This window comes from Mycobacterium sp. 1165196.3 (assembly GCF_001673415.1).
GTDB classification, from domain to species: Bacteria; Actinomycetota; Actinomycetes; order Mycobacteriales; family Mycobacteriaceae; genus Mycobacterium; species Mycobacterium europaeum_A.
In genome coordinates, this window is the sequence record NZ_LZLU01000127.1 from 1 (window position 1) to 48,728 (window position 48,728).

Below are 48,728 nucleotides of genomic sequence, written 5' to 3' on the forward strand. Positions count from 1 at the left end.
CAAAGGCCGCCGCGGGTCCGGACACGGCCACCACGACACCCCCGATCGCCGGTCCGATCGCTCGTGCGGCGTTGCCCTCGCCGCCTGGAAGCGGCCCAAGCAATTCGCCCCGTTGGAGCGGGAACATTTCGGCCACGCCATCCTCACCGGTCTGCTCTATGTCGACAACAGCCCCATCTTCCGCAGGATCCTGTTGCGCGCGGTGCTTTTCCTGTTTCCGGCGTCGGCCGTGCTCGCCCTGCTGCCGGTGGCCGCGGCACACCGGTGGCACCTGGGCGCCAGCGGCTACGGGGTGGCGCTGGCGGCGATCGGCTTGGGGGCGGTGCTTTCGGTGGCGTTTGCCGCACGGTTACGCCAGCAGGTTTCCGATAACGTCCTGCTGGCCGGGTCGGCCGCCGTGTACGCCTTGGCACCGCTGGCGGTGGCGTGGCTGCCGTTCGCCGCGGCGACTCCGATCTTGGTGCTGTCCGGTGCGTCATGGCTGATCACCCTGACGACGTTGAACGCCGCGGCGCAGCTTTCCCTGCCGCGTTGGGTGCGCGCTCGGGGCCTCGCGGTGTATCTGCTCGTCGCGACCGGATCTCAGGCGATCGGCTCCTACGTCTGGGGTGCGCTCGCCACGCGGGCGGGGATGCACACCGCGCTGATCGGGTCGGCGGTGGTGCTCGGCGTCGTCGCCCTCAGCATCTTCATCCTCCCGCTGCTGCCCTGCACCGGGACGCTGAGCGTCGACGTTTCCACCGCCTGGCCGTCACCCACACTGGTGTTCGAACCATGCCCGCAGGATGGGCCGGTGCTGGTGACCGTCCGCTATCAGGTTCCGCCCGCGAACCGCCACGACTTCACCGAAGCGATGCGCGCGGTCAGGCAGTCCCGCCTGCGGACCGGCGGACACAGTTGGCGCCTGTATCACAGTGTCGGACAACCGGATACGTTTCTCGAGAGGTTTACGGTGGCCTCCTGGACCGAATTCGAGCGCCAGCGCACCGAGCGCTGGCTGGAATACGACACCGAGGGTGTCACCAAGGCAATGGGTTACACCGTGGACCGCAGTCGACAGCACGAGTACTTCCTGGCGCTGCGATTACGCCGCTGAACCGCGGGGGACGGTTGGAGCGATCCCGTGAGCCTTGACGCCGCATGGGCGGCTCCGGCCGAGCACGGCTACGACGCGACGACACGAACGACATCGCGGCAAGGGCCGGCGTCCGCAAGGACGAGAACCGAATCAGGTTGCGGCGGCCAGCAAGTCGCGCACCGCATCGTCGACCGTCCCCAGCAAGTCGGGGTCGATGCCGTGACGGCCGCGCACCAGTATCGAGGCGTTGTTGGCGGGCGGCAGCCCCTCGGCAGGACTGAGCCCGTCGGGGAACTTGCCGATCATCGGCAGCAGTGCCACACCGAGCCCCGATCGCACCGCCGCGTAGAGGCCGGACAAATCACCGCACTCGGCGGCGATCTCGTACTCGATATGGTGGCCTTCCAGAATCGCGAAGGCCGGCTCACGCAATGTGCACGGCTCGGCGAAAATCACCAGCGGCAGCGGCTCTCGCGGTGAGAGCGTCAGTGTGCGCGCGGAAACCCACTGCAACTGAACAACTCCCGACGCGTTAGCGCGATCCAGACCCGCCCCGTCGAGCATGATGGCCAGATCGACCAAACCGCGGTCGATCGAATCGGCCAGCGACACGTTGCGGTCGAGCCGGAAGCGCACCCGCAGGTCGGGGAGTCGCTCGCGCAACACCCGGGACAGGCCGGCAAGCATCACATCGGCGCCGTGTTCGGTGGCGCCGATGGTCAGGACCTTGTGTTCGGTCGCACCCAGGTCATCGAGCGCGTTGTCGTGCGCCGCCAATATCGTGCGCGCATGGCGTAGTGCCTTCTGCCCGACCTCGGTGAAGGCGACCCCCCGTCCCGAGCGTTGCACTATCGGTTCACCGACCACCGCTTCGATGCGGCGCAGATGCTGGCTGACCGCGGACTGGCTCAGGTGCAGGGCGGCGGCGGCACGGTGGAAACCGCCGCAGTCGGCGACGGCGACGAGGCTGCGCAGCGGCGCGATATCGAGCACCTGGGGCATAGCCGCACTGTAATCCGATCAATCAAACTAATCAATAATCGGCAACCAAGTCGCGAATAAGCACGCCTGCCGGGGGAGCGATAAGGTCTCGCGATCAATCGTGATCGCCAATAATCGTTGGACTGCGTCGGTCATTCAAGCCAACATGGGTGGCATGCCTCTGCCCCGCATGCCAGTCACCACCGCCACGGCGGTGACGTTCTTCTACGCCCTCGGATACCCGATCGGCACCCTGGCCGTAACCGCCATGACGCCGATGGCCGCGCTGGTGCTGCGATTCAGTTTGGCCGCAACGATCCTGGCGATCTGGTCGATCGTGGCCAGGGCCGGCTGGCCGCGCGGAGCGCAGTTCGGCCACGTCCTGGTCACGGGTCTGCTGATCCAGGGCGTGCAGTTCTGCTGTTTGTACGAGGCCGTTCAGCTCGGGGCGCCGGCGGTGCTTTGTGCGGTGGTGATTGCGATGAATCCGGTGGCCACCGCGATCCTGGCGACGACGTTCCTGCGGGAGCCGCTCGGCGTCCTGCGAGTGGTTGCGCTGGCGCTCGGCGTCGTCGCGGTGCTGGCCGCCTGTTCCCGAAGGCTGATGAGCACCCACGGCGTCGATCCGGTCATCGTGTTGCTTGTCGTTGGACTGCTTGGACTTTCGGCGGGCGGCGTGTATCAGCAGCGGTTCTGCACCGGCGTCGACTTCCGGGTGATGAGTGCCATGCAGAATGCCGTCGGGTTGATACCCGCCGCGGCGTTCGCGATCGTCACGCCGTTCACGGTCCACGACGGCGTCAAGGCGGTGATCGCGGTCAGCGGCATGGTCCTGCTGAACGCCACGCTCGCGGTGAGCCTCTACGTGCGGGCCATCAATACCCACGGTGCAACGGCGGTGGCGATGCTGTTCGCCGTCATTCCCGCCGTGGCCGGAGTGTTGTCGTGGATGATCCTGGATCAACGTCCCGATGCGGGGATCGCGGTCGGCCTGGTGCTGGGAGGGCTCGCGTGCTGGATCAACACCCGGGCATCCGGCCGGCGCCGACCAGCGAGGGTGGGCGCGCCCACCGCGAGGCTGCCGCAGGGCGAGTTGCAGGACGCGCCGCGCTGAGGCCGCGAGCGCGCGCCTTGGGCGCAGCGGCATTGCCGATAGCTCGTCGACCGTCCGTTCATCCGACGTTGCCCGTCTGTGACAATGCACCCTGCGGGTTATGCAACGGAGGCATGGGTGAACTTTGGCAGGGGGCGTCGTCCAGGATCACGGTGGGTCGCGGCGGTGGTGGCAGCCTTTGCATCGGCAGCCGCGTTCACGTGCCCTGCCGTTGCCCACGCGGACGCGCAACTGTGCGACCCGGCGAGCGTCGACACCAATCAAATGTGCCACTTCGACGCCTCGGCTCCACTGTCGGACATCAGCATGGTGTTTCCGGCCAACTATCCCGACGAGCAGACGATGATCGGCTATCTGACCAAGGTCAACGACGACTTCGGCAGCGCGCGCGGACCGGTGAACGCGCTGAAATCGCCGACAGCGCTGAAGGTTACCGGTACCCGGTACAGTTCGGGTCCCCCGGCCTCCGGCACCCAGTCGGTTGTCACCGAGATCTATCAGAATCTCGGCGCCGCCCACCCGTTGGTGTGGTACAGATCCTTCAACTTCAACCTGGCCAACCAACAACCGATCACCTTCGATGCGTTGTTCCGGCCGGGAAGTCAACCGCTGCAAACGATCTTGCCGATCGTGCAGAAGACCCTGGCCGACCGGTATCGGGCGAAGGTGTCGATTCCGCCGGCCACCGGGCTCCAGCCGACCAACTACCAGAGTTTCGCGATCACCAATGACGCGATCGTGTTCTTCTTCGATCAGAACGCGCTGCAGCCGGCGATGGAAGCGACGCAAGTGTCGGTGCCGCGCAATGCGATCGCGTCGATGATCAGTCCCGAGATCGCGTAGCCGGATAACCCACCCGCGGGAGGCGTCATGACAGCCGGCGACCAGCAGGCCGACGAGCAAGCCATTCGGGCGCTCATCGATCGACAGGTAATTGCCTGGGCCGCAGGCGATCCCGCGGGCTACGCGAGCGTGCTCACCACCGACGCCGACTACATCACCTTTCTGGGCGGCCGTCACGTCGGACGCGATGCCATCGCGGCATCGTATGTTCCGCTCTTCAGGAAGCTGCTCAACCGAACACAGCTGCGAGTAGACATCGTCGGGGTCCGATTTCTCACACCCGACGTTGCGCTGATCCACGCGAACGCGTCGGTGGTCAGAGCGGGACGACGGCGCAGTCGCCGCAACGCCCGCGTGAACACCAGCGTGGCCTTGCGGGCGGACGGTCGCTGGCAACTCGTCGCCTCGCAGAACACCGCACACCGGTGGATCGCCGAAAAGCTCATGGCTAAATTCTTTTCCTGAAGCATCGCCGCCCGACTAGCGTTGTGTGGTCATGAGGGTGCGAATGGCCACGGCGCAGGACGCAAATGCGGTCGCGCAGATCTATCTGCCCTACGTGCGCGACACGGCGATCTCCTTCGAGGCGACGCCCCCAGGCGCCGACGAGATGCGCTCCCGGATGACGAGGACGCTCGCGCGGCTGCCCTGGCTGGTCGTGGCCGACGGTGATCGAGTCAAGGGGTTCGCCTACGCGAGTCCGCACCGCGCGCGTGAGGCATACCGCTGGTCGGTCGACGTCTCGTTGTACCTGGATGCATCGATTCACCGCCGAGGCCACGGCCGCCGGCTTTACGTAGCGCTATTCAATGTGCTTGTCGCACAAGGCTATGTCAACGCGTATGCGGGCATTGCGTTACCCAACTCCGCCAGCGTCGGCTTGCACGAAGCGCTGGGTTTCACGCCGGTTGGCACCTTCCGCGGCGTCGGTTTCAAACACGAAACGTGGTGGGACGTCGGCTGGTGGCATCGCCGGCTGGTCGAACCGCCCCCCGCACCGCCGGAGCCGATGGCCTGGTTCCAACTGCCCGATCACGCCCTCGACACCGCCCTCGCCGCACCCACGGACAGCGGTTTCACCGGAGGATGCGCTCGATGACCCCGCTGCTGTGGGACCAGCACACGTGTCCACCGCTCAAGGCGGTCGCCGACCACCACGGCCTCGAGTCGACTCTAGGGCAACAGCTTCAAGGCAGATCGACCTTGCTGGCCAGCCAGCGGCCGTCCACCTTCTCCATGGTCACCTTGACGCGGCTGCGATCCAGCTGAGGGGCCGGGGCGGCCCCATTGCTCACCGACTGGTCGACGAACAGCACCACGTCCACCTTGTCTTCGGTGGCGGACTGGACCGCGGCCTCGATCACACTCCCATGCGCCGCCGCCTTGTTGTCGATGAGCGTCTGGCGCAGCTGGGCGCTGGATTTGGTGTACATGTCCTTGAATTCACCGGTCGACCCGTCGAGGACGTCGGTGAAGTTCTTGTCGATTGCATTGGTGTCCACACTGGTGAGCGTGAGAACGTACTTCTTGGCCGCAGCCAGTGCCTGGGCGGCCGCGACCTCCCGCTGGTGGTGCTGAAACAACAGCCAGCCCTCATAACCCGAACCCGCGATCAAGACGGCCAGCACGGCCGCGGCGGTCCAGCGAACGGCGTTGAACCGGCGAGGCTTTCGGGCATCCGGGCGCACCTCGTCCGCGAGCTCCTGGTTGTCGCCCGCCGTGTCGGGCTCGGCGGTCTCCTCGGCGTCGTCGCTCGTGTCGGGTGATACGTCGGCCGGCGTCACATCGCCGCCGGACTCGTCGGCATCGGCGCCCGTGGGCGCCGGTGGATGCGTCGCGTCATTGCCGATATCCGCCACGGCGAGGCGAAAGCGGCTTACCAACCACGTTCCCGGGTTGCCGACTGGTCGTAGTGCTGGGCGGTGATTCATCAGTTGCATGCGCCGGAGTCGCGAAGCGCGTTCGCCCAGCCGGTGGCCGAGACGATGTTCGCGTGGGTGACTCCTGACGGATCCTTTCTCTTGATGCTGTCGCTGATGCGCGACAGTTGAAATGCCAAGTGCGTCATCGATTCACCGCCGTAAACCGGCGAGTACGGTCCGAAGTTGTCGGGCTGGTTGGTAACGATCAGTGGCTTGACTCGAGGCGCCAGGAACGCCGTCGACTGGTCGATGTTGGCGACCACGGCGCGGGCGTATCCCTGCACGCGGCCGACCGAGTAATCGTCATGCCGGTCGCCGAGGTAGCGGTTGAAGTCGTTGATCTGGTCCATCAGCGGTTCGAACTGCGCCTTGAACCACTGGCACGAGTCCGACATTCCGCCGATCATCTCCGGTGTCACCCGTGCGGTGAACGTGTTGTACGGCCAGATGTCGAAGTTCGGCGACCATTCACTGGGCGCGGGCGTGAAAACCGGCAATGGCGGCGGGGGCTGGCCGGCATCGGCGGCGGCATATCCGGACAGCGAGATGGCAACGGCCAGTGCTGGACCGGCGCACGATAGGCCGCCACCTGCTCGTCGCAACCTCGTCAGATTCATCCGCTCTTCCCCAGGAATACGATATCCCGCGGTCACCGAATACCGAACCACCATCTCATTGCCAAACGCTCATTAACATCAGCGCCATGGTAGGGGATCTTCTCGCGAAGCCCGCGATGCGTCAAGGGGCCATTACCAGGCGAAGCAGCGGGATGACCACGGGTCACCGTGGGAGAACGCGTCCCGACGTGGCGGCGAAGGCGACGCAGTCGACGGAGTCGGATCTTTCGCAGAAGCCGAGCAGCGGTTAACATAGCCGCCCGTGGGGGCACAGCGACCGTTCACCGATGACCGAGCGTCCGAGGGCGTGGCCACTATCCAGGAGTGGTCCGCGGGGTACGTTGTGCGGCACCCCCTGGCCTCACTCAACACCCTCGGCGAGCAGTACATCCTCGCGCTGCGCACCATCGAGTACTGCATGGTCGACCTGTTCACCGGGCGCTTCCAATGGGCCGAGTTCATCCGCCAGGGCGCGTTCATGGCCGCCACGGCGGTGCTGCCGACGGTGCTGGTGGCGCTGCCGATCGGGGTGACTCTCTCCATCCAGTTCGCCCTGCTGGCCAACCAGGTCGGGGCGACGTCACTCGCCGGAGCGGCCAGTGGGCTCGCGGTGATTCGCCAGGCCGCCTCGCTGGTGGCCGCGGTCCTCATGGCGTCCGCCGTCGGGTCCGCGATCACCGCCGATCTCGGTTCCCGCACCATGCGCGAGGAGACCGACGCCATGGAGGTGATGGGTGTTTCGGTTATTCGCCGCCTGGTGGTGCCGCGCTTCGCCGCGGCCATCATGGTCGGCGTTGCCCTGACCGGAATCACTTGCTTCGTCGGGTTTTTGGCCAGCTACCTGTTCAACGTCTACTTCCAGCGCGGCGCGCCCGGGAGCTTCGTGGCGACCTTCTCGTCGTTCGCCACCACCGAGGACATGGTCGTAGCGTTGCTCAAAGCCGTCATCTACGGCGCCATCGTGGCGGTAATCGCCTGTCAGAAAGGGCTTTTCACCAAGGGCGGTCCGGCGGGCGTCGCGAATTCGGTCAACGCCGCCGTGGTGGAATCGATTCTGGTGCTGATGATCGTCAACGTCGGGATCAGCGAGCTGTACAACGCGTTGTATCCCAGGACCGGGTTGTGACATGACGGCGTCCGCCTACGTCCCCACCTTGGCCCGCCCCTTTGTCGGCGCCTATCGGGCCGCGGCCGCCCCGACAATGCGGCTGGGGCACATGCTGGTGTTCTTCGTGCGGGCCGTGCTCGCCGTGCCGTCCGTGCTGCGGCAGTACCGCACGGAATTCCTGCAACTGCTGTCCAACATCGCCTGGGGCAACGGCTCGATCGTGGTCGGCGGCGGCACGGCCGGCGTCGCGGTGGTGCTCGGCTTCACCGCTGGCGCTCTGGTCGCCGTGGAGGGATACAACTTCCTCAATCTGCTCGGCTTAGGCCCCGCGACCGGCATCATCTCATCGCTGGTCAACACCCGCGAGCTGGCGCCGATCATGGCTTCGCTGGCCTTCGCGATGCAGGCCGGCTGTCGCTTCACCGCGCAGCTGGGTGCCATGCGCATCGCCGAAGAGATCGACGCCCTGGAATCGTTGGCCATCCGCCCCATCCCGTTCCTGGTCACGACGCGGCTGATGGCCTCTGTCATCGCGGTCATCCCGCTTTACATCGCGTGCCTGGCGGTGACGTACCTGACGTGTCAGGTGGTCGCCGAGGTGATCAGCGGTGGCTCCATCGGTCCGTACCTGCACTACTTCACGATGATGCTGAATGCCAAGGACATTGCCTATTCCGTGCTCAAATGCGTTGTCTTCGTGTGGCTGTCCTCCACCGTGCAGTGCTACTACGGCTTCTATGCCGCGGGCGGGCCCGAGGGCGTGGGAGTGGCCGCCGGGCACGCCATGCGGGCCAGCATCACCGGCGTGATCATGGTCAACATGTTGCTCACCATGGCGCTGTGGAGCATCGACGCCGGCGCGAGATTCGGTGGCTGAATGCCGAATTCGCTAGATTTCGACGGCCGGGGACCCTCCGATCACCAGCTGCTGGCCATGGGCGCCACGGTGCTGCTGATCGCGGGACTCATCACGGGCGCCCTCTTGTTGAAATCCACCGGAAAACTCAATGACTACGTCCGCGTGGTCGCCGAGCTGACGAACGTGGGCGACGGCCTGCCCGCCCGCTCGGACGTGAAGTATCACGGGCTGCTCGTCGGCGCCGTCGACAACGTCGTCCCGGCGGCATACGGCAAACCCAACTATGTGCAGATCAACCTCAAACCCGAATACGCCAAGGACATTCCGGGCGCGGTGACCGCGCGCGTGGTGCCCAGCAATGTGTTCGCGGTGTCGTCGGTGCAACTCGTCGACGGCGGACCAGGTTCGAGCATCCGCAGCGGGGCGCGAATCCCCGAAGACCAGCAGCTTTCGACGGTGATCTTCCAGACGACGATCAGCAAGCTGCGTGACATCCTCGCCGCAACCGGCCGGGGCCGCGAGGACCACAGCGTGGGACTTCTGGCCGCCGTGGCGGCCGCCACCAACAACCGCCGGAGTGCGCTACTCACCGCCGGCGCGCAATTGACTCGCGTGCTCGACGAGCTCAACTCCATCGTCGCCACCGATCCCGGGCCGACCACGGTCTCCGCGCTGTTGGATGCCACCCGGGGTCTGCAGTCCACGGCACCCGAGCTTGTCGATGTGCTGCATGATGCGGTCAAACCGATGCAGACGCTGGCCGAAAAGCGGGAGCAATTTCGCTCGCTGGTCACCGGTTCACATCACACCATCGGGGTCAACCGCCAAGCGTTCGACAACCACACCGATCAGCTGATCGAGATGACACAGAACCTCACACCGGTCCTGGGCGTATTCGCCTTGCACAGCGACAAGTTCGTGCCCATCTTCACTCGATTGAACCGGTTGTCCGACAAGTTCTTCGAAGAGGTATGGGATCCCGAACTCGACACCGGAAACATGCGGGTCAATCTGGCGCTGACACCGAGCTACACCTACACCCGCGCCGACTGCCCGCGGTACGGCCAGTTGCTGGGGCCCAGCTGTTATACCGCCCCGACCATCGCGGTCCGGCCCGACCTGCCCGAGGTTCTGCTACCGCAGAACTATCACCCGCCAGCGGATCTGGCGCCGCCCCCGGGCACCCAGGTTGGGCCCGACGGCAACCTCGTTCCGGTCGGACCGCCCCTGTACAACCCGAACCCCAGCCTGCAAGACCCCAACCCGCCCTTACCGTGGTGGCCGTGGCCCATCGGTCCGGCGCCCCGGGTCCCGGGAACCGCCGATCCCGATGACGCGCCGCCGCCTCCGCCGGGGCCGAACCCCGGCCCACCCGGCGCGGTCGCGCCGTCGGGATTCGGCGGCAACGTCGGACCCGTTGGCAGCCAACACGAACGCGACCAGCTGGGCTTGATCACCGGGCAGGGACACTCGGCGTCGGTGGCGACCCAACTGCTGCTCGGCCCGGTGGCGCGCGGTACGTCCGTCTCGTTGAAACCCGCGCAACCACAACCGGTAGGCGGGCCGAAGTGAAGGTACGGGGGCCGTTGATCGGGCTGTCGATCTTCATGGCGATCGCCATCGCCGTGACGTGGATGGTGTACGCCACCCTCCGGCGTGACGTGGCCGGTCCGACCACGCCGTACGCGGCGATGTTCACCGACGTCTACGGATTGCGCATCGGTGACGACGTCCGAATGGCCGGCGTGCGTGTCGGGCGCGTCGAAAACATCGAGCTCACCGGCAAACTGGCGAAGGTCTCGTTCATCGTCGAAAACGATCAGCATCTCTACGGGAACACCGTGGCATCGGTGACCTACCAGAACATCATCGGCCAGCGGTACCTGGGCCTGTCGCTGGGCGAGATCGGCAACAGGGCAACACTTTCCGCAGGAAGCGTGATACCGGTGCAGCAGACGGACCCCTCGTTTGACGTCGGCAAGCTGCTCAACGGTTTCGAGCCGCTGTTCACCCTGCTCAACGCCAAGGACGCCGACGACCTCACCAAGGGCGTCCTGCAGTCGCTGCAAGGCGATCAGGCATCGATCCCGCTACTGGTGCAGCAGACCTCGACGATCACCCGAACGCTGTCCGCCCGCGATCAATCCCTGGGCGATCTGATCAGCAACCTCACGAAGGTCACCGACACCGTCGCCCGCGAGAACGACGACCTCGACCGTGCACTCGACCAAACCCGCGATGCGGTGGCCAATTTTGACAACCGCCGCGCGGGGCTACAGGACTCGGTGGGTTCGATCGCTCGGGTGACCCGTCGGCTCTCGGCGATCGCCGACGACGTGGACCCGTCGTTGAACGAACTGATCACCCGAGAGCCCGGGTTCACCAAGCACATGGTCGGCATCGAACCCCAGCTGGCCTTCACCGGAGACAACCTGCCGCTGCTGCTCAAGGGTTTCGCGCGCGCCGTCAGCGAGGGCTCCTACGGCAACGCCTACGCGTGCGACCTGAACGCGACCGGCTTCTTCCCGGGGCTCAACGACATCACGACATTCATCGTCAACGCGGCCACCCCCGGCAACGCCTACCCGATCACCACAAAGAACATGGGGTGGCATACCCCGCGATGCAGGAACATGGCCAATGGCTGACTCGCTCAGGGCCCCGTGGTCGCGGCGTCGTCCGCTCGAGTCATACAACAGGACCTGGCTGGGGCTGGCGGGATTGGCGCTGGTCGCCGTCCTCGTCGCGGTGTCGCTGGGAATCAAGCTGCTCGGCATCGGCTACACCCACTACACCGCCGAATTCCTGCAGGCCGCCACGCTTCGACCCGGCAACCCGATCACCGTGGCCGGCATCGAGGTCGGACACGTCACCAGCATGAAGCTCGACGGCGATCACGTCGAAGCCGGACTGAGCGTGCGCGACAACATCACCCTCGGCAAGAACACCCGCGCGGTGATCAAGGTGATGACCATCCTGGGTTCGCGCTACCTCGAGCTGGTTCCCGACGGCCCGGGCTCGCTGCCGGCCAGGACGATCAGCCTGAGCCACACCGAGGTGCCCTACGACCTGCAGTCACTACTCGAGGACGCCACCACCACGTTCGAGCAGGTCGATTCCGACCAGTTCGCGCAGTCGCTCGCGGTGCTGGGCAAGCAGCTTGGCGGCGTACCGCCACTGATACCGCAGGCCGTCGCGAATCTGCAGACCCTGTCGACCATCACCGCGGACCGTCGGGGCCAACTCGGCACGCTACTGAAAAGCACTCAGCGAGTGGTCAATACCCTGCGGCGCCAGCAGACCAACATCGGCCATCTGATGGATCAGGGCCAGGATCTGCTTGGGCACCTGGTGGCCCGGGAGGCCACCTTTCACGCCATGTTCGCCGGACTGACGGACCTCGTCGACCAGCTCGACAAGATCGTCGTCAACAACCGGCCGCTGCTCGACGAGCTGTTCGCAAACCTGCACCAGCTGACGAACATGGTCGGCCAGCACGACGACTTGCTGCGAAACCTGTTGCAAGTCGCCCCCGTGGCCCTGCGCGGTCTGACCAACGCGACCGGCTATGGGCCGGTCGTCGAGTTCAACCTTCCCAATGGTCTCGCCATCGATTCATGGATGTGTGCCATCAGCGGTCGCGCCAAAGAGTTCAAGATGATCCAGTACTTCAAGGACTGCAAATGACCACCGGCAGGCGCAAACTCATCGCCGTAAGTGTCGCGGTCGCGGCGCTGGCCGCCATCGCCGTAGGGCTGGTCGGCCACTACGTGAAGTCGCGCCTGGACACCATGACGGTGATCGCGCAATTCGACAGCGCCGCTGGGCTTTACGAGGGGAACGTGGTGGCGGTGCTGGGCATGCCGGTGGGTAAGGTCAGCAAGGTCACGTCCAAGGGCAGCTACGTCGAGGCCGAGTTGACGGTGGACAAGAAGGTCAAGATCCCGGCGGCCGCCCGCGCCGTCACCATCACGACCTCCATCCTCACCGACCGGCAGGTGGAACTCACTCCGCCCTACCGAGGCGGCCCGGTGCTGAAGAACCACGACACGATCGGACTCACCCGAACCAAGACGCCGGTGGCTTTCGACCGCGTGCTGGACATGCTCGACAAGGTGTCCAAATCGCTGAAGGGCGACGGAAGGGGTGGGGGCCCCGTCGCCGACCTCAGTGACTCCGCGGTCGCCATCACCGACGGCAACGGCAAGAAGATCCTGTCCGCTCTCGACCAACTCTCCAATGCCCTGCGGCTCAGCTCCGAGCGGGGCGGGACCACCCGCGAGCAGTTGACCACGATTATCACCGACCTCAGCTCGATCACCGAGGCCGCCGCCCGCAACGACACCAAAGTGCGTCAATTCGGCTCGACCACACGCCAACTCAGCCAGATGCTCGCCGACGAGAAGTTCGGCACCGGCGCCACCGGACGGACCATCAACCGCATCCTCGAGGAAGTCACCACGCTGATCGAGCAGAACCGGGACAACCTCAAGCAGGCGGTCCGCAACGGCGATACCGTCGCCAAGACGATCGTCGAGGACCAGCGCGGAGTGTCCGAGATGCTCGACGTGCTCCCGATGACACTGGAAAACCTCTACAACACCGTCGATCGGAACAACGGCGCGATCCGCGTGCACGGGCTGCTGGACAAAGCCCTCACCGACAGCCAGTCCGCCAAGGAGCTCTGCAATCTCATGCACTTGCGTCAACTCGGTTGCAGCACAGGCACACTGCAAGACTACGGACCCGATTTCGGCCTGACCTACATTCTCGACGGCCTCTCGGCGATGGGGCAGTAGCGATGAACGTCGTCAAGCACAAATTGGTAGTGGCGCTCAGCGCAGCCATGGTCAGTTCCGGTTGCGCCACCAACGGGTTATCCAGCCTGCCGCTGCCCGCGCCGGGGATCGGCAATGGCGGATACCTGCTCAACGCGGTCTTCTCCAACGCGCTGAACCTTCCAGCCCATGCGAAAGTCAAACTCGCTGGCGCCGACGTCGGGCAACTCGAATCGATGGTCGCGCGCAACTACACCGCGGTCACCACCCTGCGCATCATGGACGGCGTGCGGGTGCCGGCCGGCAGCACCGCAGAACTGCGATCGGCGACACCGCTCGGCGACGTGTTCGTCGCGATCAAGCCGCCGACCCCGATGGATCCCCGCGCGCCGCTGCTGAAAAGCGGCGACACCATCGGCCTGCCTGCGACCCGTGCCGCCGCCACCGTGGAAAGCGTGCTGAGCTCGGCCGCGCTGCTGGTCAACGGCGGCGCGGTCCGCAACTTCACCAACATCGTCAACGGCGCGGGCAAGGCGACCGGTGATCAGGGACGCGCTTTCGGCGACTTGATCAACCGGACCAATCTGCTGTTGAGCAAGCTCAATTCGCGCTCCGAGCAGATCGATGCGGCGGTGACCGAAACGGCCGAACTCGCCGACCGGGTGGATCAGAAGAACCAGGCGCTCTCCGAAATTCTGCAAGCCGTCGGCCCGGCAACCAACGTGTTGTCCAGCAACGCCGACGAAATCGCCGACGTGGTAGACGAACTCGGCGCCACGACCCATCAGCTGTCCAAATTCCCGTCGATCGCGGGCACCGACAAGACGGGCCGCAGCGTATTAAAGGACGCCAACACGATCGCCGCCGCATGGAACGACGTCGTGTTGAGCCCCGATACCAGCCTCGCCGGCCTCAACAGGCTGATCCCGCCGTTCGTGAAAGCCACGCCCAGCGACGCGATTTCGGTGCGCGGCAGCTTCGACCGGCTGGTGATGGGCTCGCGGCCGGGCACCGGGGCGGAGACGGGGGGATTCAAGGGTGATCCCGTGTTCCACGGACCGATGCGCCGCGACTGGAACTACATGATCGGGTCCATCAAATACGTCCTGTGGCGCCTACAGGAACGGGTCGTCGGCCGCGGCCCGCAGACACCGATGGGCCAAAACCCTTGGACGCCGGTCGGTCCGCCGCTTCCGCCGGCACCCGCCGGTCAAGCGCCGCCGGATCCTATGATTCCGGAACCACCGCGGTGATCGACACCCTCGGCCGGTTCATCGTCGCCGCGGTCAAAGCGGGACACCGGCGGCGCGCGTGGCTGTCCGGCCTTGCCCTGGCTCTGACCCTCGTCGTCGGCGTGACGTACCTGGCGATCGGGGCGCTGCGGATCAACCCCTTCGAGTCGACCTACCGGGTCACCATCCGGCTGCCCGAATCCGGTGGGCTGCTGGCCAATCAAGACGTAGCGGTCCGGGGGATCCGGGTCGGGCGCATCCAATCGCTGCGGCCCGTACCCACCGGCGTCGAGGTGATCGCGAATATCAATGCGAATACCAGGATCCCCGCCGCCAGCCCGGTCCGGGTTTCCGGATTGTCCCCTGCGGGCGAGCAGTACATCGATTTCGAGCCCGCATCCAACGCCGGCCCGTTCCTGTCGAACGGCAGCGTGATCGGCCCACAGCACACGACCACGCCGATTCCGCTGTCGCAAGTGCTCGCCGACGCCGACGGCCTGCTGGCCCAAACCGACCCGAAGAAGCTCGAAATCGTCAAGCGCGAACTGAGTTTGAGCAAGGATGGGCCGCAGAAGCTCACCGACATCATCGACGGTGCCACCTTCCTGCTGTCGACGATGGACCCGGTGCTGCCGCAGACCGTGACCATGCTCAAGACCAGCCGGGTGGTCCTGACGACACTGTCGGACAAGAACGCCGGGTTGGGTGCGACGTCCCGCAATATCGGGGACCTCATGACCGGCGTGAACAAGATGGACGGCGGCTACCGCAGATTCGTCGATCGAACCCCGCACGCCCTGTCCTCGGTGGACAACCTGTTCGACGACAACTCCGACACCATGGTCGGGTTACTGGCCAATCTGGTCACCACCGCGCGGATCGTCTATCTCCGCGTGCCGGCGCTGAACGCGGTCTTCCCCGACTATCGCGGCTCGACACTCGAGGCCCTGATGACGACCATGCACGAGCATGGGCTGTGGGCGACCGCCGACATCTACCCGCGTTACACCTGCGATTACGGCACCCCGCGGCGGCCGTCGTCATCGGCGGACTACCCCGAGCCCTTCCTGTACACCTACTGCCGAGACGACGACCCCCAGGTATTGATCCGGGGCGCCAAGAATGCGCCCCGACCGGGCGGCGACGACACCGCGGGGCCGCCCCCCGGCGCCGACCTCGGCCAGACCGCCGATCCAACACCCAAGGGACGCTTCACCATTCCCACGCCCTACGGCGGACCGACCCTGCCGATCGAACCGCCCCACTAAGCCCACGAGCCCTTCACCACCGCAAGGAGACACCGCCGTGACACTAACCGCCGACCACGACTGCAGTACGAGCGAAGACACCGAGACCCCGCCTGACGACCAGCCGGAAGCCTCCGCGAACGCCGACGGGCAGGACGCGAAAGGCCGCACCTGGCGATGGAAACGTCGGGGCCGCATCGCGGTTGTCGCCGCCGTCTACGCCGGGGCGTTCGTCCTCGCCGGTGGGTTGGGCTGGAAGCTGTGGGACGAGCACGCGGTGGACCAGGCCGGGCAGGCGGCCCAGCGGACCGCGATCGACTACGCCCAGGTGCTCACCAGTATCGACTCCGGCCAGGTCGACCAGAACTTCTCGGCCGTACTCAACGGGGCCACAGGCGATTTCAAGGAGACGTACACCAAAGCCGGCGCCCAGCTTCGGCAACTGCTCATCGACAACAAGGCCGCAGCCCATGGCACCGTCGTGGATTCGGCGATTCAATCGGAGAGCAAAACCAAGGTGGTGGTGTTGTTGATGGTCGACCAAACCGTCAGCAACGCCGTGCGGCCCGACGGTCGGGTTGACCGAAGTCGGATGAAGATGACGATGGAAAACGTCGGCGGCCGCTGGCTGGCCAGCAAAGTCGAACTACCCTAGGGCGTTTCGGTCATGCGGTTGATTCGAGTCTCGGCCGGTGCGGCGCTGGTGGCCGCCGCGGTGTTGAGCGCACCGGCGGCATCGGCCTCGGCGCAGTCGTTTTGCGGCGAGCTCGGCGGCGATTGGGACGGGCAGTACTGCCACACCTCGGTGTTGTCCGAGCGAAAGGCGGTCCGCGACATCAAGATGGCGTTGCCCGGCGACCTGGTCGAGAACCCCACCAGTGGTCCACCCATCCGTGAATACCTGCGGAATTTGATGAACAACTGGCGCACCAAGGGCGCATCAATGGTCCAAGACAGCTGGGGCGAGGAGAACTATCAGGTGTTCACCCATGGGCGCGCGCTCAGCGTGGCCTTCCACGAGGACTACCACGCCGACGGCCCGGCATTCAACAACGCCTATCGCACGTTCACCTTCGACATGGCCGGCGGTAGGCGGTTGCAGCTGGCCGACATCACCAAGCCGGGCCTCGACCCGCTGACCGCAATTCCACCGTTGGCCGAGCCGTCCATCCAGGACGCGCTCGACCATGCCGCATGGCAACACAATCCGGGAACGTATCCGTTCACCCTCGATCGGTGGACACCGGACAAGGTCTTCTCGGGCGGCTACAAAGCCTGGGCGCTCACGCCCGACGAGCTGGTGCTGTACATGCCGGACTACCCGGTGGGACACGACTCGCCTATCCAGTACGGCCAATCGGAGCAATGGTCCATGGACGGAGGGGCCGTCGAGCCACACATTCCGCTCAGCGCACTGAGCTCGGTCCTGCGCCCGGAATTCGGCGGGGCGTAGCGGGGATAGACGTCTGATGACCTCGGGTAGGACGCCGCGCCCAGCGGCGCGCGGGAGGCTTGCCGGCTCCGCGATACCGCTTGTCGACCGATCGCCCCGACGGCCGCTGCTGCGGCTACGGTGATCTGTATGCCATCGGCTAGCCGCTCCTCCGCAGATCAAGTAAAGCGGCGCCCGAAGGACCGCAAGATCCAAATCGCCCGCGCCGCCACCGATGCATTCAGCGAGTTGGGCTATCACGCGGTCAGCATGGAAAACATCGCGGCGCGGGTCGGGATCTCCGCGGCCGCGCTGTACCGCCACTCGCAGGGCAAGTACGACCTGTTCCGCGAAGTCTTCTTGGCGCTGGGACAGCAACTGGTCGACGCCACTGCGTTCGCTGATGACCTGCCCGCCGATGGCGATCCCGAAGAGCAGCTCAGCGCGCTGGTCAGTGCGTTGATCGACTCCACGATCGTCAACCGCACCGCCGGCGGACTGTATCGCTGGGAGGGCCGCTACTTACGTGGTGACGATCAACACGCCCTGGCCGAACAGATCAAACTGATCAACCGGCGCCTGCAGCGTCCACTGATGAGGCTTCGCCCGAAACTCACGTCGCGGCAACGCTGGATCCTGTCGGCGGCCACCCTGAGCGTGATCGGCAGCATCACCGACCATCGGTCGCGGCTGGGCAATTCCGAGATCCGCGCGGCGCTGGCGGACATCTCGGCCGCGGTGTTGCGGGCCGACTTGCCAACCCAGCGCGGTCGCGGATCCGAGCAGCCGCGCACGGCGACGCTGACCAGCGCAGCCGGAACCTATGAACTTCTTTTGCACGAATCGATGCGCCTGTTCAACGAACGCGGCTATCGCGAGACCGGGATGGAAGACATCGCGGCGGCGGTGGGCATCCCGGTTGCCAGCATCTATCAGTACTTTCCGGGCAAGGCCAACATTCTGGCCGTCTATTACCGGCGTGCTGCCGACCAACTCTCCGGCGACCTGTCCAGCATCTTGGCCACCAGCGCCGACCCGGAACAGGCGCTCGCACAACTCATCGAGGCCTACGTCAGCCGCTCGTTCGCCAACCCCGAATTAGCCTGCGTCTACTACACCGAGCGGCACAACCTGCCCGACACCGACGCGGTACTGCTGTACAACATTCAGCGTTCCACCGTCGAATCCTGGGCCAGCCTCGCCGTCGCGGCCAGGCCGGAGCTCACGCTCGGCCGCGCGCGATACGCCGTCCACGCCGCGTTCGCCCTCGCGGTGGACACCGGCCGACTCGTCTACCCCGACGCCAGCGCGGCCGCCGGACTCACGGTGCGCCGCCTGATGGAGGTCACGCTGCTGGGACGACCGGTCGCAGCGCCTCGGAGCGCGCCACGCGGTGGCCGGCAGCGCCGCTGACATGCCGTTGTGGAGCCCCCGGCAAAGAATCTTCCCGCACTTGCTTCTTGGAAACAAACCGCTGCGATGCATCGAGCGCGAGCCGAACGCCCCTTTGCGCCACCATATCTGAGCGTTCGGCTGCTGCGTGACTGCGCCGCCGAATCGAGCGCAGCACTACCGAATCGCACGAATGGGGATTAACATATACGGGTCTAGTCCGCACGCCGGGACGCGGTGGGTCCTCAGCACTTCGGTGTAGGTCGGCTTCGAACCCGGCAGCACCCGCGCGAAAGGCATGCCCATGCTCAGCAGGATCCGCTCAGTCCTGGAGTACCAACTGACCATCGCCGAGCTGCTGGGCCTGGGGATCCTGCTGGGGACGCCGTACCTGATCGTCGGCGTGATCTGGTCGAGCACCCACACCCAGCATCTGCACGACATGCACGGCGTCGACCTGGTGGTCTCATTCCTCGGCTCGATCGTCTCTTGGCCGGTGCTGCTTTTCGCCAACGTCTGCATGACCTAGGGGGGCGCATGACCAACCGCGGGCCGCTGGTCGTCTCCGCTGCCGTGGTGTTGCTGGCCGCGGGGCTCTTCGCGCTGTACCTGCCGGTTTTCATCGACGCCTACGATCAGTTCGGCTGGCAAGTCAAGTGCGGCAGCGGCTTTGCCACCGATCTGGCCCAGGCGTCCAGCGCGGTCGGCGTGGGCGGCAAGTATGTCGACCAGTGCGATCACGCGCTCCTGATCCGGCGGTTATGGGCGATTCCCGCGGCGGCGCTGGGCGGGTTGACGTTGACATGGCAGGCGGGCGTGGCGCTTGCCCACGACTACCGGCGGTCCACACCGGCGGTCCGGCAATCTGAACTACCTTGCCTCTAACGGGCTTTCGCCGAGCCAAGGTTGAGGCGACTAGCGGGTGCTCTCGTCCGGTAGGTCGTGCCGGGATTGGTGCAATCCGGGGCCGTTCGGATCCTCCTCCTGGTGCTCGAGCTGCTCCTGCAGCTTGCGCTGTTCCTCGGTTGCCTTTCGGGCGTCCTCGGGCGCCGCGGGCGGGTCGAAGTTGACTTGCTGATCCACCGAGATCTCCTCTGAACGTCTGAAATGCCTTTCGTCAGGTTCGCCCGAATGACGGCCATTGAAACCCCCGCCCGGCCGCCGACGCCGATGGCGCAGCTCACGCGCGGGATCGAGCGGGAAATCAGTATTGCTTGACCACCGCGCGCGGCGCCGTTCGCCACGTCCTGGTTCCGTTGCCCTGCGGTCGGGGCGGATCGAGTAGCAATACGGCCAGCCCATCGAGCAACACCGGCCGTACCCAGTCGCCCAGGTCGATCATCTCGCCGGGCCGCGGCTGCCGGAAAGCGTCGTCGCGGGCGAGGTCGATCGGAGTCAGGTCGAATACGGTCTCGATGGTGGCCCGGTCGGGCAGCTTGCGGATTCCGGGCAAGGTGATGAACAGTCCGTCGTTGCCCGACAGGTGCAGGCCGACCGCCGCGAGCGCGCCGGTCGTCCCCTCCCGGGTGCCGCCGTGGCCGGACAGGTGGATGCCGAGTGTCGTGGCGAGTTCGCGAGCCTCATTGGGGCACAGCACTTCCCGTTTGGCGCGGAGACCGAAGTCGACCAGCCGCGCCGCGCTGCCGGCGAGTTCACCCGGAACGACGACGGCGAGCCCCGGATCCGCATCGGGCGGGCACACCGTTTCCAGGAAGTGTCCGGCGAACTCGATGATCCCGGTGCGCACCGCGTGCGGATCACCGCCGGGGCTGCGCCAGGCCAGACACGCGCTCGAGTTATGGGACGTGTACGGGATCCGATCATCGACCAGCAGCTGGTGTCTCGTGGCGCCCGCGGGTGAGCCGAGTTCGGCCGCCTGTAGCTCACGCAGCAGCGCGCGGGCCCGCCGGCCGGTGCCGGGGGTGTACGGGTTGTCGGTGTCATCGATGCCGATCAGCAGGTCGACACCGGCCAACGCGGTACCGGTGATCACGGGTTGACCACCAGGTCGGTGACGTCGCGAACCCACTGATCGCGGCTGAGCTTTGCGCCGGTGAGCTTGAGTGTGTGGCGTTTGGTGAAGCCGAGGATGGTCCGATCGTCGAGCTCGCCGACCGTCAGGGTCTGGGCCGGGTCGCGCCCTTCCACCCGCACGCTGATGACCCCGGTAGCGCCCGCGGCGTCGAGGATCGAACGCACGCTGGGGCCCTGCTGCACGCGGTGTGATTGCGGCGTCGCGACCTGAACCTGGGGCAGCTGCTCGAGTCGCGACAGGGTGAATCGGTCGAGCACCCGGTGGTTGTTCTGCACGACGAGCTGGACCTCGGTCTCCGACGCGCCGCACGCCACGAGTCCCGCAGCCAGGGCGAAAACCGCAACCGCCCGAGTCAGTAGCGTATTGCTGCGCATTTACGGGTCCTATCCTGTGAATTCGCCGTAAATGAGGATTAGTGTAGATGCTCGCGGCTTATGATCTGCGCATGACCGTGCTGATGCACTCAACGGCCGGATCCACCGCCGTCCGCGAGGCGGCGTTTCCGCTGGTTGCGGTCGCCGCCATCGTCGCGTCGACCGATATCCGGATGCCCCTGGGGCTGCCCGGTCACCGCGGGCTGATCTGGCTGACCCTGCTGGTGGCGGTCGCGCTGGTGACGGCGCGTCGCGAGACGGTGCTGGCGGTCGGCGCGGCGTCATCGATCGCGGTGCTGCCGATCCATGGATTGAGCGATCCACTGTGGAGCAGTCGCTATGGGGCCGCGGCGGCGTTGCTGTTTACGGTGGGCTCGGTTCCGGTGGTGCGCTCGCATCGGTGGTTACTGGTGCTGGCCGCCGCGCCCATTCACCTTGTCGCGCTTGCCAGTTCGGTCGCCTCAGGGCACACCATGTCGGCGTGGGTATCGAACGGAATGCTCGAGCGGGCGGCGTGGCACCTGATCTTTGGATTCGTAGCCGGTGTGCTCGCCTGGGTGGTGGCCCTGGGTGTGGGTTGGCCGCCTGCGGCCAGGGCGGCCGGCGCCGGTTCGGCGACAAGACGATACGAGGAGCGGCCGCTATGACGCTGCGAGTTATCCCCGAGGGCCTGGCCGCGACGAGCGCGGCGGTCGATGCGATCACCGCTGCGCTGGCGGCCGCGCACGCGGCGGCGGCGCCCGTGGTCTCGGTGGTGGTCCCGCCGGCGGCCGATCCCGTGTCGCTGGCGGCCGCCGCGGTATTCAGCGAGCGGGGAAGCCAGCATTCGGCCGCGGCGGCCAAGGGCGTCGAGGTGTTGGGTCGAGCCGGGTTGGGCGTGAGTCTGGCCGGCGTCGGTTACGCTGCCGGCGACGCGGCGGGTGCGTCGACCTATCTGGGCGCAGGCTGACGGTGACCGCGCCGGTGTGGATGGCTCTTCCGCCGGAGGTGCATTCTGCGCTGTTGAGCAACGGACCGGGGCCGGGCCCCTTGCTGGCGGCCGCAGCGACGTGGACGGCGTTGAGCGCCCAATATGATTCGGCGGCAACGGAGTTGACTTCCGTATTGACCGGCTCGGTTCCGGTGTGGGAGGGCCCGACGGCCGACAGCTACGTCGCCGCGCACATGCCGTATTTGGCGTGGCTGCAGCTGGCCGGCGCGCTGAGCGCCGAGGCGGCCGCTCAACACCAGGGGGTGGCCACCGCATACACCGCCGCGTTGGCCGCGATGCCCACGCTGCCGGAGTTGGCCGCCAACCATGCGACGCACACGGCCTTGGTGGCGACGAATTTCTTTGGGGTCAACACCATTCCGATTGCGCTCAACGAGGCCGACTACGCGCGGATGTGGACCCAGGCGGCCACCACCATGACCACCTACCAGGCGACGACCGCGGCGGTGCAGATGAGCAGCGCCGCTGGATCGGGCACCGGGGGTAAGGCGGGCAGCGGCTCCGGCACGGGCACCGGAACCGGAACTGGAAGCGGCACCGGCACTGGGACCGGCGGCGGTGGAGGCGGCGGCACGGGTTCCTTCCAGTTGCCCACGCCCGAAGAGATCTGGGAAATGCTGTTCGGGCCCGACGGTGAGCAGATCCCCGGGCAGGGCCAACCCAACTGGAGTCCATCGGAGTACCTGCAGAACCTGGGCAACTTCTTCAACGGCAACGCCCAGGCGGTGGCCTGGCTACAGCAGAACCTTTCCGGCCTGCTCAACCCGTCCCAATTCCCGGCTCTGATCAACTATTTCATCGCGTGGCAGACCTACCGGATCATCAACTGGACGATCCGGACACTGCGCTTCATTCTCCAGGAGCTGCCGCTGCTGCTGCAGGTCGGTTTGAGCCTGTCGATCACCAGCCTGGGAGGCCTGGCCGGCCTGGCGGGCTTGGCGGGCCTGGCCGGGCTGGCCGCGCCGGCCGGCGCTCCCGCTCCTGCCGTGCCGCAGCCCGCGGTGATGGGCGTGCAACCGCCGGCGGTATCGGCCGCTGCGGTGACGGCGCCCATGGCCCCGGCCGGCCCGGTAGCAACGGCGACGTCGATGGCGTCGACCCCGGCGCCCACGGCTTCGGCGGCTGTGCCGCCCGCGGCTCCACCCACACCACCCGCCCCGGTGACCGGATCCGAGGGCTTCGGTTACCTGGTGGGCAACGTTGGGCTCGGTATGGAATCGACGGCGCAGACCCGGGCCCACAACGCGGCGCCCGCCACGCAGAACGCGGCGTCGGCCGCCGGGGTGGCCGCGGCGGAGCAGCACCATGGACGCTCACGCCGGCGCCCGCGCTCGGTCGTCGACCCCGGATACCGCTACGAATTCATCGAGGCCGATGACGAGACGGCCGCCGCGGCTGCACCGGCGTCGTCCGCTCGGCACCTGCCCTCGGAATCCGGCGCCTCGGCACGGGGCTTCGCCGGGACGCTACCTCGGCCTGACCTGCGGGCAGCCGGCCTGATTACGTTGGGCGACAACGACTCCGGCGACGGCGCGCGCACGCCGATGCTGCCGGAGGGGTGGGACGGCCCGTAGGCCGCGCGGCCCGGTCCGCGTCAGCCGAGGTGCGCGGACAGTAACCAGGCGCCCACGGACTTGCGACCGTTGTCCTCATCGCGAATGTCGGCGGCGAAGTCCTGGAAGCCGGACAGGAAGCTTTCGGGCACGTTGGCGTGGATGCGGGCCGGCCGGATCTCGTCGATCACCCAGTACTTCGAGACCACCTCGCGCAGCTCATCTTCGGTCACCGCATTGACCGGCCCGTTGGCAGGCATCGCGGCGCGGTCGAAGACGAGCACAAAGTAGGAGGCGCCCGGCGCTGCGGCCCGCGCGATCGACTGCTGGTAGCCCTCACGCAGTTCGACCGGCATCGAGTGGAAGAGCGTGCTGTCGACGATGGTTCCGAAGCGCCCGTCGTAGCCGGTGAAGGCGCTGATGTCCGCGACCTCGAAGGTGGCGCTGGTGAGGCCCCGGCGGGCGGCTTTCTCGGTTGCCAACGCAATGGCGGTGGGGGATTGGTCCAGGCCCACGGTGGTGAAGCCTCGCTCGGCGAGGTACAGCGACACGGCCGCCTCGCCGCAACCGGCGTCGAGCACGTCGCCGTGGAATTTGCCATCGTTGATGAGGGCCGCGATCTCCGGCTGCGGCTCGCCGATGCTCCACGGCGGCCGGTTGCCCTCGCCCATTTCGGGAGCCTCGCCCCGGTAGGCGGATTCGAACATCTCTTGCGTCGGTTGGGTCATGCCACCGTTTATATCAACGGCACTGATATATGTCAATGACGCTGATATAGGGGGCGTGCGGTGGCACGGCGACGGAGCGATTGATTGGGGAACTGGCGCACCGACCGACCCCAGCTGCGCAGCAACCGAGGCCGTCGGGGGCTCAACTACTTGAGCGTCGCCGTCAGGTAGCCGGAAGCGTCGCCGAATGAGGCCAATTCGTCGTCGGGCACCGCGAACCCGTGTGCGGCAAACGCCTGCTCGGTTGTCCGTATATCGACGTCCCAGCCACGGGCGCCCAGGTATTCGGCGGCGGTGTTGCGCTCGCCGGTGTAGAACAGCTCGGCCAGATTGATGCTGGAGCCGATGCGCCGGGACCGCTCGGTCAGTTTCTGCGCCCAGTCCGAGGGGATGCTGCGCAGGTCCAGGTGTTCGGTGGCGATCCGGCTGCCCGGCGCCGAAACGGCCGCGATGTTGTCGAACAAGCGGTCCTGCGCCTCGGGCGGCAGGTAGACCAGCAGTCCCTCGGCGCTCCACGCGGTCGGCTGTGCAGGATCGAATCCGGCGGCGGTGAGGGCGGACGGCCAGTCTTCGCGCAGGTCGATCGACACCGTGCGGCGCTCCGCGCTGGGGGTGGCGCCCAGTTCGCCCAGCGTCCGCGTTTTGAACTCGATCACCTCAGGTTGGTCGATCTCGTACACGACGGTGCCCGCCGGCCAGGGCAGCCGATACGCCCGGGTGTCCAGCCCGGAAGCCAAGATCACCGCTTGCTTGATGCCCGATTCGGTCGCTTGAACGAAGAAGTCATCGAAGAACCGGGTCCGCACCGTGATCTGCTCTTTGACCGCCTGACGGTTCAGCAGCGGATCGTCGCTGCGGTCGAGCTGATTGTCGAGCAGCTTGATGAAGCTGTCGATGCCGACTGCGCGGACGAGGGGGTCGGCCCACGGGTCATTCAACGAAGCATCCGGTGGGCTGGAGGCGATCGCCCGCTGCGCGGCGACCGCGGTTGCCGTGGCTCCGACGCTGGAGGCCAGGTCCCAGGTGTCGTTCTCGGTGCGGGCCACACCCATCTCCTCTCCGCGACTGCGACGCGATTAGTTAGCTCATATAAGTTGACGACTCGACTGTACGCCTTAGTTGGACCCGGGGAATGGAGTCGCGGATCCGGGGTGTTCGGTCTAGGTATGGCTGACGAAATCGAGTTGAGCCCCAGGGGCTGGGTGCGCGACCAGACCGAACAGATCCTGAGTCAGGGCACCACCGACGGAGTCGAGGTTTTCGACCGGCCGATCGTGCTGCTGACCGTCACCGGGGCGAAGTCCGGCAAGCAGCGCTACGTGCCGTTGATGCGGGTCGAGAAGGACGGCCGCTATGTCATTGTCGCGTCGCACGGCGGCGCCCCCGAGCATCCGCTGTGGTACTTCAACCTGAAGGCGAATCCGGCCGTGACATTGCAGGATGGCGACAAGGTGCTCAGGTTGACAGCGCGCGAGCTCGACGGCGCCGAGCGCGAGGAGTGGTGGCAGCGGGCCGTTGAGGCCTTTCCGCCCTACGCGGATTACAAGACGAAAACGGCACGGCAAATCCCGGTTTTCGTTCTGGAGTAACCATTTTCCCTCGGCTGGCTGCGCTGCTTGCAATGGCCGCCGAAAAATTTGCATTCGATATGCGCCCGGCCCGTCCGGTTGACCCCTTTATCTCCGTCCACTTACCTTCGAACGCATAGGCCAGGCATCTCCAGCCGAACATCGACGTTCGTGGTATCTGTAACCGCCTGCGCCGCACGGCTTTACGAGTGATCATCCTGCCGTGACCGGGCGGATAGCTGAAAGCCCACCGCTAAAGACCAATTCGGGGAGGGCCGGTGCACAAGCTGGAAAAGCCAGGTCGACATGACCTGGAGGCGGTGGCTCCGTCCCGGCTCGATCGGATGCGAGAGACGCTCCGGTACGATCTGCCGGCCTCGTTGGTGGTTTTTCTGGTGGCGCTTCCGCTGTCACTAGGTATCGCGATCGCTTCGGACGCACCGGTTCTCGCGGGCTTGATCGCGGCGATCGTCGGAGGAGTGGTCGCCGGGTGGCTCGGCGGCTCACCACTGCAGGTGAGCGGTCCGGCCGCAGGGCTTACCGTGGTTGTCGCCGATCTGGTCGCCCAGTTCGGCTGGGCGATCACATGTTTCATCACCGTGATCGCAGGGATTCTGCAGGTCCTGTTGGGGTTCAGCAAGATTGCCCGGGCCGCACTGGCGATCTCGCCGGTCGTGGTGCACGCCATGCTGGCCGGCATCGGAATTACGATCGCCCTGCAGCAAGTTCATGTGCTACTGGGCGGCGCTTCGAAAAGCTCGGCGTGGAGCAACGTCACCGGATTGCCCGCCCAGATTCTGAGCGCACACCGCCCGGGAGTCGTGCTGGGATTGCTGGTGATCGCCATTCTGGTGGCCTGGCGCTGGGTTCCGGCGCGGGTGGCCCGTGTTCCGGGTCCACTGGTGGCGATCGTGACGGTCACCGCCATCTCGATGATCTTCCCGTTCCACGTGTCCCGGATCGTCTTGGAGGGCTCCGTCCTCGAGGCACTGCGGTTGCCGTCGCTGCCGCACGGCAATTGGGCAGCCGTCGTCATCGCCGTCATCACGGTCACATTGATCACCAGCGTGCAGAGTCTGCTGACCGCGGTGTCGATCGACCGGATGCACACCGGGGCGCGAACCGACTTCAACCGTGAGCTGATCGGGCAGGGCGCGGCCAACATCGCGTCGGGCGCCATCGGCGGGCTTCCCATCGCCGGTGTCATCGTGCGCAGCGCGGCCAACGTGAATGCCGGGGCGAAGACGCGTGCATCGACCATCCTGCATGGCATTTGGATATTGCTCTTCGCGGTGCCGTTCGCGGGGCTCGTCGAAAAGATTCCCACGGCGGCACTTGCCGGCCTGCTCATCGTCATCGGCATCGAGCTGCTGAAACCGGCGCATATCGAAACCGCCTTGCGCAACGGCGATCTCGCCGTCTACCTGGTGACCGTGGGCAGCGTCGTCTTCCTCAATCTGCTGCACGGCGTAATGATCGGTCTCGCGCTGGCCGTCGCCGTCACCGGATGGCGGGTGGTGCGCGCCAGGATCGAGGCCAAACCCGTTGGTGACGGATGGCACGTCGTCGTTGAAGGCGCTTGCACCTTCCTGGCGCTGCCCCGGTTGACCGGCGTCCTGGCGTCGGTCCCCGAACGCACGTCGGTCACCATCCACCTGCTGACCAGCTATCTCGATCACGCGGCGCACCAAGCGATCAGCGACTGGCAGCGCCGCCACTGCGCTACGGGCGGGCAGGTCCATGTCCGCGACACGGTCGAGCCGACTGAGCCCGCGCCAAAGCGATCGAAAGCCGGCCGCCGCAACGCGCACCTGAGTTTGGTCGAGGAGTTGTCCGCGGCGGGAAGCCGGTAAAGCCGCGGTGCTATCTGAGGTCGTCGGCAACCTGCTCGAGGGCGGCGAGGTGTTCGTCGACGTTCGCGAAGCCGGCCTTCATGGTGTTCACCGACAGGTGGCTGGCCCCGGCGGCCTTCCAGGCGGCGATGGCGGCGGCGAGCTTATCGCGGTCTTCGGTCCAGCTGACCCGGCCTTCCATGCCGAGGCTCTTCGGGTCGCGGCCCGCGGATTCGGCCGCGCGGCCCACCTGCTCGAGCGCGTGGTCGAGCCCGGGTCCGGGCTCGACCATGGGGAACCAACCGTCGCCGAGCCGACCGGCACGTTCGTATGCACGATCCGACGCGGCGCCGAACCACACCGGTATCGGCCGCTGGGTGGGCAGCGGGGCCAGGCCGGCCCCCGTCACGGTGTGGTACCGGCCGTTGAACGTGACCGACCGTTCGGTCCACAGCCTGCGCATGACCTCGACCTGTTCCTCGGAACGCTTGCCGCGGTTGATGAACGACTCGCCAAGCGCCTCGAATTCGACTGCGTTCCAACCCAATCCGATGCCGAGCCGGAAACGGCCACCGCTGAGCACATCCACCTCGGCGGCCTGTTTGGCCACCAGCACCGATTGGCGTTGCGGCAAGATGATGACACCGGTGACGAGTTCCAACGAGGTGACAGCAGCCAGGTAGCCGAACATGACGAACGGCTCGTGAAACGTCGAGTCGATGTCGTAGGGGCCCTGAAAGCCGTGATGCACCGTCGGGTCCGCGCCGACGACGTGGTCGTAGGCCAGGATGTGGGTGAACCCCAGTTCCTCGACGCGCTGACCGTACAAGCGCACGACGGCGGGGTCCGAGCCGAGCTCGGTTTGCGGAAAGACGACTCCGATACGCATTCGCTGTGCAACCGCGCGATAGCGGGATTGCTTCCCAGACGAAACTCCCGCGAGCCCGCGGGCCAGGGGTTTGGGGGCGGTGCCGGCTTCTCGCCTCTGGCGCAAGTGGTCGCTCGCAGCGACGGTTCTGGTGTGGTCCCCGGGGGAATGGCCGACACCGCCGCGCTGATCAACCACAGTCGTCGTCGGGATATTCCACCGCCGGCCGGCCGGCCCCGTGCCGCCGTCGAGGATGATGAAGTCGTGACGGCGAAGAAAGTCAGCGGGGTGCTCAGGGTCGGCGAGATGGAGCCGACGTTCGCAGCGGAGCTGTCCGCCCGGTATGAGATTCCGCAGCTGCCCGGCGGCCCCGACCGCACGCGGTTTTTGACCGTGCACGGAGCCGGTGTGCGCGTGCTGGTGACGTCGGGATCGCCCGGCGTCGATGCGGACACCATGGCGGCGTTGCCCAATCTGGAGGTCATCGTCAACAACGGGGCCGGCGTGGATCTCATCGATCTGGAGGCGGCCAAACGCCGCGGCATCGGCGTGAGCAATACGCCCGATGTGTTGTCGGACACAGTCGCCGACACCGCGGTGGGGCTGATCCTGATGACGCTGCGCCGTTTCGGCGCCGCCGACCGCTACGTGCGCGCCGGCCGATGGGCGCGCGAGGGCGCGTTTCCCTACGCCAGGGACGTCAGCGGCCTGCAGGTCGGCATCTTGGGACTGGGCCGGATCGGTTCGGCGATCGCGACCAGGTTGCTCGGATTCGACTGTGCCATTGCCTATCACAACCGCCACCGCATCGAGGGATCACCGTTCCGCTATGCCGATTCGCCCGTGGAGCTGGCCGAGTCGGTGGACGTCCTGGTCATCGCCACCACGGGTGACCGCAATGCGCACAAGTTGGTCGACCGCGCGGTGCTGCGGGCTCTGGGCCCCGAGGGTTACCTCATCAACATCGCCAGGGGCAGCGTGGTCGACGAGGACGCGCTGGTGGAATTGCTGGCCGCGGGCGAATTGGCGGGAGCGGGCCTGGACGTCTTCGCCGAAGAGCCACACGTACCGGCCGAATTGATCGGCCTGGACAACGTTGTGCTGCTGCCCCATATCGGCAGCGCCACCGCGCGGACCCGGCGGGCCATGGCCCTGCTGGCGATCCGCAATCTCGACAGCTACCTCAGCACGGGCGAACTGGTCACACCCGTCCTGTCGCCGCACCGCTAGCACCCGCCGCGACGCCGTCGGCGCCGTGACCTGGTGATTCTGCGCGGCTATCGATCTGTGGCCGAAGCGATACTCGCAGAAGGTTATTGCTCCAACTGCAACTGGGTATGCGGCTTTCATGAGTCCACTACTGCCGGAGACAGCCACGCCGGTGCGGCTGACGCTCGCCGGCACAGCCCGCCCCGACACGGTGGCGGCGTGGCGCCGTGCGCTGCAACGGTGGCTGGCGCAAGAGGTGCGCGCGCCGGAGGAAATCCGCGAGGACGTCGTCCTCGGAGTCAACGAAGCGCTGGCGAATTGCGTTGAGCACGCTTATCGCTCGCATCAGCAGGTTGGCGTCATGAAACTCCAGGCCAGCTACGACCCGCAGGCCGAGTCGATCCGGGTCTGCGTCAGCGACCGAGGAAGCTGGCGCAAGCCCTCATCGAGGCAGTCGAACGATCCGCATGCCTCGCGCGGCATCATGCTGATGCACCGCCTGTCCGACCACTGCACCATCCACGCCCGGCCCAACGGCACCAGCGTTTACCTGGATTACGCGACCGACGCGGAGCTCGCCGGCCAGCAGCGGTGAGGCCTCGGACCCAGTCCCTGATCAGGCGCCCGACCTTGCCGTGGGCGTGAATTCGACCGGCATGCGTTCCAGACCGCTGACGAAGTTGGCCGGCCGCAGCGGTAGCGGGTCCTCCGAGGCCAGCCGCATGTCCGGGAGGCGTTTCAGCAGCCGCTCGAGCATCATCGACAGTTCCAGGCGCGCCAGCTGATTGCCCAGGCAGAAGTGGGTGCCGAAGCCGAATGCCAGATGGTTGTTGGGGTACCGGTCTATCCGGAAGCTCTCCGGGTCGCCGAACACCGCCTCGTCGAAGTTCGCCGATTCGAACAGCAAGATGATCTTCTCGCCCTGATGGAGTTGCGTGCCGTGGAAGTCGACGTCCGCGGTCATGGTGCGGGCCATGTTCTTGACCGGGGCGGTCCAGCGCAGCATTTCCTCGATCGCGTTGGGTAGCAGGGCCACGTCGTCGACCAGTCGCCGGTGCTGTTGCGGGTGACGCAGTATCTGTGCGGTGCCGCCGGACAGCGTGTGCCGGGTGGTCTCGTCGCCGCCGATGAGCAGCAACAACACCTCGGTGACGATCTCATGGTCGGCCAGCTTCTGGCCGTCCACCTCCGCATGTACCAGCACGCTGACCAAGTCATCGGTGGGCTCGGCCTTGCGCGCCGCGATCATGCCCGTCATGTATTCGGTGTAGGCGGCGAATGCGTCCACCGAGACCTGAAAATCCTCTTGTGCGGTCGTACTGCTGAGCAACGTCACCATGTCGTCGGACCAGCGAAGGAACATCTGGCGTTCCTCCGGAAGCACCCCGAGCATGTCGCCGATCACCGCCATGGGAAGCGGAGCCGCGAGGTCCCAGACGAAGTCGCACTCGCCCCGTTCACAGACGTTGTCGATCAGCGCGTCGCACAGCGCGCCGATCGAGTACTCCCTGTCCTTGACGCGTTTACGGGTGAAGCCGGCGTTGACCAGCTTGCGCCGCAGCAGGTGGGCGGGGTCGTCCATTGCGATCATCATGGGCGGTGCGTCCTGGTCCGGCCGGATACCGCCGGCGTTGGAGAACAACTCCGGTGCCCGCTCGGCGTCGATCACCGCCTGGTAGGTCGCCGCGGCCGCCAGGCCGTTGCGGTCCCGGAAGACCGGCTCGTTCTCGCGCATCCATCGGTAGACCGGTCGCGAGTCGCCCGCGTAGAAGGCGCCGTCGGTCAGATCGACGTCGGGCCGCAGCTGGCTGCGCGTATCAGTGGTGCTTGGCATGGTTCACCCTTCTCCCCGCCTACGCTGACTTACCGTGGACCTTACAGTAGGCGCTGTGGTATTCCCCACAAAAGATTGTGGCCGCGGTTGCGCAAATCGGCGCCCGCCACGGCGCATGGCGCATGTGGGATAGCTAACGCGTCACGGCCGCAGGACCACCAGGGAAATGGGTATATGACCGTTTCTTCGGCCGTTCAACTGCGAGGACTTCATTATGGGCCAGAACATCCGACGACAGCTCGGCAAAACCGACAGTCCAATCGAGGACGAGCTCGAAGACGCCTTCAGCAGAATGCTGAGCGAGGGTACCCAGCGACTGCACCGGAGCTGGCGCGGTGTGCTGGTCACCGGGTTTTTCGGGGGCACCGAAGTGGCGCTCGGCGTGCTCGCCTATCTGTCGGTCCTGGACGCCACCCACCGCCCGCTGCTGGCCGGATTGGCGTTCTCCATCGGCTTTTTGGCGCTGCTGCTCGGTCGCAGCGAGCTGTTTACCGAGGGCTTCATCATCCCCGTCGTCACCGTGGCGGCCAAGCGCGCCGGCCTGACGCAACTGCTCAAACTATGGGCCGGGACGATGTTTGCCAACCTCGTCGGCGGCTGGGTGATCATGTGGCTGATCATGACCGGCTTTCCCGAGTTGCACTCTCAGACGGTCGAATCCGCGACCCACTTCGCCACCGCGCCGCTGTCGGCCCAGAGCTTCTGTCTGGCCGTGCTCGGCGGCATGGTGATCACGCTGATGACCCGGATGCAACACGGCACCGACTCGGTGCCCGCCAAGATCGCCGCGGCCGTGGCGGCGGCGTTCCTCCTCGCCGGGCTGCGGTTGTTCCATTCGATTCTGGATTCGCTGCTCATCTTCGGCGCGCTCATCACCGGCAAGGCGCCGTTCGGCTACCTCGATTGGCTGGGCTGGTTCGGCTACACCGTCGTCGGCAACCTGGTGGGCGGTCTCCTGTTCGTCACGCTGCTGCGATTGCTGCGCAGCAAGGACCGGCTGGAGGAAGAGCGCGCCGACGCCACCGACACCGTTGCCTCGTGAGCGGCGGCAGCGATTTGCCAGCGCCGCAACGTGTCTCAGACGCCCGCCACCAGCTCCAGATCCTTCAGGGACGCCTCGAGATGACCGAGCATTCGCTGCAGGTGCGGGACGCTGCGGCGGCATCCGACCAGACCGAAGTCGAGGTTGTCCGCGTTGTTGGTCACGGTGATGTTGACCGCCTGCCCGTCGAGCGGGATCGACAGCGGATAGTTTCCGTCCAATCGTGCTCCGCGCCAATACAATTGGTCTGAGTTGCCGGTCGACACGTTCGAGATGACGATGTTGAACGGCGGCGAGCCCGCGGAGAGATAACCGGGGATCAGCCCGAAGAACAAGCCGCCGATGTTGAAGGCGGACAGGGCCAATTGCTGAACCGGCGGCAGCTGCCAGAACACCTCCTTGGTGTCGCGGATGGAGGCGCTGATGATCTCCAGCCGCTTGGCCGGGTCGTCGAGATCCGTTGCGAGATTGCACAGGAACGTCCCGACGTTGTTGCCCCCGCGGTCGTCGTCGTCCTTGCGCAGATTCACCGGGACCATGGCGGTCAGCGGCGCGTCCGGCAGGGCGTTCTGATCGAGGAGGTAGGCGCGCAGGGCCCCGGCGCACATGGCGAGCACGACGTCGTTGACGGTGGTACCGGTGGCGGATTTGACGGCGTTGATGCGCTCGAACGAGTACGACTGTGCCGCTACCCGTCTGGCGCCGCCGATCCGGACGTTGAACATCGAGCGAGGCGCCCGGAACGGCAGGGTCAGTTGCTGTTCGAGTAGCGCGGCGCGCGCCAGCTTGAGTGTGGAGGGCGCCAGGGCGAGCGCCGACCCCGCGGTGCGGCCCACCCGGTCGAAGAGCGACGACTGTTCGCGTCGCCCGCTGCGCTTACGCGGACCCAGGCTCCACGGCACCCGCACCTCGTCGTCGTCGGGGTCGGGGGTGAAGGCGCGCTGCACCAGGCGTAGCGCCGAGACGCCGTCCATGAGGGAGTGGTGATACTTCGTGTAGACCGCATACCGCCCGTCCTGCAGGCCTTCCACCAGGTGCGCCTCCCACATCGGGCGATGCCGGTCGAGCAGGCTGCCGTGCAGCCGGGAGGCCAACTCGAGCAAGTCGCGGACTCGTCCCGGCTCGGGCAACGCGGACCGGCGAAGGTGGTAGTCGAGTTCGACGTCCTTGTCGAAGGACCACGCAACGTTGGTGATGCCGCCGAAGAAGGCCGGATGCTTACGGAACGACGGCTGCACGTCCGTGCACTCCAGCATCGCCTGATACGCCTCGCGCACGAAATGGGGATCGGCATCCTCCGGGGGCTCGAAGAGTTGCAGTGAGCCCACGTGCATCGGGTGTTCGCGTGACTCGCCGATGAGGAACAACGCGTCCATCGGTGATATCGGTTCCATAGGCGTTCCCATTCCGTCCGCTGTGCCGTCCATCCAGCACATGCCCCTTTCGTATTAGCCGCAGCGAACGATTGCTAATCGCGAATGACCTCCCGACATCGCGCGGTCGCCGGGACGCTTGTGGGCGCGATCGTTTGGGTATTGACGATCGAGGGGGTGCGGATGCCGGCGGATTCGGGTTGTCCGAAGCGGATGGAGTTCGGGCCGTGCGGCGGCGTGCGGCCGGACGGACAGTGCGAGATGCGCCCGGGTCCGTGCGTCTTCGACGACGTGGTGCCGTGGTCGGGTCATCGCCCGGCCCCCCGACCCGCGCGGGCTCCGCGGGTGCTGACCGACTTCAGCGCCACCCCGTTCGATCCTGACGACATCGCGGCGACGGCGACGGTCCTGGCGCCCGGATGCGACGCCGTCCTCGTGGGCGAACACCAGAACAAACCCGACTTCCCGCCCACGTTGATGGCGTCGCTGTTGCTCGACGCCGGTGTGACGCCGTGGATCACGTTGTCCTGCCGGGACCGTAACCGCGTGGTGCTCGAGCAGGAGTTGAGAGGACTGCGCAGCATCGATGTCGAAACGGTGCTGTGCGTCACCGGCGATGGGCGCGGATATGACGTGCGCCCGGATGTTTCGCAGACCTTCGACCTCGACGGGCCTCGCCTGGTTTCGCTGGCCGCTTCGGTCGGCATCGTCGCCGCGGTACCAGAAACGCCTACCGCCCCGCCCGTACAGCGCAGGCCCGCGCGGTTGGTCGAGAAGCAGCGAGCCGGAGCGAGTCTGGCGGTCCTCAACCACGTGCCCTTTCCCGACATGGTCGCCGATTTCATGAAGTCGGCACGGGCGGCCGGGTTGGCGATCCCGGTGATCGCGGCGGTAGCGGTATTCACCGACACCGTCTCGGCGGCGGTACTGGAAGGGCTGCCGGGACTCGAGCTCGATCCCACTGTGACGCAACGGGTTCTGGGCGCGTCGGATCCGGTGGAGGCCGGGATCGCGGCGGCGGTGGACGAGGCGCGAGCGCTGCTGTCGATCGAGGGTGTCGAGGGGGTGAACGTCTCGGGGCTGGCCTCGGCATCGGGACCTCGCATCGGTGCGGAGATCAAGGCAGAAGTGGGCCGGCGCATCCGGGAGCAGGGAGGAGGGGCGCCATGACGGACCCCATGGAGGCCGAGTTCGACGCCGTCGCCGAATGGACCGCGCAGGTGGCGGCCGAGCTCGGGCCGGACTACCACCTCCCTGCCGGCTGCCGGGGAAGCGGCAGCCCGGCGGCCCTCGACTGGCTCGTCGAACACATGAAACTGGCGCCCGAAGCCACACTGTTGGACGCCGGCGCCGGCGTCGGGGGCCCCGCGGCATACGCCGCTCGATCGACTGCGGTTCGGCCCGTTCTCGTGGAGCCGGAGACCGGCGCGTGCCGTGCGGCACAGAAACTCTTCGGCTTTCCGGTGGTGTGCGCGATGGGATCGGCCCTACCGATGAGGGACGCGAGTTTCACCGCCGCCTGGGCACTGGGCGTGCTGTGTACCACCCCCGATCAACTCGCGTTGCTCACCGAGCTGCGCCGCGTGGTACGGCCGGGTGGGCGCGTCGGGTTGCTCGTTTTCGTCGCGCATCGCGACATACCGCCAAATGCGCTGGAGGGCAACCACTTTCCGACACCCGATGCCTTGCGAGAGCTGCTGACCAGGGCCGCGCTCGACGTCGAGCGGCAACTCGGCACGCAGGACCTTCCGCCGATCGAGGACGCATGGAATGAGCGGGTCGACACCGTGGAGCGTGTCCTCGCCGACCGGCATGGGGACACGGAGACCTGGCAGTTGGCCGAACGTCAGAGTTCGACGATCGGTCGGTTGCTTGAGGATGGAACTTTGACCGGCGAGTTGTTGGTGCTGCGTCACGCTTGACCGCTGAGCCGCCTCGTTCGCGGCACGTTGTCACCGCGCCGAAGCGCATCGGCTAGCGCCCGGTGGCCTGAAAGATGACGCGCCGCGCGATCTGCACCGCATGGTCGGCGAAGCGTTCGTAGAAGCGGCCCAACAGCGTGGCGTCCACCGCGGCGGCGACGCCCTCCGTCCACGCGGGATCCTTCAGCATCGCCAGCAGGCGCCGGTGCAGGTCGTCCATCGTGTCGTCGTCGCGGCGAATCTGAGCGGCCCGCCGCGGATCCTGCGACACCAGCACCTCGCGCGCCCCCAGCGCCAGCGCTTCGGCCGCCTCGCCCATGGCGGCGATGTATGGCCGCACCTCGGCCGAGACGGCCGGATACGGGTGCCGGCGACGGGCGATCTCGGCGATGTGGACCGCGAGCTCGACCATCCGTCGCGCGTCCGCGGCGATCCGCAGGGCGCTGACCACCGCGCGCAGGTCGGTGGCCACCGGCGCCTGCAAGGCCAACAGCGCGAATGCGGTCTCCTCGACGTGCGCATCCATCGCGAGAATGCTGCGATGGCGCGCGATGACGGATTCGGCCGTCGTCAGGTCGGCCTCCAGCAGCGCCTCGCTCGCCTGCTGGATCACCTCAGCGGCCATCGCGCACATCTGGGCGAGCTGTTCGGTCAGCGTGCGCAGCCGCTGGTGGAAACCGGTCCTCATCTTCACCGGATAGCCCGCCACGGCCAAATAAACGCCCACGAGCAAAAACAGAAGAAACTGCGCGGGCCGTCCGCTACCTGACGCCCTCGGCGAGCTCGCGAGCCTCGCGCTCGGTTTCGACGGCAGGCCCGGAGCCGAGCAACGGCTTGCCGGCGACTTCCGGGGTGAACAGCAACGTGATGGCGCCCACCACGCCGCCGAAGATCAGCATGTAAGCCGGCACCATCACGTTGCCGGTGCCGGAGACCAGCGCTTGGGCGATCAGCGGCGTAACGCCGCCGACCAGTGAAATCGAGATGTTGTACGAGATGGCCAGTGCCCCGTAGCGCACGTTGGTGGGAAACAGTGCGGGCAACATGGCGGGGCCGGTGCTGTCGAAGCACAGCTCCATCAGGCCGATCAGCAGGACGCCGATGAAGATCACCGGGTACAGGCCGCCGAAGCGGATGAGCCAGAACGCCGGGATCGAGGCCACGATCAGCAGCCCGCAGCCGGTCCACATGATGGGTTTGACGCCGATGCGGTCAGACAAGCTGGCGACGAGCACCACGGTGACCATCAAGATCGCCAGCGTCGAGACGATCATCACCAGCCCGGCGGTGTGTCCGACGCGCACGAACAGCCGCAGATACGTCGGCAGATACCCGGTGAGCATGAAGTCGGCGACCTGGGAGGTCAGCACCAGCGCCGCGCAGATCAGCATCGGACGCCACTGGGCCGCGATCGTCCGCCGAATCTGCTGCCCGCCTTGGTCGTCCGCCGAGGGCGCATCGTCGTGCGCGCTCTGGTAGGCGGAGGACTCCTTGAGCCGGAGCCGTAAGAACAGGGCGACCAGGCCGAAGGGCAGGCCCAGCAGCAGCGGAATCCGCCAGCCGTACGCCAGCATGTCGTCGTCCGGCAGCCAGGTCTGCAGCCCCGTCACCAGCATCCCGGCGAGGACGAAGCCGACCAGGTTGCCCATCGGCAAGAACCCGACCATCATGCCGCGTTTGTGGTCGGGGGCCTGTTCGACCAGGTAGGTCATCGCGCCGACGTACTCACCGCCGGTGGACAGGCCCTGAAATATTCGGGCGATGACGAGCAGGATCGGCGCCCAGATCCCGATGGTGCTGTAGGTGGGCAGCAGCCCCGTCATGGTCGTGCTGATCGTCATCATGAGGATGGTCACCACCAGGACCCGGTGCCGACCGATGCGGTCGCCCAGCGGACCGAAGATGAAGCCGCCGAGCGGCCGCACCACGAAGGCCGCCGCCAGCGTGCCGAAGGTGGCGATCAGGTGGACGCCGCTGACGCTTTTGCCGGGATAGAACACCTGCGCGATCGTGGTCGCGATATAGCCGTAGACGCCGAAGTCGTACCACTCCATGAAGTTGCCGATCGCGGTGCCCATGATGGTCTGCCGCATCGCCGGATCGGCGACCCTGATGTCTTTACGTGCCCATTTCCTCCGGCGGCGTCGAGTACCCATCGACTGATGGCTTACCCGAAACATTCCCGGGACGAACCAGCGGGGTCGGGTAATCGCGCGTGTCGGCGGGCTGGCGCGACGGTCCGGCGAACGCATGCGCGGGCGCGGTCGCGTCCGGCAAATGCCAGCTAGACCCGCCTCGCGAGCGGCGACGACGACGGTGCGACGGCAACGCCGGCGCCGGATTGGTTATTCGCGTCACGTCCCGGCGGTCGCGGACGCCTCACTGGCCTTTGAGGCTCCCGATGCGCAGCGAGAAGTCGGTGGGTTTGGTCTGGGACGTCTCCTCGAACTGCTCGACGTAGCGACGCGGGTCGCGATCCTCGATCGGCAGCCCCTCGGTGGTGGGGTGCTCGGCCATGAACTCGCTGTACTGGCGCCCGAGCGCATCGCGAAGCCCGATGGGGGCGTTGCGGCGAAAATCCGACAGCCCTTCTCGTTCCTCTTCACCCATGTGATCGTCGTTGGCCACCCGGGTTCGCCCGACCGCCGCCCACCACTGGTCACTGCCGAGCGGGGCGGCGTTGGCCTCGCGCACGCCGTCGCGGATGTCGTTGTGATCACCGATCGCGTCGAGGGTCTCGCCTTCGGCGTCCTCGCCCCCGCGTTTGAGCAACTGCGGGTAGAAGATCTTTTCTTCGATGTAGGCGTGCACGTCCAGCTTGTCGGCGAGCGGACGCCATACCCGCTTGAGCGCCGCCCGGTCGTCGGGACTGTGCGCCTGCAGGTCGTCCAGCAGCGCGAACTGCTCGCGGAACCACTCATGGTCGGCAAGGATCAACATGGTGATGTCAGCCATCGGAGAGTTCCGCCTCTCTGAACACCGGTCAGCCCGGGGCTTACCCGGTTCATCAGCTGAGATAACAACCCGGCGCGGGATCCGTCAACCGCGTCCAGCCAGCCGGATCGTACGCCTTCGTCGAGTTCACCTGCCCCGCAGCTCGATACCAATTTGACGCCCGCGTCAGTCATCCGGTGACGTCGCGGTGCGGGCAACAGCGTCGGCCCCCCCGTCCGCAGGCTCGGCGCCTTGAACAGCAACTCGCCGGGCAGGCGCGGACATCCGGGCGGATACACTGGGGCGTCAGTCAGGCGATCTGCTTCGATCGCACCCGGTAAAACAATAAGAACCAGTCAGAGGTTGTGCCTTGTCCGAAAAACCCGGCGATGCCGTCAGCTTGGAACCGCACTTCGAGGACGTACAAGCGCACTACGACCTGTCCGACGAATTCTTCGCGCTCTTCCTGGACCCGACGCGGACCTATAGCTGCGCCTATTTCGAGCGCGAGGACATGTCGCTGGAAGAGGCGCAGTACGCCAAGGTCGACCTCTCGCTCGGCAAGCTCGGCCTGCAGCCCGGCATGACGCTGCTCGACATCGGGTGCGGGTGGGGCACCACGATCGTCCGGGCGCTCGAGCGTTACGACGTCAACGTGGTCGGCCTGACGCTGAGCCGCAACCAACAGGCGCACGTGCAGCGCCGTCTGGACAGCCACCCCTCGACGCGGTCCAAGCGGGTGCTGCTGCAGGGCTGGGAGCAGTTCGACGAGAAGGTCGACCGCATCGTGTCGATCGGCGCATTCGAACACTTCGGCCGGGACCGGTACCCCGACTTCTTCAAGATGGCCTATGAGGCGCTGCCGGCCGATGGGGTGATGATGCTGCACACCATCATCAAGCCCAGCGACGAGGAATTCGCCGAGCGCGGGTTGCCCATCACCATGACCAAGATCCGGTTCATGAAATTCATCATGGACGAGATCTTCCCGGGCGGTGACCTGCCCCAGGCCAAGGGCGTCGTCGAGCACGCCGAGCGCGCCGGCTTCAGCCTCGACCGTTACCAGCCGCTGCGCCTGCACTACGCCCGCACGCTCGACACCTGGTCGGCCGCCCTGGAGGCGCGCAGGGACGAGGCCATCGCGATCCAGTCCGAAGAGGTCTACGACCGGTACATGAAGTACCTGACCGGATGCGCGGACCTGTTCCGCGAGGGGTACACCGACGTAGCGCAGTTCACCCTCACAAAGAGCTGACTTCGCACCTGACCATCAGGCCGAAAGCCGTTCCGGCGCAGGGGTTTCGGTCGTCACGCCGGTGCGCGCGCCGTGGCGGCGAAGGCCATCGCTGACGTCGTCGAGCGCGAGTCCCGCGGGTTCGCGTACCAAGACGGTGGTGGCGATACCCGCCGCGTAGCAGCAAAACCCCAACAGGGTCACCGCTCGTAACCCGGCTCCGCTGAGCAGGAGCGGCACGAACAGCGCACCCAGGAACGCCCCGACCTTCGCGATGGCGGAGGAAAGGCCGTGGAACGTGCTGCGCACCGCGGTGGGATAGGACTCCGCGGCGAGAAGCATGGTGGTGTAGTTGGGTCCGAAGGCGACCCCGAACAACGACATGCCGAACACGATCGCGAACGGCACTACCGAGGCGCTGATGATCGGGAAGGCCGTTATCAGCAGCATTGCCAGCGCGCAGATGCCAAACCCGAGCCCTTGCAACGTGCGTCGTGGCACCCGGTCGAGCACCAGCAGGCCCGCGATCGCGCCGCCGAGGCCGAAACAGATGACGAGCACCGCGTTCAGGGCGATGTTGGACAGCACACTGCCGTGGGGCGTGATGTGCTTGATGAGCAGTGGTTGGCTGACGTAGCTGCCATAGACGGCGACGTTGAAGAAGAACCAGCTACCCGCGGTGCCCAACAGGACCGTGAGGAGCTTGCGGTTGGACAGTCCGATCTTGGCGGCGGGCGTCGCGCCGACGGCAGGTGAGGTGAATGTCGCGCGCGATCGAGCAAATGCCGCAAAGTCTTTCAGCGCCTGCTGCTCGTCGCCACGCTCGGCCGTCCAGCGCGGTGACTCGGGCATGTGGCGACGCTGATACAGCACCAGCAGGGACGGGATGACGCCGATCCCCAGTATCAGTCGCCAGGCGATGTGGTCGGGCACGCCGATGGCCAGCACGAGCAGGCTGACCAGATATGCCGCGACTTGGCCGAACACGTAGAAGATGAAGGTCAGGCCGACCAGCTGACCGCGGTTTCGCCGATTGGCGTATTCGGCCATGATGACGCCGCTGGCGGGATAGTCGCCCCCGATGCCGATTCCGAGTATCAGCCGCGCGACGAGCAGGATGGTGAAGTTGGGAGCGAACGCGGAGAGCAGCGCCCCGATGATCATCAGGACCGCTTCCAAGCCGTAGACGCGGCGGCGGCCGAGCATGTCGCCGAGGCGACCGAAGGCTATGGCGCCCAACGCGACTGCGAGCAGTGTCGAACTCGTCAGCATCGAAATCTGCCCGCCGGTGAGGTGGAACTGCGGGGTGGCGAGCAGGGTGACGGTGCCGATCACGTTGAGATCGTATGAGTCCGTGAAGAATCCGGCTCCCGCGGTCGCCGCGGCCTTGAAGTGGAATATGTCGAGCTTCGCGTCGTCGATCGACTTGGCGACGCCGGCATGGGCCGATGCGGAGGGCATGGCGTCGCGCCGCGGTCCGGGACTTGTCATGATAAGTACCGTCCACCACACGCTAGACGCAAGTCAACGACGTACCGCCATTTATGTCGATGTTCAATATTCGTTAACCTCAAGGATATTCAGTGGCCAGCGGGTCGATGACCGTTCCGACGACATGTATAGTCAAGTGCATGGCAATGGCGCTGCACGAGATGATCGCCGACAGCCTGCGGGAGCAGATCCGGGTCGGAGACCTGCCCGTGGGTTCCGAGCTTCCGTCGGAATCCCAACTCTGTGACCGCTGGAAAGCGTCACGCGGACCTGTCCGCCAGGCGCTGGCCGCCTTGCGTGCCGAGGGCGTCATCGCCGGCGGCCGCGGGAAACGGCCCGTCGTCTGTACGGCGTCGGTGGGCCAACCGTTCGACACGCTGCTGTCCTATTCCGCGTGGGCCCATTCGATTGGGCGCACGCCCGGACAGCGCACGCTCGAATTGGCTTGGCGCCGAGCCGACGAACACGCGGCCTCGGTACTGCATCTCGACGAGGGAGCCCCGGTCGTGCAGATGTTGCGGTTGCGCTACCTCGACGGCGAGCCCGCGATGCTGGAACGCGCGACCTTCGTCGAGCACGTCGGTCGCCGGTTGTTCGACTTCGATTGCGACTCGGGGTCGCTGTGGGCCTACCTGCTGTCGCAGGGAGTGCGGTTCTCGACCGCCTCGCACGTCATCGACGCGGTCGCGGCCGACCGGATCGATGCGACGTATCTCGTTGTGACGCAGGGTGATCCGTTACTGCGCCAGCAACGGAGTACCCGGGGCGCCGATGGTGAGGTCATCGAGTACCACGACGACCGCTATCTGCCGGGCATGGTCAGCTTCACGCTGGAGAACACCTTGGACGCGCGCTGCGCCCTGAGCCGAAACGCCAGGCCGGGAACGGAGGTCGACGCCCGATGACCACCCGGGTCGAACTGGCCGTGTTGGACATGGCCGGCACCACCATCGACGAGGGCCAGCAGGTCTACCGGGTCCTCGCCGAAACGGCGAACGCCTACGGAGCGTCGCCGTCCGAGGCTGACATCGCACGCTGGCACGGGGCGGCAAAGCACGAGGCGCTGCGGGCGCTGCTCACCCCATCAGGTGGCGCCCCGCCGAACGCGGACCTGTTGGATGCCGTCGTCGCTGACTTCCGGGCCCGGCTGACGTCCGCCTACGCGGCCTCTCCGCCGCGCCCGCTGCCCGGCATCACCGACGCGATGGCCGCGCTGCGATCCGAAGGTATCCGGATCGCTCTCACCACCGGGTTCGACCGTGACATCGTCGATTCGTTGTTAGCCGCTCTGGGCTGGGAAGGCGAGTCGACGGTGGACGCGGTCGTGTGTGGCAGCGACGTCGCGGCCGGACGCCCGGCGCCCTTCATGATCTTTCGGGCCATGGAGAAGCTCGGTGTCACCGACGTGTCCCGGGTACTCGTCGCCGGCGACACCCCGCGCGACCTACAAGCCGGAACCAACTCGGGTGCGGCGCTTGTCGTCGGCGTCCTGTCGGGGGCCGACGACGCCGTCGAGCTCGGCAGGTATCGACACACCCATCTGCTCGCGTCCGTGGCCGACCTGCCCGCGCTCCTCGAGGCCAGCAACCTGGCGGCCGGCCCCTCGTGACGCAGCCGATGCCGGTCGCGCACACGCTGGCAGCCGTGTGGCGTGGCGGCCCCGACGTCTCGGTGGAATCGGTGCCCGTTCCGCCGTTACGGCCGGGGGATGTGTTGGTGCGAGTCCGGCTCGCCACAGTGTGCGGCAGCGACAGGCACACCGTGGGTGGGCGGCGCCGCCAGCCGTGCCCGTCGATCCTGGGTCACGAGGCCGTCGGTGAGATCGTGGCGCTGGGCGGCGGCCGGCCCGCGGCCGTAGACGGCCGGGCTTTGCGCGTTGGTCAACGCGTCATCTGGTGCGTGACGCTGCCCTGCGGCACCTGCGACCGGTGTCGCGCGGGCGTCACGGCGAAGTGCCGCGTCGTGCGCAAGGCCGGCCATGAGGCACTGGACTCCGAATGGGGACTGTCCGGCGGCTACGCCCAGCACGTTTTCCTTCCCCGCGGTTTGCCCATCGCGGTGGTCGACGACGACCTCATCGACGCCGTCGCCGCACCGGCGGCCTGTGCGACGGCCACGGTCATGTCCGTGATCGAACGCGCGGGAGACCTGAACGGGCGACGGGTGCTCGTGCTCGGCGCCGGCATGCTCGGTCTGACCGCGGTCGCCGCGGCCGGAATCGGTGGCGCCGCGGCGGTGACCGCCGTCGATCCGGACGTGGTCAGAAGGCAACTGGCGCGCAGATTCGGCGCCGGCGATGCGCGAGGTTCGGCATCCGGAGCCGGCACGTGCGACGTGTTGCTGGACTTGGCCGGCTTGCCGGCAGCGCTGGAAGGCGGGTTGGCCGCTCTCGACGTCCAAGGGATAGCCGTGCTGGCGGGTTCGGTCGCGCCGAACGCGCCCGTGGCGGTGGACGCCGAATCGGTGGTGCGCCGCCAACTGTCCATCCTGGGTGTGCACAACTACGAACCGCGGCACCTGACCGCGGCGCTGAGCTTCTTGCGGCGCACGCGCGAGCGTTTCCCGTGGCCCGAATTGGTCGCCGGCCCGGGGTCGCTTGCCGAGGTCGGCGCGTTGTTGACCGCACCCGCGGGACCTGCGCCGCGGTATGCGATAGCCCCGTAACACCGCCGGTGGCAGCACAGCCGGGTTTACCGCACCACAGCCGCGGGTAATTTCCCCGGCAACAACCTGATTCGGTGGGCGCCGATGTCCTTTGGTGCAGCGCCGCTGGAAGGACTGACCGTGAGCGCCAAACACCGCATGCCGGAGCCACCGGAGCAAAAGCCGACGCCGACCGACCGTGGTCGGCGACGCGGGCTTTCCGGCGCCGCGACGATGTGCGAAATCGTCTCCACTTCGCTGTTGGGCGCCGCGTGCCTGATGGCGCTGGTGCTCAACGCAGGCCACCCCGAGAAGCGCGCCGTTGCCGCCAATCTCGAGCCGCCGGCCGTCTCGCAGCCGGTGAGCCAGGAAGGAACCGTGGTGGCCGTGTCGGCGGACTCGGTGACCATGCGCGGCGCCGACGGGCACGTGCAGACGTATGGCTTCACCCCGAACACGACCGTCGTCAATCACGGTAACCGCCAACCCATCACGGCCGCACCGCGTTTCACGGTCAACGACAAAGTCGTTGTGGTCGGGACAATCGAGGGAGGCAAGGCCCTGGCCACCGCCGTGGCCTACCGCGGTGCAGGGCATGGCGAGGCCCCGCCGATGGATTACGGTGACGGCCAAGCGCTTCCGTCCGGCGCCGCCTGATCACACCGCGGCGCTAGTCTGGTGGCGACCCGGACATAGGAGGCGCCGTGAGCGGGCACGAAGCGAAGATGATCATCTTGTCGACTGACGACCTCGACGCGTCGATTCGGTTCTACAGCGAAACCCTTGGCATGCCGCTGAAGTTTCGCGACGGCGCGCACTTCGCGGCCCTCGACGCGGGCCCGGTCACGCTGGCGCTGGCGACCGCGGTGGACCATCCCATCCCCGGGCAGGTCGTGGTCGGCATCAAGACCGCGGACGTCGACGCCGCGGCCAAGGCCGTCGAGGCCAGCGGTGGCGGCATCGCGCACGGCCCCTACGACGACGCCCACGAACGACGGGCCGTGGTCTATGACAACAAGGGCAACGGCCTGGTCTTCTACAAACCACTGACCAAGTAGCCGCGCTTTTGCCGAGAGTGCCTCTGCGGCACTACTTTCCGGTGCGTTCGCGGTGCTTGCAGCCCGGCCAGCAGCACGGCCGGCGCTTGCCCTCCTCCAGCTCCTCCTGGGTCCGGCGGATGCGGCGCTCCCGAGTTGCCTGCTGCTTGGCATCCTCGACCCAACAGATGAACTCGTTTCGGGCCAACGGCGTGATGTCGCGCCAGGCGCCAAGCGCGGTGGCGTTGCCGATCAACGCGTCGCGCAGATCCGCGGGCAATTTGTGCACCACCCCGCCGGGCACCCGCTGGCCGCTCATCGATCCGCCAAATGCGCGCTGTCATCGTTTAATTCGTCGCGGCGCAACGTCATCGGGGTGATGGCGGGAACGTCGCCGCCCGCGACCACGGCGCGGGTGATCGGGGTGAGCGCTGAGAACAGCGTCTCCACCTCGTCGTCGCTGAGCGGGTCGAGCGCGGACAGGGCCAGCGTGTCGGTCATCAATTCGATGTGGTCCTTCAGTTGACGCCCGGCCGGGGTCAGCGCTCCGCCGTCGTCGAGCAGCCCCCGCTCGGCGAGTCGTTGCTCGTGGTGACGCCAGGATGCCTCGTCGTAGTCACGGGTGCGGGCGAGGTAGTCGCGAGACACGTTGCCGGCCGCGGCATGTAGGACGTTCGATTCGCGCCCGGAGATGCCGGCCGCGGCGAGCACGGCCACGTGGGCGTCGCCGCGGTGCTCGCGCAACAGCGTGGTGGCGTGCCACAGCGCCGACAATGGATCGTCCGGCCAGGGCAATGCCAGATTCGCCGCGAACAGGGGACGCCCATCCAGGGGCGCGTGGCGGGCCGCCTTGCCCGCCAGTTCGGCTGCGACGCGGACGTTTTCGTCGGCGCCGAGTCCGTAGCGGCGTAACGCCGCCACCGCGGATTCGTGCCTGGCCTGCAACGCGGCCTGCGGGCCCGCGATCTCCCACGCCGCCGGCAGTGCCTTGGCGACCCGTTCGGGGGCGAAATTGTAGAAGATCGCCGTGACCAACTCCCGGGTCGCGGCGCCCAGCGGCGCCGAGCGGGCCGCGAAATAGCCCATCCAAAAACCCCGATAACCGAGCGCGTCCAACGCCGCCCGCGCTTCGGGCGCGAAATACGTCACCGCGTGCACCGGTTCGTAGCGATCGAAGAAGCGTCGGGCCAGCACCGGTTGTCTTCGCATGCTCGCAGTTAACCACTGGCGCCGGCCCCGACCAAGCACGGATCTGCGCGGCGTGAAAACGCCTCAGCCTAGGCTCGAGGCGTGACCATCCCCTACGACCGGCCCCTGCGCGAGCGGATCCGGAACAATCTGGCCGGCCATAGCCGCCGCGCGGTGACCGACCCGACGAAGCGGCACGCGGCCGTCGCGGTGGTGCTCGTCGACTCCGAGGTGGGGGAGGACCGGGTGGACCCGGTGGCGGTGGACGATTGGAATGCCGGTCGCCCGTTGCCCGCGGCCCACCTGGACGGCCGCATGGTCGATGTCTCCGGCGGCGCCGCTTTTCTGCTGTGCCGCAGGGCCTCTCGTCTCAGCACGCACGCGGCACAGTGGGCTCTGCCCGGCGGCCGCCTCGACCCTGGCGAGACCGTGGTCGATGCGGCGCTGCGCGAACTGCGCGAGGAGGTCGGCGTCGAGCTGTCCGATTCGACGGTCCTGGGCCTGCTCGACGACTACCCCACCCGATCCGGATACGTGATCACGCCGGTGGTGCTCTGGGGAGGCGGGCGGCTCGAGCTACATCCCGCGCCCGACGAGGTGGTGGCGGTCTACCGGGTGGGGTTGCACCAACTGCAGCGCGACGACTCGCCGCGGTTCATCACCATCCCGGAGAGCCCACGGCCGGTCGTGCAGATCCCGCTGGGCAACGACCTCATCCACGCACCGACGGGCGCCGTGCTGCTGCAGCTGCGGTGGCTGGGCCTGGAGGGGCGGGGTGATCCGGTCGACGGGTTGGAACAACCGGTGTTTGCGTGGAAGTAGTTACAGCGCAACCTCTTCGAGAGGCGCCTGGGCGATGAGCGGCCGGCTCGGGATGCTCTCGCGGAGAACGGGGGCCACTTCGGACTGGAACAGCTCGAGGCTGCGGCGCTGTTGGTCGCGCGTCACCCCGTCGGCATCGGCGGACAGATGCATCACCTCGTGCCCGAGTTCCCGGTGGTAGCGCCCGACCTTGTCAATCACCTGCGCGGGACTGCCCACCAACGCCGAGCTTCGCTCGACGAAGTCTTCGATCGACTCGAACACCACGGGAAGGCCGGTGCGGCGCGCGAACGCCAGACGCGCCTCGAACATCGGCCGGTAGGTCGCCACGGCGTCCTGTGAGTTCCGGGTGATGTAGAACCCGGCGGTTCCCGCGCCGACGAGGGCGTCCTCGGGCCGGTGGCCGTAGAACTCCCACCGCTGCCGGTAGTGACGAACCAGCTCGGCGTACGGCTCGATGGGATTGCTGACATTGGCGGAGAAGATCGGATCGCCGTGGCGCGCCGCGAGATCGACGGAATCCTTACTCGTCGCGCTGCCGTGCCAGATCCGGATGCGGCGCTGCAACGGGCGGGGAAGTGCCTTGGCGTTGACGAGTGGCGGACGGAACCGCCCCGACCACGTCACGTTCTCACTGTCCCACAGCAGGCGAAACAGCTCGTAGCCTTCGCGATTGCGGTCCCACTGATCCTCGGGGGTCACGTGGAACAGTTCGGCCTGCGCCGCTCCGTTGCCCTTTCCGATGATCAGTTCGAGCCGCCCACCGGACAGATTGTCCAGCGTCGAGTAATCCTCGAAGGCGCGCACCGGATCCAGCAGGCTCAGCGTGGTAACCCCGGTGAACAAGGCGATCTTCGAGGTGCGCGCCGCGATGTTGCTGAGCACCACCGGTGGGGAGGACGAGATGAACGGGTCTTCGTGACGCTCACCGACAGCGAAGCCGTCGAACCCGAGTTCCTCGGCGAGCACGGCTTTGTCGAGGACATCACGCAGCCGATCGGCCGGGCTCGACTTCGACCCGGAGACCAGGTCCGGCACATGGGTGATGAGTGTGATCAGCAGAAATCTCACGTCCAACCCTCTCGGCATCCTCGGCGCCCAACCGCGATCGACTCGGCCGACGACCGGCCGCACCGGCGCGTGGGCGTCGCCACCCCGAGGTAAACGCCGTCGCCGAGCCTCCCATTCCCTATCGCAGCGGCGGCCCGCTACGCCGCCCCGCGCCTGCGTCCGCTACGGCCTCGGGTGTGATGCGGTAGCGGCCGCATCGGCGCAGTCGGATCGAAACCATGCGGCGGCGCCGCATTATCGTGGATCCGGCGCACCGAACAGCGAGCCGGCCAATTCGCCCAGCGACGTGCCCGAGACGTCCCACGCGCCGGTGGACTCGACCGGTGATTCCCGCCCCGGGCCGTATTCGTCGGGCCGCGCGACGTAACCGGTCGCC

Annotated in this window: 53 protein-coding genes; 35 read left to right on the top strand and 18 right to left on the bottom strand. The window is 66.8% G+C overall.

The window, feature by feature from the left end:
* Positions 1-1,096: MFS transporter (locus tag A5659_RS13760; RefSeq protein WP_197498007.1), on the top strand; the 1,096-nt coding region annotated here is incomplete at its 5' end.
* Between the two features lie 132 nt (positions 1,097-1,228).
* Here the strand turns inward: A5659_RS13760 and A5659_RS13765 are convergent.
* Positions 1,229-2,080 carry a LysR family transcriptional regulator gene (locus tag A5659_RS13765; protein WP_066861123.1) on the bottom strand — a complete coding sequence of 284 codons (852 nt, stop codon included), beginning with the start codon at positions 2,078-2,080 and terminating at the stop codon, positions 1,229-1,231.
* A 145-nt stretch (positions 2,081-2,225) separates the two neighbouring features.
* Here A5659_RS13765 and A5659_RS13770 point away from each other — a divergent pair, with 145 nt between their 5' ends.
* The 4 genes from A5659_RS13770 to A5659_RS13785 all read left to right on the top strand — a co-directional run bounded on the left by A5659_RS13770 (position 2,226) and on the right by A5659_RS13785 (position 5,115).
* Positions 2,226-3,173: a DMT family transporter gene (locus A5659_RS13770; RefSeq protein WP_231997829.1), complete on the top strand. Its 948-nt coding sequence runs from the start codon at positions 2,226-2,228 to the stop codon at positions 3,171-3,173.
* 84 nt (positions 3,174-3,257) lie between these two features.
* The gene (locus A5659_RS13775) at positions 3,258-4,016 is read left to right on the top strand and encodes an esterase (RefSeq protein WP_066876506.1); all 759 of its coding nucleotides are present in this window, start codon (positions 3,258-3,260) and stop codon (positions 4,014-4,016) included.
* A 27-nt stretch (positions 4,017-4,043) separates the two neighbouring features.
* Positions 4,044-4,481 carry an SgcJ/EcaC family oxidoreductase gene (locus A5659_RS13780; protein ID WP_067181828.1) on the top strand — a complete coding sequence of 146 codons (438 nt, stop codon included), beginning with the start codon at positions 4,044-4,046 and terminating at the stop codon, positions 4,479-4,481.
* A gap of 43 nt (positions 4,482-4,524) precedes the next feature.
* Positions 4,525-5,115 carry an arsinothricin resistance N-acetyltransferase ArsN1 family B gene (locus A5659_RS13785; protein WP_067022471.1) on the top strand — a complete coding sequence of 197 codons (591 nt, stop codon included), beginning with the start codon at positions 4,525-4,527 and terminating at the stop codon, positions 5,113-5,115.
* An 88-nt stretch (positions 5,116-5,203) separates the two neighbouring features.
* Here A5659_RS13785 and A5659_RS13790 read toward each other — a convergent pair whose 3' ends face one another.
* Positions 5,204-5,956, bottom strand: a complete 753-nt coding sequence (locus A5659_RS13790) for an Mce protein (RefSeq protein WP_067181831.1) — start codon at positions 5,954-5,956, stop codon at positions 5,204-5,206.
* Positions 5,947-6,555 (bottom strand): hypothetical protein, encoded by a 609-nt coding sequence (locus A5659_RS13795; RefSeq protein ID WP_066876500.1) that lies wholly within the window; start codon positions 6,553-6,555, stop codon positions 5,947-5,949. The genes A5659_RS13790 and A5659_RS13795 overlap by 10 nt, the downstream gene beginning before the upstream one ends.
* A gap of 262 nt (positions 6,556-6,817) precedes the next feature.
* Between A5659_RS13795 and A5659_RS13800 the strand changes: the two genes are divergently transcribed.
* The 13 genes from A5659_RS13800 (at position 6,818) to A5659_RS13860 (ending at position 19,488) form a co-directional block, all read left to right on the top strand.
* Entirely contained in the window at positions 6,818-7,681 is an 864-nt protein-coding gene (locus tag A5659_RS13800; RefSeq protein ID WP_066861140.1) for an ABC transporter permease, read from the top strand.
* A gap of 1 nt (position 7,682) precedes the next feature.
* Complete coding sequence (locus tag A5659_RS13805) at positions 7,683-8,540, top strand: ABC transporter permease (protein ID WP_067181834.1); 858 nt, start codon at positions 7,683-7,685, stop codon at positions 8,538-8,540.
* Positions 8,541-10,094, top strand: coding sequence for an MlaD family protein (locus A5659_RS13810; protein WP_066876498.1), 1,554 nt, complete (start codon positions 8,541-8,543; stop codon positions 10,092-10,094).
* A complete protein-coding gene (locus A5659_RS13815) occupies positions 10,091-11,170 on the top strand; it encodes an MlaD family protein (RefSeq protein WP_067181837.1) in 1,080 nt (359 codons plus the stop codon). The genes A5659_RS13810 and A5659_RS13815 overlap by 4 nt, the downstream gene beginning before the upstream one ends.
* The gene (locus A5659_RS13820; RefSeq protein ID WP_067138765.1) at positions 11,163-12,209 is read left to right on the top strand and encodes an MCE family protein; all 1,047 of its coding nucleotides are present in this window, start codon (positions 11,163-11,165) and stop codon (positions 12,207-12,209) included. The genes A5659_RS13815 and A5659_RS13820 overlap by 8 nt, the downstream gene beginning before the upstream one ends.
* On the top strand, positions 12,206-13,321 hold the full coding sequence (locus tag A5659_RS13825) for an MCE family protein (RefSeq protein ID WP_066861154.1): 1,116 nt from the start codon (positions 12,206-12,208) through the stop codon (positions 13,319-13,321). The genes A5659_RS13820 and A5659_RS13825 overlap by 4 nt, the downstream gene beginning before the upstream one ends.
* A 2-nt stretch (positions 13,322-13,323) precedes the next feature.
* Positions 13,324-14,553 (top strand): MlaD family protein, encoded by a 1,230-nt coding sequence (locus tag A5659_RS13830; RefSeq protein ID WP_067181841.1) that lies wholly within the window; start codon positions 13,324-13,326, stop codon positions 14,551-14,553.
* Positions 14,550-15,800 (top strand): MlaD family protein, encoded by a 1,251-nt coding sequence (locus A5659_RS13835; RefSeq protein ID WP_067022536.1) that lies wholly within the window; start codon positions 14,550-14,552, stop codon positions 15,798-15,800. Before A5659_RS13830 ends, A5659_RS13835 begins: the two co-directional genes overlap by 4 nt.
* Before the next feature lie 37 nt (positions 15,801-15,837).
* Positions 15,838-16,434: an Mce protein gene (locus A5659_RS13840; RefSeq protein ID WP_067181844.1), complete on the top strand. Its 597-nt coding sequence runs from the start codon at positions 15,838-15,840 to the stop codon at positions 16,432-16,434.
* 12 nt (positions 16,435-16,446) lie between these two features.
* The gene (locus A5659_RS13845) at positions 16,447-17,232 is read left to right on the top strand and encodes a mannan-binding family protein (RefSeq protein WP_066861164.1); all 786 of its coding nucleotides are present in this window, start codon (positions 16,447-16,449) and stop codon (positions 17,230-17,232) included.
* 129 nt (positions 17,233-17,361) lie between these two features.
* On the top strand, positions 17,362-18,624 hold the full coding sequence (locus A5659_RS13850; RefSeq protein WP_067022450.1) for a TetR/AcrR family transcriptional regulator: 1,263 nt from the start codon (positions 17,362-17,364) through the stop codon (positions 18,622-18,624).
* A gap of 283 nt (positions 18,625-18,907) precedes the next feature.
* A complete protein-coding gene (locus A5659_RS13855; protein WP_066861264.1) occupies positions 18,908-19,132 on the top strand; it encodes a hypothetical protein in 225 nt (74 codons plus the stop codon).
* An 8-nt stretch (positions 19,133-19,140) separates the two neighbouring features.
* Positions 19,141-19,488 carry a hypothetical protein gene (locus A5659_RS13860; RefSeq protein ID WP_067181848.1) on the top strand — a complete coding sequence of 116 codons (348 nt, stop codon included), beginning with the start codon at positions 19,141-19,143 and terminating at the stop codon, positions 19,486-19,488.
* A 30-nt stretch (positions 19,489-19,518) separates the two neighbouring features.
* Here the strand turns inward: A5659_RS13860 and A5659_RS28180 are convergent, their stop codons facing one another.
* The 3 genes from A5659_RS28180 to A5659_RS13870 form a co-directional block, all read right to left on the bottom strand.
* Positions 19,519-19,686, bottom strand: coding sequence for a hypothetical protein (locus A5659_RS28180; RefSeq protein ID WP_197498008.1), 168 nt, complete (start codon positions 19,684-19,686; stop codon positions 19,519-19,521).
* Positions 19,687-19,807: 121 nt separating this feature from the next.
* Entirely contained in the window at positions 19,808-20,593 is a 786-nt protein-coding gene (locus tag A5659_RS13865) for a hypothetical protein (RefSeq protein WP_067181872.1), read from the bottom strand.
* On the bottom strand, positions 20,593-21,012 hold the full coding sequence (locus tag A5659_RS13870; protein WP_067181851.1) for a hypothetical protein: 420 nt from the start codon (positions 21,010-21,012) through the stop codon (positions 20,593-20,595). Before A5659_RS13870 ends, A5659_RS13865 begins: the two co-directional genes overlap by 1 nt.
* A gap of 71 nt (positions 21,013-21,083) precedes the next feature.
* Between A5659_RS13870 and A5659_RS13875 the strand changes: the two genes are divergently transcribed.
* From A5659_RS13875 to A5659_RS13885, 3 genes are read left to right on the top strand one after another with little or no spacing between them, the layout of a single operon-like run.
* Positions 21,084-21,659 carry a hypothetical protein gene (locus A5659_RS13875; RefSeq protein ID WP_067181874.1) on the top strand — a complete coding sequence of 192 codons (576 nt, stop codon included), beginning with the start codon at positions 21,084-21,086 and terminating at the stop codon, positions 21,657-21,659.
* On the top strand, positions 21,656-21,961 hold the full coding sequence (locus A5659_RS13880; protein WP_066876480.1) for a PE domain-containing protein: 306 nt from the start codon (positions 21,656-21,658) through the stop codon (positions 21,959-21,961). The genes A5659_RS13875 and A5659_RS13880 overlap by 4 nt, the downstream gene beginning before the upstream one ends.
* A gap of 20 nt (positions 21,962-21,981) precedes the next feature.
* Positions 21,982-23,577 carry a PPE family protein gene (locus A5659_RS13885; RefSeq protein ID WP_067181877.1) on the top strand — a complete coding sequence of 532 codons (1,596 nt, stop codon included), beginning with the start codon at positions 21,982-21,984 and terminating at the stop codon, positions 23,575-23,577.
* Between the two features lie 20 nt (positions 23,578-23,597).
* Here A5659_RS13885 and A5659_RS13890 read toward each other — a convergent pair whose 3' ends face one another.
* Positions 23,598-24,284: a class I SAM-dependent methyltransferase gene (locus A5659_RS13890; RefSeq protein ID WP_067022440.1), complete on the bottom strand. Its 687-nt coding sequence runs from the start codon at positions 24,282-24,284 to the stop codon at positions 23,598-23,600.
* A 146-nt stretch (positions 24,285-24,430) separates the two neighbouring features.
* Positions 24,431-25,330, bottom strand: coding sequence for a class I SAM-dependent methyltransferase (locus A5659_RS13895; RefSeq protein WP_066861270.1), 900 nt, complete (start codon positions 25,328-25,330; stop codon positions 24,431-24,433).
* A gap of 120 nt (positions 25,331-25,450) precedes the next feature.
* On the opposite strand from A5659_RS13895, the gene A5659_RS13900 reads away from it, so the two are divergent.
* Together A5659_RS13900 and A5659_RS13905 are read left to right on the top strand one after the other, a co-directional pair.
* Positions 25,451-25,873 (top strand): nitroreductase family deazaflavin-dependent oxidoreductase, encoded by a 423-nt coding sequence (locus tag A5659_RS13900; RefSeq protein WP_067022438.1) that lies wholly within the window; start codon positions 25,451-25,453, stop codon positions 25,871-25,873.
* Between the two features lie 323 nt (positions 25,874-26,196).
* Entirely contained in the window at positions 26,197-27,705 is a 1,509-nt protein-coding gene (locus A5659_RS13905; RefSeq protein ID WP_066861272.1) for a SulP family inorganic anion transporter, read from the top strand.
* A 10-nt stretch (positions 27,706-27,715) separates the two neighbouring features.
* Here A5659_RS13905 and A5659_RS13910 read toward each other — a convergent pair whose 3' ends face one another.
* Complete coding sequence (locus A5659_RS13910) at positions 27,716-28,573, bottom strand: LLM class F420-dependent oxidoreductase (RefSeq protein WP_066876475.1); 858 nt, start codon at positions 28,571-28,573, stop codon at positions 27,716-27,718.
* A 285-nt stretch (positions 28,574-28,858) separates the two neighbouring features.
* Between A5659_RS13910 and A5659_RS13915 the strand changes: the two genes are divergently transcribed.
* Positions 28,859-29,782 (top strand): 2-hydroxyacid dehydrogenase, encoded by a 924-nt coding sequence (locus A5659_RS13915; protein WP_369806948.1) that lies wholly within the window; start codon positions 28,859-28,861, stop codon positions 29,780-29,782.
* Between the two features lie 151 nt (positions 29,783-29,933).
* Entirely contained in the window at positions 29,934-30,356 is a 423-nt protein-coding gene (locus A5659_RS13920; protein WP_197498009.1) for an ATP-binding protein, read from the top strand.
* Between the two features lie 21 nt (positions 30,357-30,377).
* Here A5659_RS13920 and A5659_RS13925 read toward each other — a convergent pair whose 3' ends face one another.
* Complete coding sequence (locus tag A5659_RS13925) at positions 30,378-31,595, bottom strand: cytochrome P450 (protein WP_067181854.1); 1,218 nt, start codon at positions 31,593-31,595, stop codon at positions 30,378-30,380.
* Positions 31,596-31,809: 214 nt separating this feature from the next.
* On the opposite strand from A5659_RS13925, the gene A5659_RS13930 reads away from it, so the two are divergent.
* Entirely contained in the window at positions 31,810-32,637 is an 828-nt protein-coding gene (locus A5659_RS13930; protein ID WP_066861200.1) for a formate/nitrite transporter family protein, read from the top strand.
* Positions 32,638-32,672: 35 nt separating this feature from the next.
* On the opposite strand, the gene A5659_RS13935 is transcribed toward A5659_RS13930, so the two are convergent.
* Positions 32,673-34,031 carry a wax ester/triacylglycerol synthase family O-acyltransferase gene (locus tag A5659_RS13935; protein ID WP_067181857.1) on the bottom strand — a complete coding sequence of 453 codons (1,359 nt, stop codon included), beginning with the start codon at positions 34,029-34,031 and terminating at the stop codon, positions 32,673-32,675.
* A gap of 162 nt (positions 34,032-34,193) precedes the next feature.
* On the opposite strand from A5659_RS13935, the gene A5659_RS13940 reads away from it, so the two are divergent.
* Together A5659_RS13940 and A5659_RS13945 are read left to right on the top strand one after the other, a co-directional pair.
* The gene (locus tag A5659_RS13940) at positions 34,194-35,180 is read left to right on the top strand and encodes a methylenetetrahydrofolate reductase (RefSeq protein WP_067181880.1); all 987 of its coding nucleotides are present in this window, start codon (positions 34,194-34,196) and stop codon (positions 35,178-35,180) included.
* Positions 35,177-35,932 (top strand): class I SAM-dependent methyltransferase, encoded by a 756-nt coding sequence (locus tag A5659_RS13945; protein ID WP_066861206.1) that lies wholly within the window; start codon positions 35,177-35,179, stop codon positions 35,930-35,932. The genes A5659_RS13940 and A5659_RS13945 overlap by 4 nt, the downstream gene beginning before the upstream one ends.
* Positions 35,933-35,984: 52 nt before the next feature.
* On the opposite strand, the gene phoU is transcribed toward A5659_RS13945, so the two are convergent.
* The 3 genes from phoU to A5659_RS13960 all read right to left on the bottom strand — a co-directional run bounded on the left by phoU (position 35,985) and on the right by A5659_RS13960 (position 38,887).
* Entirely contained in the window at positions 35,985-36,620 is a 636-nt protein-coding gene (phoU, locus tag A5659_RS13950) for a phosphate signaling complex protein PhoU (protein WP_066861284.1), read from the bottom strand.
* Positions 36,621-36,693: 73 nt separating this feature from the next.
* A complete protein-coding gene (locus A5659_RS13955; protein WP_066861209.1) occupies positions 36,694-38,025 on the bottom strand; it encodes an MFS transporter in 1,332 nt (443 codons plus the stop codon).
* Between the two features lie 286 nt (positions 38,026-38,311).
* Positions 38,312-38,887: a hemerythrin domain-containing protein gene (locus A5659_RS13960; protein WP_066861212.1), complete on the bottom strand. Its 576-nt coding sequence runs from the start codon at positions 38,885-38,887 to the stop codon at positions 38,312-38,314.
* Positions 38,888-39,236: 349 nt separating this feature from the next.
* On the opposite strand from A5659_RS13960, the gene A5659_RS13965 reads away from it, so the two are divergent.
* Entirely contained in the window at positions 39,237-40,121 is an 885-nt protein-coding gene (locus A5659_RS13965; protein ID WP_066861215.1) for a cyclopropane mycolic acid synthase family methyltransferase, read from the top strand.
* Positions 40,122-40,136: 15 nt separating this feature from the next.
* Here the strand turns inward: A5659_RS13965 and A5659_RS13970 are convergent, their stop codons facing one another.
* The gene (locus tag A5659_RS13970) at positions 40,137-41,591 is read right to left on the bottom strand and encodes an MFS transporter (RefSeq protein WP_067181860.1); all 1,455 of its coding nucleotides are present in this window, start codon (positions 41,589-41,591) and stop codon (positions 40,137-40,139) included.
* Between the two features lie 140 nt (positions 41,592-41,731).
* Between A5659_RS13970 and A5659_RS13975 the strand changes: the two genes are divergently transcribed.
* The 5 genes from A5659_RS13975 (at position 41,732) to A5659_RS13995 (ending at position 45,292) form a co-directional block, all read left to right on the top strand.
* Positions 41,732-42,496, top strand: coding sequence for a GntR family transcriptional regulator (locus A5659_RS13975; RefSeq protein ID WP_067181863.1), 765 nt, complete (start codon positions 41,732-41,734; stop codon positions 42,494-42,496).
* Positions 42,493-43,200 (top strand): phosphonatase-like hydrolase, encoded by a 708-nt coding sequence (locus tag A5659_RS13980; RefSeq protein ID WP_066861224.1) that lies wholly within the window; start codon positions 42,493-42,495, stop codon positions 43,198-43,200. The genes A5659_RS13975 and A5659_RS13980 overlap by 4 nt, the downstream gene beginning before the upstream one ends.
* A gap of 8 nt (positions 43,201-43,208) precedes the next feature.
* Positions 43,209-44,255: a zinc-binding dehydrogenase gene (locus A5659_RS13985; RefSeq protein ID WP_067181883.1), complete on the top strand. Its 1,047-nt coding sequence runs from the start codon at positions 43,209-43,211 to the stop codon at positions 44,253-44,255.
* 84 nt (positions 44,256-44,339) lie between these two features.
* Entirely contained in the window at positions 44,340-44,891 is a 552-nt protein-coding gene (locus tag A5659_RS13990; protein WP_066861227.1) for a hypothetical protein, read from the top strand.
* Between the two features lie 47 nt (positions 44,892-44,938).
* A complete protein-coding gene (locus A5659_RS13995; protein ID WP_067181866.1) occupies positions 44,939-45,292 on the top strand; it encodes a VOC family protein in 354 nt (117 codons plus the stop codon).
* Between the two features lie 31 nt (positions 45,293-45,323).
* On the opposite strand, the gene A5659_RS14000 is transcribed toward A5659_RS13995, so the two are convergent.
* Entirely contained in the window at positions 45,324-45,590 is a 267-nt protein-coding gene (locus tag A5659_RS14000; RefSeq protein WP_066861233.1) for a YdeI/OmpD-associated family protein, read from the bottom strand.
* On the bottom strand, positions 45,587-46,480 hold the full coding sequence (locus tag A5659_RS14005; protein WP_067181869.1) for a hypothetical protein: 894 nt from the start codon (positions 46,478-46,480) through the stop codon (positions 45,587-45,589). Before A5659_RS14005 ends, A5659_RS14000 begins: the two co-directional genes overlap by 4 nt.
* Positions 46,481-46,561: 81 nt before the next feature.
* Here A5659_RS14005 and A5659_RS14010 point away from each other — a divergent pair, with 81 nt between their 5' ends.
* A complete protein-coding gene (locus A5659_RS14010; protein ID WP_066861239.1) occupies positions 46,562-47,281 on the top strand; it encodes a CoA pyrophosphatase in 720 nt (239 codons plus the stop codon).
* On the opposite strand, the gene A5659_RS14015 is transcribed toward A5659_RS14010, so the two are convergent.
* On the bottom strand, positions 47,282-48,352 hold the full coding sequence (locus A5659_RS14015; protein ID WP_066876512.1) for an LLM class flavin-dependent oxidoreductase: 1,071 nt from the start codon (positions 48,350-48,352) through the stop codon (positions 47,282-47,284).
* Positions 48,353-48,728 lie beyond the last annotated feature (376 nt).

Bases quoted from the DNA above. Each gene is read 5' to 3' on its own strand.
- phoU (WP_066861284.1), bottom strand. From the start codon at position 36,620: ATGAGGACCGGTTTCCACCAGCGGCTGCGCACGCTGACCGAACAGCTC.
- A5659_RS14005 (WP_067181869.1), bottom strand. From the start codon at position 46,480: ATGCGAAGACAACCGGTGCTGGCCCGACGCTTCTTCGATCGCTACGAA.
- A5659_RS13870 (WP_067181851.1), bottom strand. From the start codon at position 21,012: ATGCGCAGCAATACGCTACTGACTCGGGCGGTTGCGGTTTTCGCCCTG.
- A5659_RS13990 (WP_066861227.1), top strand. From the start codon at position 44,340: ATGTCCTTTGGTGCAGCGCCGCTGGAAGGACTGACCGTGAGCGCCAAA.
- A5659_RS13890 (WP_067022440.1), bottom strand. From the start codon at position 24,284: ATGACCCAACCGACGCAAGAGATGTTCGAATCCGCCTACCGGGGCGAG.
- A5659_RS13790 (WP_067181831.1), bottom strand. From the start codon at position 5,956: ATGCAACTGATGAATCACCGCCCAGCACTACGACCAGTCGGCAACCCG.
- A5659_RS13900 (WP_067022438.1), top strand. From the start codon at position 25,451: ATGGCTGACGAAATCGAGTTGAGCCCCAGGGGCTGGGTGCGCGACCAG.
- A5659_RS13820 (WP_067138765.1), top strand. From the start codon at position 11,163: ATGGCTGACTCGCTCAGGGCCCCGTGGTCGCGGCGTCGTCCGCTCGAG.
- A5659_RS13910 (WP_066876475.1), bottom strand. From the start codon at position 28,573: ATGCGTATCGGAGTCGTCTTTCCGCAAACCGAGCTCGGCTCGGACCCC.
- A5659_RS13940 (WP_067181880.1), top strand. From the start codon at position 34,194: ATGCCGGCGGATTCGGGTTGTCCGAAGCGGATGGAGTTCGGGCCGTGC.
- A5659_RS13805 (WP_067181834.1), top strand. From the start codon at position 7,683: ATGACGGCGTCCGCCTACGTCCCCACCTTGGCCCGCCCCTTTGTCGGC.
- A5659_RS13850 (WP_067022450.1), top strand. From the start codon at position 17,362: ATGCCATCGGCTAGCCGCTCCTCCGCAGATCAAGTAAAGCGGCGCCCG.
- A5659_RS13980 (WP_066861224.1), top strand. From the start codon at position 42,493: ATGACCACCCGGGTCGAACTGGCCGTGTTGGACATGGCCGGCACCACC.
- A5659_RS13955 (WP_066861209.1), bottom strand. From the start codon at position 38,025: ATGCGGCAGACCATCATGGGCACCGCGATCGGCAACTTCATGGAGTGG.
- A5659_RS13780 (WP_067181828.1), top strand. From the start codon at position 4,044: ATGACAGCCGGCGACCAGCAGGCCGACGAGCAAGCCATTCGGGCGCTC.
- A5659_RS13860 (WP_067181848.1), top strand. From the start codon at position 19,141: ATGACCAACCGCGGGCCGCTGGTCGTCTCCGCTGCCGTGGTGTTGCTG.
- A5659_RS13925 (WP_067181854.1), bottom strand. From the start codon at position 31,595: ATGCCAAGCACCACTGATACGCGCAGCCAGCTGCGGCCCGACGTCGAT.
- A5659_RS13775 (WP_066876506.1), top strand. From the start codon at position 3,258: ATGCACCCTGCGGGTTATGCAACGGAGGCATGGGTGAACTTTGGCAGG.
- A5659_RS13975 (WP_067181863.1), top strand. From the start codon at position 41,732: ATGGCAATGGCGCTGCACGAGATGATCGCCGACAGCCTGCGGGAGCAG.
- A5659_RS13765 (WP_066861123.1), bottom strand. From the start codon at position 2,080: ATGCCCCAGGTGCTCGATATCGCGCCGCTGCGCAGCCTCGTCGCCGTC.
- A5659_RS13810 (WP_066876498.1), top strand. From the start codon at position 8,541: ATGCCGAATTCGCTAGATTTCGACGGCCGGGGACCCTCCGATCACCAG.
- A5659_RS13935 (WP_067181857.1), bottom strand. From the start codon at position 34,031: ATGGAACCGATATCACCGATGGACGCGTTGTTCCTCATCGGCGAGTCA.
- A5659_RS13970 (WP_067181860.1), bottom strand. From the start codon at position 41,591: ATGACAAGTCCCGGACCGCGGCGCGACGCCATGCCCTCCGCATCGGCC.
- A5659_RS13825 (WP_066861154.1), top strand. From the start codon at position 12,206: ATGACCACCGGCAGGCGCAAACTCATCGCCGTAAGTGTCGCGGTCGCG.
- A5659_RS13905 (WP_066861272.1), top strand. From the start codon at position 26,197: ATGCGAGAGACGCTCCGGTACGATCTGCCGGCCTCGTTGGTGGTTTTT.
- A5659_RS13985 (WP_067181883.1), top strand. From the start codon at position 43,209: ATGCCGGTCGCGCACACGCTGGCAGCCGTGTGGCGTGGCGGCCCCGAC.
- A5659_RS13945 (WP_066861206.1), top strand. From the start codon at position 35,177: ATGACGGACCCCATGGAGGCCGAGTTCGACGCCGTCGCCGAATGGACC.
- A5659_RS13960 (WP_066861212.1), bottom strand. From the start codon at position 38,887: ATGGCTGACATCACCATGTTGATCCTTGCCGACCATGAGTGGTTCCGC.
- A5659_RS13915 (WP_369806948.1), top strand. From the start codon at position 28,859: ATGGAGCCGACGTTCGCAGCGGAGCTGTCCGCCCGGTATGAGATTCCG.
- A5659_RS13880 (WP_066876480.1), top strand. From the start codon at position 21,656: ATGACGCTGCGAGTTATCCCCGAGGGCCTGGCCGCGACGAGCGCGGCG.
- A5659_RS13830 (WP_067181841.1), top strand. From the start codon at position 13,324: ATGAACGTCGTCAAGCACAAATTGGTAGTGGCGCTCAGCGCAGCCATG.
- A5659_RS13875 (WP_067181874.1), top strand. From the start codon at position 21,084: ATGACCGTGCTGATGCACTCAACGGCCGGATCCACCGCCGTCCGCGAG.
- A5659_RS13855 (WP_066861264.1), top strand. From the start codon at position 18,908: ATGCTCAGCAGGATCCGCTCAGTCCTGGAGTACCAACTGACCATCGCC.
- A5659_RS13845 (WP_066861164.1), top strand. From the start codon at position 16,447: ATGCGGTTGATTCGAGTCTCGGCCGGTGCGGCGCTGGTGGCCGCCGCG.
- A5659_RS13930 (WP_066861200.1), top strand. From the start codon at position 31,810: ATGGGCCAGAACATCCGACGACAGCTCGGCAAAACCGACAGTCCAATC.
- A5659_RS14000 (WP_066861233.1), bottom strand. From the start codon at position 45,590: ATGAGCGGCCAGCGGGTGCCCGGCGGGGTGGTGCACAAATTGCCCGCG.
- A5659_RS13885 (WP_067181877.1), top strand. From the start codon at position 21,982: ATGGCTCTTCCGCCGGAGGTGCATTCTGCGCTGTTGAGCAACGGACCG.
- A5659_RS13795 (WP_066876500.1), bottom strand. From the start codon at position 6,555: ATGAATCTGACGAGGTTGCGACGAGCAGGTGGCGGCCTATCGTGCGCC.
- A5659_RS13770 (WP_231997829.1), top strand. From the start codon at position 2,226: ATGGGTGGCATGCCTCTGCCCCGCATGCCAGTCACCACCGCCACGGCG.
- A5659_RS13785 (WP_067022471.1), top strand. From the start codon at position 4,525: ATGGCCACGGCGCAGGACGCAAATGCGGTCGCGCAGATCTATCTGCCC.